A 57,671-nucleotide genomic window follows, 5' to 3' on the forward strand; every position below is an offset into this window, starting at 1 on the left:
AGGAATGACACCAAAGGGAGGCTTTTTCCCAGTAATAGCAGGTGTAGTAGTTTCAACAGTAGTCTCATTCTTAGTTGCATCTTTCTTCATAAAGAGGTCAAAGGATGATGAAGACTTAGATGAAGCAAAGGAAAGAGTAAAAGATTTAAAAAATAAAAAAGAAGATAAAAAAATAGATATAACAAAAGGAAACAATGTTAACAAGATAGTATTTGCATGTGATGCAGGTATGGGTTCAAGTGCAATGGGAGCATCAAGGTTGAGAAATAAAATAAAGAAAGCAGGCTTAGATATAGAGGTTATAAATACTGCAATAGATCAAATACCAAATGATGCAGATATAGTTATAAGTCATAAGAGTTTAACAGACAGAGCTAGATCAGTAGCTCCTAATGCAAAACATATTTCAATAGATGATTTCCTAAACAGTCCAGTGTATGAAGAGTTAATTGGTCAGTTAGTTCAAAGTTCGGGAAGCAAAGATAACGCTAATACTAATGCTGTAGAGAAGGTACAGGATGATGGCACAGTACTAAGCAAAGAGAATATTAAGTTAAATCTAAAAAGCGTAGATAAAGAAGAAGCAATTAAGATGGCAGGTAAGCTATTAGTGGATAATGGATATGTAGAATCAGATTATATAAGTGACATGATTGCTAGAGAGAAAAAGCTTACAACATATATCGGTAGAGGAATTGCAATTCCACATGGAGTCGAAGATTCTAAGAAAAGAGTTAAAGAATCAGGAATAGTAGTATTACAGTTTCCAGAAGGTGTTGACTTTGGAGATGATAACATCGCGTATCTAGTTATAGGTATAGCAGCTAAAGGTAAAGAACACTTAGAAATACTTTCTAATCTAGCAAGTATTTTAGATGATGATGAAGTAGTTGAAAAGCTTAGAAAGACTGATGACTTAAATGCAATCTATAAGGTATTCACTACAAATAACTAGAAACAAAGTTTGGAGGATAGAATATGATTATAACTGTTACGTTAAATCCAGCTATAGATAAAACCATAACAATAGATGACTTCCAAATTGGGGCTGTAAATAGAGTTAATTCCACTAGGATAGATGCAGCTGGTAAAGGAATAAATGTTTCTAAAGTGATTAAAGCTCTAAACGGAGAAAGTAAGGCAATAGGAATATTAGCTGGTTCTTCAGGTGAGTTTATAAAAAGTGAGTTAGATAAAATTAATATATCGAATGATTTCATAATGGTTGATGGAGAAACAAGAACAAATGTAAAAGTAGTAGATACGAAAAGTCAGATTACAACGGAAATAAATGAAAAAGGACCATATATTGAAGATGAATCCTTAGATGAAATTAAAAAGAGAATTATAGACACAATACCAGAAAATGCTGTAGTAGTATTTTCTGGCAGTGTCCCTAGAAATGTAGATGTATGTATATACGAGTACCTAGTTGAAAAATCAAAAGAAAAAGGTGCAAAGTGTATATTAGATACCTCTAAGAAGTTATTAAGTGAGAGTATAAAGGCTGGTCCGTTCTTAGTAAAGCCTAATATTCATGAGTTAGAAGAGCTTTTAGATAGAAAATTAGAAACTAATGAAGCGATAGCAAAGGCAGCAAAAGAATTTTTAAATTATGGAGTACAATATGTTGTTGTTTCTCTTGGTAAAGATGGCTCTTTATTCGTGACAGAGGATAAAGTCGCTTTAGTTAAGGGGAAACAAGTAGAGGTAAAGAGTACTGTAGGGGCTGGAGATGCCATGGTTGCAGCATTGGCCTTTGCAATAGAACAAAATTACTCCTTTGAAGATATTATTAAATTAGCTTCGGCTACTAGTACTACTGCTGTAATGACTGAAGGAACTCAGCCAGGAAGTATAGAGGAAATTGAGAGCTTGAAATCAGAAGTGAGTTTTGAATATTTAGATGTTGAATAAATATAGATGAAACTATAAAGGAGAGTGACAAGTATGAAAACTAAAGCAGTGAGATTATATGGTGTAAATGACTTAAGACTAGAAGAATTTGAATTACCAGAAATAAAAGAAGATGAAATATTAGCTAAGGTAGTATCAGATAGTATTTGTATGTCAACATATAAAGCAGTTATCCAAGGTGAGAAACATAAAAGAGTTCCAGAAGATATTGCTGAAAATCCAATCATTGTAGGCCATGAGCTTGCAGGAGAAATAGTAAAAGTAGGAGATAAGTGGAAAGATAAATTCGAAGCAGGAAGCAAATTCTCTCTACAACCAGCTTTAAACTATAAAGGAAGCCCATACTCTCCAGGTTATTCTTACAAATACTTTGGTGGGGATGCAACATATATGGTAATACCACACGAAGTAATGGAACTTGGTTGCCTATTAGAATATGAAGGAGATGCTTTCTTCCAAGCATCATTAGCAGAACCTATGTCATGCATAATAGGTGCATTCCATGCCAATTACCATACTAAGAATGGTGTTTATGAACACAGCATGGATATAAAAGAAGGTGGATATATGGCAATTCTTGGTGGTGTTGGTCCTATGGGATTAGGAGCTATAGATTATGCTATCCATCGTGATAGAAAGCCCAAAATGCTGGTAGTTACTGATATAAATGAGGATAGACTTAAAAGAGCAGAGTCTATTTTAAGTATTGAAGAAGCTAAAGCACATGGTGTTGAGCTTAAATATGTTAATACTAAAGATCTTGAAGATTCAAATGAATATTTACGTTCTCTTACTGATGGAAATGGCTTTGATGATGTATTTGTATACATTCCAGTTGCACCAGTAGTAGAAGAAGCAGATAAGATTTTAGCTAAGGATGGTTGTCTAAACTTCTTTGCAGGACCAACAGATAAAGAGTTCTCAGCTAAATTAAACTTTTATAATGTACACTATGCTTCAACACATATAGCAGGAACAAGTGGTGGGAATACAGATGACATGAAAGAATGTTTAGAGATGACAAGCAAAGGATTAATTAATCCTGCTGTAATGATTACTCATATTGGTGGAATAGACAGTGTTAAAGACACAACTCTAAACCTACCTAATATCCCAGGTGGTAAAAAGCTCGTGTATCCACATATTGATATGGAATTAACTGCAATAGATGATTTTGAAGAAAAAGGAAAAACTGATGAGTTCTTTGCAAAATTAGCAGAGATTACAAAGAGAAACAAAGGCTTATGGTCATTAGAAGCTGAACAATTCTTATTAAAGGAAAAAACTATAGACTAAGACATAAACTATTAAATAATCTAAAGAAGATAATAGTATATATTTTAAGGAGGATATTAAATGGAACAATTAGTTACAATTATAAATGAAAGTGGAATACATGCAAGACCAGCTAACTTATTTACTAAGATGGCTTCAAAATATGAGTGTGAAATAGAAATTGAAGTAGGAACTAAAAAAATAAATGGAAAATCAATAATGGCTATGATGGGATTAGGCCTTTCAAAGGGTACTGAGATTAAGCTTATAACAAATGGGTCAGATGAAAAAGAAGCTATGGAAAATTTAGTTGAATTAGTAAAAAGTGGATTTGATGAAGAATAAAGAAAATTGCCTTTGCATATGCAAAGGCAATTTACATATTTCGACAAAGATTTCAGAATAAAAGTTTACTCCATACAAAAACTATAACTATTATTATAAATAAATGAGGTAGAATATATGTTCTTTATATTTCGCTTTATAATTGTATGGACAATATGGTTTATATTTGCTGATAAAAAAAGATGGAGAGAGCTATTTACAATAGCATTTTTTGCTTCTGCAATAGGATCTACAACAGATCATTTAATGCATTATTTTAAGTTTTGGAGCTATAAAAATAGCTTGATTGATAAATTTATAATTAATGTAATAGATGATTGGGGAATATATATTGTAGCTACATATTTATTTATTCAATGGTATCCAGAGGCTAGAAAAATTCAATATAAGATTATGTATTGGATTTTATGGACTACTACTGCCATTACTATAGAAATAATACATATAATGGCAAATCAAATGGCTCATTATAATGGATGGACTTTATTTCACTCTTACATTGCTGATTGGATATTGTTTTGGGTGTTTTATAAAATTCATAAAGTTTTTAAATATGAGAGGTTATCTGAGTAAATTGTATCAAAAAATCATTTATGTATAATAAATAAAATATAGAGTTAAATTAGAATGAGTTATATAAACATCAATTTATTATGAATGTTTATATAACTCATTTTTATTTTATGATTTTATCAAAATGCGTTATCTAGCAAAATAATTACACCAACATAGTAAACTATAACAATAAATATAATACTAAATATAGAATGGAAAAGACTTTTTTTATCCTTGTGTTTAATAAACTGAACTATAGATACTATGAGAAAAAGTAAATTAATTACTCCTGCGAGGATTATTCCTATAAACCCAAAATCAGCATTACCATAGCCTATAGAAAATAAACTTATAGCTACAATAACTAAATTTATAATCCAAACTATACTTGAAAATGATAATTTTATCAAAATAACACTCCTTCTAAAAATATGCATACTTTCATATTTCATCAATTGAATGTTAACGTAAAGGATACTTTATGTCAAATTATCACCATAGTTTTTATTAATGAAATTAAAAGGCTGGAATGATAGCACCGTTATAATTTTCTTCAATGAAACCTTTTACTTCATCTGACTGCAAAGCTTCAATCAGTACTTTTATTGCTTCATCATTAGTATCCTCAGGACGTATAGCCACGATATTTGCATATGGAGAATCAGTACCTTCTATAAGTATAGAATCTTTTATCGGATTTAATTTGGCTTCTAGAGCATAGTTAGTATTTATGATTGCTGCATCAACATCTTCTAAGCTTCTAGGTAGTTGGGCTGCATCAATTGGTTTGAAAACTAGATTCTTAGGGTTAGAAATAATATCATTTTCTGTTGCTTCAAGACCTGCATCTGCTTTCAATTCAATAATTCCTTCACTATCAAGAAGAATAAGGGCTCTTCCTTCATTAGATGGGTCATTTGGTATAGTTATGATAGCTCCGTCCTTTAATTCATCTATGGAACTTATGCTCTTTGAATATAAACCTAAGGGTTCAATATGAACTTTACCAGCACTAACCATTTCTATATCTCTTTCTCTAGAAAAGGATTTCATATATTGAACGTGTTGAAAGAAATTGGCATCTATTTCTTTACTATCTAGGGCTACATTAGGGCTAACATAATCAGTGAATTCGACGATTTGAAGTTTTATTCCCTGTTCTTCTAAAGTAGGTTTAATAAATTCTAGTAACTCAGCATGGGGCAAAGGAGTTGCTCCAACTCTTAAAACTTTTAATTCATCATCACTAGAGGTGTTTATATCACCACATCCATTTAAGAATAAAGTGAAAACTAAGAGACTAACTAATAAAACAATTAAACTTTTTTTCATATGCAATACCTCCTATTTTTTATTGATAGCTTGAGCTATCTTATTTCCAGATGATTGAATCACCTGAACTAAAATCACTAAAATTAAAACAGTAATAAGCATTAAATTTGTTTGAAATCTATGATAGCCATATCGAACAGCTAAATCGCCTAAACCACCTCCTCCTACTACTCCAGCCATGGCCGAGTAACCAAGAATGTTGATAATAGTTATAGTTACACCTAATACTAGTGAAGACATTGCTTCAGGAATTAATGCCTTCAGAATAATCTGTAAGGGGCTAGCTCCCATAGCGATAGATGCCTCTATTACTCCCCAGTCAACTTCATTAATAGAACTCTCTACTATACGGGCAAAGAACGGGGTAGCTGCAAATACTAAAGGAACAATAGCAGCAGTGGTTCCAATGGTAGTTCCAACTAGAAATCTCGTAAATGGAATAATGAAAACCATAAGAATCACAAAGGGTAAAGATCGTGTAATATTGATGAAATAAGATAGAATAAAGTTAATAACTCTATTTGGAAGAATATGTCCTTTTTCTGTGACAACTAGAGTAATTCCAAGAGGTAAGCCTAAAAGTATTGTAAATGCTAAAGAAATAAAGACCATGTATAGAGTCTCTATGGCAGATGGAATAATAAGTGCAATGATATCATTCATAATTTAAAACCTCCATTTTTACGTTATTTTCTTTAAGAAAAGTCTGTATCAAGTGCAAAGTGGACATATCTGTCTTAATCTGTACGATTAATTTTCCAATAGGCTTATCTTGAATCCATTCAATTTTGCCAGATAGTATATTTATATCTACTTCAAACTCCCTTATTATTTTAGAAATCAATGGCTTGCCTGCACTGTTATGGGTGAAGGACAAACTAAATATTCTATCTTTATCTAAGGATGTAGGAAGAACTCTTAACTGATCAACAAAGTCTTGGGTAGCCTTTTGTCTTGGTGTAGAAAAAACATCTATTGTGTTACCAGCCTCTAAAATTTGACCATTTTCTAATATAGCTACATGTGTACATATCTCCTTGACTACATCCATTTCATGGGTTATTAATATGATAGTAATTCCAAAGGTCTTATTTATCCTTTTTAATAGGTCCAGTATTTGTTTAGTGGTCTTAGGGTCTAAAGCTGAGGTGGCTTCATCACATAGCAATACATTTGGATTAGAAACCAAGGCCCTAGCTATTCCCACTCTTTGTTTCTGTCCCCCACTTAATTGAGAAGGATAAGAGTTAGCTTTATCAGTAAGGTCTACCAGCTCTAATAGCTCGTTAACTCTTTTAGAAATTTCAGTTTTAGGAACTTTGGATAACTTCAATGGAAAAGCTATATTATCAAATACTGTCTTGCTACTAAGCAAATTAAAACCTTGAAAAATCATTCCGATATTTTTTCTAAGATTTCGTAATCTTTTGGTAGAAAGGTTTGAAACGTTGACATTACTAATCAAAATATTTCCTGTAGTAGGTTCTTCAATTCTATTAATACATCTGATTAATGAGGATTTACCTGCTCCACTTAGACCAATAATTCCAAAGATTGAACCTTGTTCAATGAATAAATTAATATTATCAAGGGCAACAACTTTATTATCTTCTTTAGAATAGACCTTAGAAAGATTTTCAATTTTTATCATATAAACACTCCTTATGCTATTAAATATTTTAGTACTATAATGTAGTTCTGCTATTAATTCTAAATACTCCAAGAAATTATAAAAATAGTTAAAGGGTAATAAAAAAACTCTTTCTATGAGAAAGAGCTTTTAAAATCAAGATCACTCTCTCATCTGTCAGTACAGTGTACTGCAGGAATTAGCACCGATACTTATTATAAGCCGGTTGCTGGGTTTCATTGGGCCAGACCCTCCACCTCTCTGGATAAGAAACTACTATGAAATTATTATTTTTTATAAAAACTATTAATATAAAATAAAAAACCTTCTTAGCTAATTGCTAAGAAGGTTTAATTTAATAATTAATTAAAATCGAGCCTCCTTATCGTCATTAGCAGAACCACCTTGCTTTTATAAAGTAGGTTGGTATAGGGTCTTTGAGCTAAATCTCTACCCTAACTCTAGATAAGAATAAATTTTCAATTTTATATATACTAACATATATTTTGAGACTTGTAAATAAAAAATCAAAAAAATTATTATTTCCTATAGTAAAATTAACTTATAAGGCAAGTTGTTTTCCAAGTCTAATTTTATAAAAATATAATTTTAGCTATTTGGTTAATATATTCATGGAGTTATTAACTTAGAACAAAAATGATATAAAAAATCAATTATTATTTTAGGAATAGTTATAGCATAAGAATTTTAGGGTATGCAGATAATAAATATTAGAGGAGGGATTTTATGTCATATAAAATTAGTGAAAAAGTTAAATGGGTAGGAAAGATTGATTGGGAATTGAGAAATTTCCATGGATATGAGTATTCAACACATAAGGGGACATCCTATAATTCTTATTTAATAAGAGATGAAAAGACAGTACTTATTGATACAGTGTGGAGACCATTTGCTGATGAATTTGTTGAAGAATTAAAGAAAGAGATAGATTTAGACGAAATAGATTACATAATAATGAATCATGGTGAGATTGACCATAGTGGTGCACTTCCTGAACTTATGAAGGAAATCCCTGGCACTCCTATATACTGTACTAGCAGTGGAGTTAAATCATTGAAAGGACATTATCATGAAGACTGGAATTTTAAAGAAGTAAAAACGGGTGACACTTTAGATATTGGAGAAAATACATTAACATTCGTTGAGGCGAAAATGCTTCATTGGCCTGACAGCATGTTTACCTATATGGCAGGTGAGAATATATTTTTCAGCAATGATGCCTTTGGGCAACACTATGCTTCTGAATTAATGTTTAATGATTTAGTAGATAAAGCAGAATTAGATCAACAATCTATCAAATATTATGCAAATATTTTAACGCCATTTAGTCCTTTAGTTAAGAGAAAAATCAATGAGATATTAAGTATGAACTTACCGATTAATATGATTTGCCCAAGCCATGGAATTATTTGGAGAGAGAATCTTACTCAAATAGTCGAAAGGTATCTTAAGTGGTCAGACAATTATCAGGAAGACCAAATAACAATAGTCTATGATAGTATGTGGCATGGAACTAAAAGAATGGCAGAAGCTATCACGGAAGGTATAAAGACTGTTAATAAGGAGCAAAATATCAAACTATATAATTCAGCTAAAACTGATAAAAACGATATTCTGACCGAGGTATTTAAATCTAAGCTAGTTTTGGTTGGATCTCCAACAATAAATAACGGGATTCTCTTTTCAATAGCTGGTATCCTTGAGATGTTGAAAGGATTGAAGTTCAAAAATAAAAAAGCTGCTGCCTTCGGAACATATGGATGGAGTGGAGAGTCGGTTAAAATAATTACAGATGAATTAAAAGAAGCAGGATTAGATGTAATTAATGAAGGCATTAAGCAATTATGGAATCCAGGTGAAGAGGAAATGAATGAGTGTAAAGAATTTGGTAAAGAAATCTTTCAGAAGTTATAAGTTTTATTCACTATTATAACACTATGGATAATTGGTAATCTTAATCAGTTATCTGTAGTTTTTTTATTAAATATAGGAAATACATATCAAAAATCCACGTAAAATTTATATGAAAATAAAATCCCATGATTTTTACAGATAATAATAGTCCAATTACAGTTAGCAAACTGATTTCTAAAAGTGTATTTGGGTATAAAAATAACAAGACAATAAAATTATAGTTAAAAATTAGAGGGGGAATCATAATGGATTATAGATTTATATTATCATTGATATTGGCAATTATTGTGGCTATATTTGCTATTCAAAATTCTAGTGCAGTGGATATAAATTTTCTGTTTGCTAATTTTAATATATCTCAAGCATTAGTTATATTGGTATCAGCATTATTAGGAGCAATTGTAGTTATGTTCTTAGGAATAGTCCAAAGAATGAAAGTAAATAAAAAATATAAAAATGTAGCTAAGATAGTTGAAAAACTAGAAGTAGAAAATAATAAGTTAATGGCTAAAAATCAAGAGCTTATTAGTAAATTAGAAGAAGGACATACTAGTGAAGCAAATAATAAAGAGGAAGAGACACCTGAGATACAGGGGTAAAATTCTTAAAAGAAAGTTTGATATGTTAAAGTTAAATAAGATAAGTTAACTTAAAATAGATAAGTTCATGGTAGTTAGATTTCTTTTAATTACATGAACTTATTTTATTTTTAATTTTTAATAAATTAAATTATTTTGACAAATAGTAGATTACTCATTAGATGGTTTTTAAAAAAAAGTTAAGGTATAAAGGGATATATAAATTTATTGATTAAAGAACAAATGTTTGCTATAGTTAAATATATATTTTATAATAGGGGGAGATTAAATGCTCAATATTGAAAAGCATGAGAAAATCATGGATATTGTAAAATCTGAATTATCTTGCTCTGCTCACAATATGGACCATGTTTTAAGAGTACATAGCTTATGCCTAGAAATAGGTAAACATGAGAAAAATGTTAATTTAAATGTTTTAATTCCAGCTGCTTTATTACATGATATTGCTAGAGTAATAGAAAGTAAAGATACAACTGGAAAAACTGACCATGCTATTTTAGGCAGTGAAATGGCAGAGAAAATATTAAAAGGGCTGGATTATAATGATAATGATATTGAAGAAATAAAACACTGTATAGTAGCCCATAGATTTAGAAGTGGAAATGAGCCAAGATCTATAGAAGCCAAGATTCTTTTTGATGCAGATAAGCTAGACGCTATAGGTGCTATTGGACTAGCTCGCTGTTTTATGCTATCAGGACAATTTGGACAAAGATTAGAGATTATAGATGACTTGGATCAATATATTAAAGAGAATACCACAGATAATGGAAGAATCAAAGATGTTTCTAAACATACACCATTTATTGAATATGAATTTAAGTTTAAAAAAATACCAAAAAGGCTTTTTACTAGTAGTGCGAAGGAAATAGGAAATGATAGGATAAAATATATGGGCAGATTTTTTAATAGATTAACAAAAGAAATAAAAGGAATCATGTAAACGAGAGGAGAATATTTAATGGGCAGTAAAATTAAGGATAATATAGCTAAGACATATAACTCGTGTGCTAATATAAGGGATAAAAATATCGCCCAAGATTGGAAAGTTCACATTAGAAAAGAGTTCTTGGAATATTTAAAGGAAGAAGACAAGAAAACTCTTCTAGATTTAGGAGCTGGGACAGGTATACATAGTGAATTTTTCAAGCAACAAGATATAGATGTTAAGGCTATTGATATATCAAGAGAAATGGTAAAGCTTTGTTTGGAGAAGGGTATAAAGTCCTTTGAACTTGATTTTTATAAGCTATATTTATTAAAGAGCAAATTCGATTCTGTATGGGCAATGAATTCATTATTGCATATAGAAAAGAGAAATATTTCAGATGTACTTAAGCAGATTGATAATATTTTAAATCCTTCTGGCTTATTTTATATGGGGGTTTATGGAGGAGAAGATTCAGAGGGAATATGGGAAGATGATATTTATCAGCCGCCAAGATTCTTTTCATTCTATAGTAGTGATAAATTAAAGAAAGTTTTATCCCAATATTTTGAATTAATCAGCTTTAAGGAAATAAAATTAGATGGGAAATTCGATTTTCAATCAATAATTATGAGGAAGAAATAAGATATGTAATTCTTAAAATTTTTATTGGCAAATCACCTCATATTTAGTTGCATCTATTATTTTAAAAAGATATTTTAGTAAATTATAGAGAAACCTATGATATGATAAAGATGCTATCAAAAAAGGCTTCTCTAGATATAAGATAAAGATACATATGATTTTATCTTTTGATAAGACTCCCACTTCTATAAGTGGGAGAGAAGACTTCTCTTCAGGTGGCGTAGAGTCTCCATCTGAAGCCCCGATGTTCTGCTTTAGCAGAACGAGTTCACTTAGTGGGAGATCCAGGAGGATTATAATCGGGTGGAATCTTCGCCCAGCCTCTTTTTCTCATTTTGGTCTTCAAAGTTGAACCAAAGGTTAAACTTTCAATCAAGAACTCTACCCAAATGGCCCCGATATCAGTTCTAACAGATTGAGATGCAGCTGTTGCTGCCTGAATCGACATAGATATTATTTTTAAAGCTAGACCATTACTAATCTCTGTATTACTTAATTTTACTCCAGGTGGAATATCAATTGAATTACTCTTAGGCTTATCTTCTGTAATTGGAGGGATGGACACTCCTTCTTTTATCATAAATTCTTTGAGCTTTTTACTTTGATTTTTACACAATTTCATTCCATCTTCTAAAATTCCTAATAACTCATCATCGGTTGTGGTGTTTTTACTCAATTGTTCAAAGGACAAGGCTTCAGTGACTAAAGAAAAATAAGTCCAGCAGAATGAAGCCTCAATAATATTTAATGGTGGCTTTGCTTCATCATCAATGACAGTATTAAACATACCTTTTATAGCTTCCATAATATTTGGCATTTTATCACCTCTTTTAAATATTTTTCGTCATTAAATATTAATTTATTCCCATATTTATAATCTCAAGAATTTGGATGATTAATTTATTTATAAAACATGTTGTATTATTATTCAAATAGGGTAAAAATTTACCAAACAATTGGAAGGCTAATCAAAGGGGGGTTACTATGAATAAGAGTAATGAAAAAAACTTTAATATTTCATACCAAGATGTGTTTTATAATTCAAATTTGATTATGCTCTTAATTGATACTAAAAATGGAGATATAATTGATGCAAATCCATCGGCACTTAATTTTTATGGATATAGCAAAGATGAGATGTATGGCTTAAAGATATTTGATATCAATAATTCGAATGATGAAGAAATATGGAATAAGATGAATTTAGTAATTAAGCATAAAGAAAATAAGTTTTATTTCAAGCATAAATTATCTAATGGGGAATTAAGGGATGTTGAAGTGAACTGGGGAGTAACTTCCTGGAATAACAAAAATGTTTTGCATACTGTAGTCAATGATATAACTGAGAGTGTTAAATCCATTGGGAATTTAGAAGAGAGTAAGATAAAATATGAAGTACTATTTAATAGCTCTAAAGATTATGTTTATCTTCATTTAATTGATGATAATGGATTTCCTGGAAGATTTATTGAAGTAAATGATATAGCTAAAAGAAATATAGGATATACAAGAGAAGAGTTTTTGGATATGACTCCTATGGATATATTTGACTCTAAAGGCATAATGAAAAACTATTCTGCAATAATGGAAACATTATTGGAAGGAAAAACTGTTACTTTTGAATCTATTCTTATTACGAAGTCTGGTTCTAGGATTCCAGTTGAAATAAACTCTAAGGTTTTCCAATTGATTAATCAACCTATAGTTTTAACTGCTGCAAGGGATATAACTAGACGTAAGATAATGGAAAAGGATAGAGAAAAGCTAATAGAAGAAAAAGAGTATAATAAATTAAGAAGTGAATTTTTTGCTAATATATCCCATGAATTAAAGACTCCATTAAATATGATCTTTTCTACAATTCAATTTATTAAAGTATATTTAGAGTCAGGGAAAGGTATCATAAGACTCAGGGAAGGAATAAAATATTTAGATAAAATGCTACTGAATTCCTATAGATTATTAAGAATTGTTAATAATATAATTGATATAACAAAGATAGATGGAGATTTTTATACATTAGATTTAGTTGATCATAATATTATATGTTTAATAAATAATATTGTTGAAGAAGTATCTCAATCTAAACAAATTAAAGGTCGTACTCTGGAAATGCAATGTGAAACCAAAGATATCAGTATAGCTGTTGATAGCTACAGTTTTGAGAGGATTATTCTTAATCTTATATCTAATTCAATAAAATTTACTGACAAAGATGGTAAAATCATTATAAAAGTTTATGAAGAGAATGATTATATTTGTATTTCAGTTATGGATGATGGCATTGGCATTGATAAAGACAAGCTTAGCTGTATATTTGATCCATTTAGACAAGTGGATAGAAGTTTAAATAGGGCTAATGAAGGAAGTGGAATGGGACTATCAATATCAAGAGCTTTAGTAGAGCTACATGGAGGAGAGATAAAAGTAGAAAGTATGATTAATAAGGGGAGTACTTTTACAGTAAAATTTCCTGATAGGAAAAACTCATTAGAAGATAACTCAATAATAGAGGAAGGTAATAATCGTATAAATAGGGGGAATCAAGTAAAAATTGAGTTATCAGATATTTATTATTAGATAGTTTTTTGAATAAAAAGACTTTCTACTTAGTAAAATAATGGTACAGAAAAATGTTAATTAAATAAAATTTAATATTAGGAGTGATAGGATGAAGAAAAAAATTGGATTATTACCTAAGCTAATAATAGGTATAATTGCTGGTATAATAATAGGTTTGATTTCTAAATCAATAGAGATGTATGTAATTGTAAGACTGCTTAGCACCTTTAGTGGGATATTTGGAAATTTCTTAAAATTCATTATACCTTTTGTTATAATCGGATTTGTGGCGCCAGGTATTGCCGATTTAGGAAGGGGCGCAGGAAAATTATTGGGAATTACAGCAGCCATTGCCTACATATCAGCAGTAGTTGCAGGAATAACAGCTTACTTTATTGGGTCAGCTATATTACCAGGGTTAATTAAAGGTGGAGAACTAGTATCAGAAGCAGGAATAGATGTAAGCCCATACTTTACTATTGAGATTGAACCAATGATGGGTGTAATGACAGCTCTTGTAACAGCCTTTTTACTAGGGTTAGGAATGTCAAGTATAAAGGGAAAAAGTCTATTTGAAGCATTAAGAGACTTTCAAAAGATAATAGAATTGGTAATTAGATATATTCTAATACCATTTATACCTCTTCACATAGCAGGAATTTTTGCTAAACTAACAACAACAGGTGAAATATTTAATACCATAAAGACATTCTCATCTGTCTTTGTTATGATAATTATACTTCAATTATCGTATATTATAGTTCAATATATTATAGCTTTTATATATACTGGAAAGAATCCAGTGAGATGTATAACTAATATGTTGCCAGCATATTTTACGGCTTTAGGTACTCAGTCCTCGGCAGCTACTATACCTGTAACTATTCAAAGTGCGAGGAAGAATGAAGTCTCAGAAGATATTATTGACTTTGTTATACCATTAGGAGCTACCATCCATTTAGCAGGGGATACAATTACACTGGTACTAGCATCTATGGGGGTAATGTTAATGTCAGGGACAACACCAACTTTTGCTACTATGCTTCCCTTTATATTAATGCTTGGAGTAACAATGGTTGCAGCACCTGGAATTCCTGGTGGTGGAGTAATGGCAGCACTAGGTTTATTAGAAAGTATGCTTATGTTTGGATCAGGACAACAGGCTCTAATGATAGCATTACATTTTGCTCAAGATAGTTTTGGAACAGCAACAAATGTAACTGGAGATGGAGCTATAGCTATAATTGTAGATAAGATTGCAGGTAATAATAAGAGTAAATAGGAAAATGGTATCATATAACAAATATAAAATATCTAGTATAATATTTATATAGAAGCTGACATAGTCTTGTCAGCTTCTATCATAAGGACAAGCATAAAGATGAATTTAGATTTATCATATTAGAATTATATTCTGAATAGATATAAAAGCAGTATTATAAATTACTTTAAAAAAATTGTTCTAAAATACAATGATTGACATTTTACGACAAAGGAATTGTATATAATAGATATTGAATGTATTGATTATAAGTTAGAATTGATAAAATATATTTTAAATATAATAAAAATCAAGAATAATTGGAACAATTTAGAGAAAATATAAGTCTAATAAGTTATATGGAGAGTAACTATTATTCTGCTAACATAATATACTTTTGAACATATGGGGTTGATAAATATGGTTTATAAACTATTTACGTCACTTAATATTACAGATTGTGAAAAAAAGCTCAGAGATACAATAAAAGAGAATATGTTGCCCTCAAGTGCTGATAGAATAAAATGCTTTGGTAAGCTAGATATTAAAAAAAGAAATTTTTGGATAATGAATAAATTTAGAAAAAATAATTGTGATAAGAGAAAGTATAATTTACCATCACTAGGGAAATTTGTTGGGGAGTTACATCCTAGTGAAGATGGAACTAAGATTGTAGGTCAATTTGAATCGTTTAGAATTTCAAAGGTATTTTTAGGCATTTGGTATATGGCTATTATATTTTCTTTAACTCTATGTATATATAGAGGGGTACTAGATTTTGTAGTAAATGATAATATTAATACATCTTTAATTAAAATTTGTTTAGCTATTATTACCCTTTGTATAATAGGTTGGATCGTATTTAAATTAAGTATAAGTAGAAGAAAAAAGGTTGAAGAGCATACTATGGAATTTTTAATAAATCTATTACAAGTTGATGAAATAGAAACAGAATTGGAAGAGAATATTGTTGCTTTTTCAAGTCTCAATGAAGGATTAGAATAAAGAGAGTTAGAGCTAATGTATGAATTAAAATTTAATAACCTTATTTCACTTATAATTTATGGCCGAGAATACCTAGATTTTTTTTAAAAAAGAAAAGGGACAATCGGCTTTTAATTTTTTTTAAAATACTTTATACTTTTTAATAAAAAATCAATAAATTTATGTGAAAGTAGAAGGATATTTAATAAAAAAAGTAGAATCAAGTATATAATAGATAATAGAAGTTATATAATATAACGTACTTCCATAAGGTAGGCAAGAAATGCCAGCATATACCAGTATCTTATTTTTTTGTTTAAGATTAACAAAAAAGTTGAAATTTTCAGATAACAAGAGTATAATGTATGCAAGTTTATAATTATATAGATATTTATAGAATTATGTATTGTAAAACAGTTTACATGCCTATAGGTATATGATATAATTAAATTAATTAAAAGAAGGTGGTTAAATGAAAGAAAGAACAAATATGACCCTGGGAGAAAACCTTAAAAGTATAAGGAAAGAATTAGGGTTACGACAACATGAGATTGTAGGAGATGAAATAACAAGAAATCTTATTAGTATGATAGAAAATAATAAAACACCTCTTTACTATAGAACTGCTAAGCTAATAGCAGATAATATTAATAGGATTTCAAAAGAGAGGAATCTAGATATACATATCGACCCTGAAGATATTATGGATCCTCGAAGAATTGAAGCTAAGAAACAAGCCGATAGATATATTGAAAAACTTCAGAGTTATATAAGAAATAATCACTATGAAGTTGAAGAATATTATATTAGAGAAATTGAGGCTTTCTTAAAAAAGTGGAATATTTCTGATAAGAAGGTTGTTATTTATGAGCTTTTAGGTAAGATAAGCTATCATTATAATGATTTACAAAGACAGTATAACTATCTTACAAGAGGATTAGAAAATTATTTTGTTAATCCAATAAAAAAAGATATACATAAACTTGTAATGAGTTTAATTGGCAACTGTATTTTTACTGGTAGATATAGAGAAGCAATAAATCTAAGTAATTTAGATTGTATGAGCGCTGATAGACTATCTGATGAACTTAAGGTAAAGTTAAACTTTAATGTTGCTTTGGCATATAAGAATCTTGAGAGATATGATAAGGCATTATATTATCTACAAGAATTAAAGAAATATATTGGAAGTAATAATTCAGAAGGACTTAGGAAATCACTAATTTTAGAAGGAATTTGCTATAATGAAAAAGGACAAGAAGATAAAGCTATTGAAATATATTTAAAGGCCATTCAAATATTAGATGATGAAGACAAAGAAAAAGCAGTTGTATATGCTAATATTTTAGATATATATGTTTCTCAGAAGGATAAAGAAAGGGCTGAAGAATATAGGAATAAATTAGTAAGTCTATTGCCTATATTTGAATCTGCTAATGAGTATATATCAAATATATATTATAATTTAGCTGAAGCCAGTGAATTATTGGGGCAAAATGATTTAGCAGAGGAGTATTATAAAAAGTCGATAATAAAAGCAGTGGAATTTAATAAAATTGATTATGCTATTAAAGGACAACTTACACTACTAGATTTATATTCAAGAACTAATTCAGAAGATAAAATAGTTTCAAATAAAGAGATTTTCACCAAGGTTTTTGAACATATGAATGTTTCTGGAAGTTTGGAATTAATTCTTAGGCTTACTCTTGCTTGTATTGAAAGGGGAGACAAGGATGAGGCTAAGAACTTAATAAACCAAATATTAAAGGGGGGGCATGAGAATGAAAATTAAAAGACTAATTTTATCTCTATTATTAATTGCATCTTTAACATTAAGCACTATGAGTTTTGTAGCGGCAGAGCAAATTGACCCAACACCAATGACGTGTGAAAGTATTAAGATACCACTAGAGATTAAATAGGTTACATAAGGAAAAGAATGAACGCAAGATATAAACGGAAAAAATTGTTAAGCATATAAGGTGTAGTATACTACACCTTATATGCTTTTTTGTGTTATAATAGATGGGTCAGCATCATAATTTCATCACAATTTATTGCTAAAATAATATAGGTTAGAGTTTCACCTTTATATGATACTAAATGAAGGGAGAGGACGAATGAAGAAAAAGAACTATTTGAATTTCAGTAAAAAGAAAATGCTAGCAGGGACTTTGTCCATAATTATGATTATAACTATTCTTGGAGCTTTATACATAAATGCGCAAGCATATGAAGTTAAGGTTAATAATAAAGTGATTGGATTGACAAAGGATAAAGATAGCATAGACCAGGTTATGAGCTCTATGAAAGCATCATATAAGGAGCAATATAATAAGGAAGTTGAGTTCTCACAAGATGTCTCTTTTAATAAGGTTATGGCATTTGGAGAAAAAACTGAATCTTCCACAGAAATTATGAGTGAGATTGAAAAAAATATAGATGTTGAAGTGGAAGCTTATGCAATAACTGTAAATGATGAGGATTTAGCCATTGTATCCGATGAAAAGATAGCCGAGAAAATATTGGATGAACATAAGCAAACATATGTAGAACAACTTCAAGATGAAAGTGATATAGATATAAAAGAAATTGGTTTTGTAGAGAATGTTGAAATACAAAAAAAATATGTTGATCCTGATTCGATAATAGATGAAGAAGAAACCTATAATTTAATAACTACAGGAACAAAAGAAATAAAAAAGTATAAAGTTCAAAAGGGTGAAACGGCAACTCATGTGGCAGTTAAGTATCATATTTACTTAGATGATTTAAGAAAGGCTAATCCAGGTGTTAATTTAGAATTGCTTCAAATTGGACAGACTCTCAATGTTTCTGTGCCAAAGCCACTAATTAGCGTGAAAATTGTAGAAGGATTAGAATATGAAGAAGCTATACCTTTTGAAGTGGAATATGAGGATGAAGATAACTTATATATAGGAGATAGGAAAACTAAGGTTCAAGGTGTAAATGGAGAAAAAGAGGTTAAAGCAGAAGCTATTATGATTAATGGAATAGAAGAAGAAAGAAAGATTGTTGATGAAAAGGTTGTTAAAGAACCAAAAACAAGCGTTGTTTTAGTAGGGACAACTCCAAGACCAAAGACTTTAGCCTATGGTGAATTTAGGGATCCTACCAGAGGTTTAGGTAGAATTTCTTCACCATTTGGAAGTAGGTGGGGAAGTACTCATACAGGTGTAGACATTGCAAATCCCATAGGTACTACTATTACTGCTGCAGATGGCGGAAAAGTAGTATTTGCAGGTGTTATGGGGACATATGGAAAACTTGTTATTATAGATCACGAAAATGGATATCAAACATACTATGCCCATTGTAGTGCATTTCTAGTTAAGAAGGGCGAGAGAGTATATCGAGGTGAAGCAATAGCAAGAGTAGGGAATACTGGAAGATCCACAGGACCTCATGTGCATTTTGAAGTGAGGAAAAATGGAACTCCCGTCAATCCTTTAAGCTATATAAATAGATAAAATCAAAAAGTGATCGTGCTTTTAAATACCATTTAAGGGAATTTATTTCCCTTAGGAAAAGCTTGATCACTTTTTTTATGTCTATTCATGGCAAACATGTTCGAGGCCTCTGGCCAATATATCATATATATGATCATCGTCTAAAGAATAAAAAACAGATTTACCTTCCTTTCTATACTTTACAATTCGTGCACCTCTTAAAACCCTTAGCTGATGTGATATGGCAGATTGAGTCATATCGAGTAATTCAGCAATATCACAGACACACATTTCTGAATTAAAAAGTGCAAAAATAATTCTTACTCTAGTATTATCACCTAAAACTTTGAATAGGTTAGTTAAACTATGGACACACTCTTCTCTCGGATAATCGGATTTAACCTTATCTACTATTTCTTTATGAACTACTTTACAATTACATACTAAATTTTCATCACTCATTGATAAACCTCCTAAATTTATCACTTAAATCATATGAATATTTATTCATATATATACCACGATTATATAAAGATTATGCACTAAAGTCAAACTAAATAATAAAAAGATGGAAAATATTATAATAATAATATATAATAGAGACTAAGTAGTCGGTTTTATTCCAAAGGAGTGGTTACTTGCCTAGAATAAGTGAAGAGAAAAAAAGACAAAGAAAAGAACATATTCTAAATCATGCTTTAAAGGTATTTGTAGAAAAAGGCTATGAGGGTTCTAGTATGGATGATATAGTTAAGTCTTCTGGAGTTAGTAAAGGGGGAATATATAATTACTACAATAGTAAAGACGATATATTTCTTAGTATATCCCAAAGATCTGCCGAATATAGAAGGAAGTATTTAAAAGAACTATCAACAGATATAACATATAATGAAAGACTTAGGGAATACTTGAGGCTAGTTTTAAACAAGATGGATGATAAGGATAAAAGAGGGCAAGGAAAATTCATCTTTGAATCTTGGATTGTGATGAGTAGAAAAAAAGATCTTAAGAAAATTGCAAAAGAAAGATATTTAGACTTTGAGCGAGACCTAATTAATCTTATAAATGAAGGTATTAGGAAAGGAGAATTTAAAAGAGATTTAGATGTTAAATCTATGGTTTATATAATAATCTCTACCTTAGATGGGATTGCTTTTTTTAGATGTGTTTTAGGAGTAGAACCATCTGAAGATATTAAAAGCACCTATATTGAAATGATTTTAAATAAAATAAGCTTGGGGGAATAAATATGATAAATTTTAAGAGATGTACTGAAGTTAGTGATAGCAAAATATACGAAGCATTTAATAAAGGCTATGCCGACTATATTATTAAAATACGGCTTACTGAAGAACAATTTATAAAGAGGTTTTTAGGTATTGAATGTGAAAGGAAGAACTCTTTTGTTGCATTAGATGATGAGAAACCTATAGGTTTGATTTTAGGGGATATTCAAAATTATAATAATTTAAAAACAATGAGATGCTGCGGATTAGCAGTTATACCAGAATATAGAGGGACAGAAGTAGCCCATAAGCTGTTTGACTTACATAAATCCGAGGCTGAAATTAGTAATTGTGATCAGTTATTCCTTGAAGTTATAGATAAAAATATTAGGGCCATTAAATTTTATGAAAAAAAGGGGTATAAAAAAGTTTATGATTTAAATTATTATATTTCATCTGATTTGAATAGCTGGAAGAAAAATAGTTCACAGTTTGAAATCAAGGAAATAGAATTTGATATATTAAAAGAGAAGCGAGAAGAACTATCAGACCTACATATAAATTGGCAAAATGAATTCTTTATTATTGAAAAGCTAGATAATATAAAAAGCTACGGTGTCTATGATAATAATGAGTTGATAGCAGCATTGAATATTCAAGGGAATGGCTTTATCAATTTTATATGGGTGAATAAAAGATATAGAAATAGGGGTATAGCTACATCTCTCTTACAAAAGGCAGTGAAAGAAATGAATCTAAAAAATATACTAACTTGGTCAACCAATAACATGATGTACCAAGGGTTCTTGGAAAAAAGAGATTTTAATATTAAAATAAGTCAATATGAAATGACTAGAGTGCTTTGATAAAGGCATTTTAGATATGAAGAATAGGTATTGCTGTACAGCAATACCTATTCTTTATTTATATCTTTGAGAAATGATCATGGCATAAAGAAAAATAGGAATCTCTTTTTAAAATATAAACATTATATACAAAATTAGCACACAAATTAAAACAAAATTTATGTCAAAAATGTTATAATACAAAGATGCGCAAATATTAATCAGGAGGGAGTTATTGATATGAAGAAACTTAACAGACTAGTAATTTTAGCAATGTTACTAATTTTAGTTATTACAGGATGTAAAGGATTAAGTACAGAAAAGGATACCTTAAGCTCTAGGGAAATAGTTATAAGTGAAATCGCTTGGATGGGAACAACAAAAGATTATAATGATGAGTGGATTGAGCTATATAACACTTCCAATAATGATATAAATTTATCAGGGTGGACACTAAAGTCAAAAGATGGAACACCAACAATAGAATTAAAAGGCATTATTCCAGCAAAAGGATATTTTTTATTAGAGAGATCTAAGGATGATTGTATACCAGATTTGAAAGCTGATTTGATTTATTCAGGTGCTCTTAGTAATTCTGGAGAATCACTTTATCTTAAAGATCGTAAAGGAAAAACTATAGATACTATTAATAGTTGGATAGCAGGTAATAATGAAAGTAAGGCTACCATGGACCTTAGAAATCACAATAGTAGTGATTCGGTAGCTAATGATTGGGGAACGTCTACTGAAAAGTATAGTTTAGGATATGGTACACCAAGAAATTCAAGATATATTATTTCAAATGACGGATTAAATGAAGACAAAGATATAGAAGATAATAAAGGTCTTGGTAATTCTAAAAATGGTGAATTAGGTTGGGCATCCAATAGTACCGAAGCCATAAATGTATACTTTAATAAATCCGCCTTAACTGAATATGCTATTTCAGGAAATGAGGCCAATTATAATGTTAATTTGGAAGAAAGATTAATACATAGAATTAGTGAAGCAAAAGTTTCTATTGACATGGCAACTTATGAAATAAATCTACCTAGAGTAGTAGATGCATTAATTAATAAAGCATCAGAAGGGGTAAAAATAAGGATTATTGCAGATGCCAAGGAAATAGATGAATCAAACTTTGATGAGAGATATGCACTTATGAGAATATATTTGGAAAAAATGTTAAGAGGTAAAGATGGAAGAGTTGGGACTACTGATGATATAGCCATTTTTAGTGACTCTCCAATTTTTGCAGTCAAAGAATCTAATTTAAGAGATCAATATAATCTTCCCTTAAGCTTTAATGATGTTAAAAATGTAAAATTGATGATAAATGATGATGTTGTATCAGGTAATTTGTTATCCTATGGTGAACAAAAGAAAAATAATAGCTTTTATGCTCCAAATGACCAAATGCATAATAAGTTTGTAGTTGTTGACGATACATGGGTTTGGACAGGAAGCTGGAATTTTACTATCACAGGACTTTATGGTTCAGAAGAAAATATGAAAAATGGAATTTTGGGCGGCAACCAACAACATTCAGTTGAAATAAAATCCCATGAACTTGCTACAATTTATGAGACAGAATTTAATGAGATGTGGGGTAGTAATGATTTGATACCTAATGCAGAGATTGCCAATTTACATTCTAGGAAAAGTGATAATACAGTACATAAACTATCTATCGGAGAATCGAAAGTAGAGGTGTATTTTTCACCTGGTGATAACGCTCTAGGTAGAATGGCAGAAATTATAAAAAATGAAGCTGACCATAGTGTATATTTTGAAATCTTTTCTTGGTCAGATCAAAGATTATTGGATGAAGTTAAATATAAATGGGAACAGTCTTATGAAGATTCTAAAGGCATACTTACTGGATTTGATGTAAAGGGATTGTTTGATGGAAGTTATTGGGACCAGTGGTGGTCAGCATCTGTTGATATGACTGGTAGAAAAGGATCTATGGATAGTAAAGGAAATAAAAATAACAGATGGGCAAATCCAGCTCCAGTATTTCCAGCTAACGAAGAAAGGAAACTCCATGCTAAAACTATGATAATAGATGCTGATACGGATAGTAATCCTACAGTAATTGTGGGGTCAACGAACTGGAGCAATAACGGTAACTATGTAAATGATGAAAATATGCTTATAATATATGATAGAAAAATAGTCAATCAATTCTTACAGGAATTCTATGCTAGATATAAGAAGGCAGCTGGATGGATTTCACAGTAAAAAAATAAGGAAATGGTAACAGAATTTAATAAAAGGCATATTATAATAATAGCTAAAGGCAAAGTAACTTGTTGAAGGGAGGATTCTTAATGGCTGACGGTAAAGGATTATTAGCTGGATTATTCGATGGAGGTAGCGAATTATTATTTTTCTTCTTGTTACTAGTTATACTATTCATGCCTTACGGATATAAGTAATAAATTCCACTCTTACATTGAAACGAAGCTATAGTAGTATAGCTTCGTTTCGCTTTGCAATAAAAAAAATATAAGCTTCTAAATTATTGCTTCTTCACCAGTTTTGATGCAACAAAAAGTACTATCATTACTAAAATATATATAAGGTATAGACCTTTAGCACCTATTATAGGAATATTAATGAATCCTTCTGGATGATTTAATGCATACACAAAAAAAAGAACTGCAAAGATGAACATGGAAACACTAATTGTAAACAATACTTTTGATAAATTCATATCTCTCCCTCTCACTTTATACATTAATAGACAAAAAGTAATGTGAATTAGGTATTGTATATATAATATATACAATACCTAATTCATTTATATTACAGAATCACTACAAATAAATTGTCTATCTATTGCTCACTAAAATCAATTTCAGATACTTCCGAGCTGTTCATAATATCATGAGGTGTTATGCCTGGCTCTGAAAATCCTGATTTTTCGATATCAATATCTTGATTTTTGTAAGATGCCCATACTAGCTCTGAACAATACCAGTCTGTTTCACTTGAGCTAGTGTCTTTTGCAAAATCTAGACTGTAAGATGAGCCAACTTCTCCAGAGCAAAAGGATATAGCATCTGTTATATTTGTTGATGTAGCATCATCTACACGAAGAATTGTAACATCTTTATCATCAACCCTTGTATCATCTAAAAGACTTCTTACAACCCCATCACTGATAGCTTCTATTAATCTAATATATGTTACATCTTGCTCTGAATTATAATGAAAGCCCTCAACAATTGCAATATGTCCAGTTATACCGAATCCACCATTATCTTCATAAATGACATCACCTTTTTTTATTACATCTTTAAGATTATATTTACTATAATCTGGGTGTACATCAGATGGTAATGATGTACCAATATTATAATAATATGAAGATCCTCCTCCACTACTAGAGGAACTACTTTCTATTTCTGATTGAGGTTGAAGTAAAGAATAAAAAACATCTAAATATTCTTGTGCATTTGAATAGTCTTGCTCTTTATAGTCTTTGATAAAATCTTCAAAAGTCATGTTAAGGGGTATATCATTGGTATCGGCATAGTATGTGATTTCTTTATATGCAGCTTTAAGATTGATATCAGGAGATTCAGCAAATCCCATGGAATTAACGCTTAAAAGCATAATTAAAATAATTGTTATAGACAAAAATTTGCTATAAAATTTTTTCATAAGATAGCTCCTTTCATAATTCTCTTTATTAATATTTTTTGTGATAAATCTATCACCTATATAACAAGCTTGTATATTAATATAATCGTATCATTTCGAATATTGTATTGTCAATAATTAACAGTAAATATTTTTCCTAATATTATAACTGGAAATTGTTTAATTAAGAGTTTTATATTTTTTGATTTTATTTGACCGGAGTCAAAGTTTTAGTATCAATTTAATCCTATAATATAAGTAACAAAGAAAATAACATATACAAAATTAAAATGTTACGTATTGTAAATAAATGTATAAGAAATGTTTTATAATTGAGATTTTGAAATCATTAAAAAATTAGGGAGGAATTAAGTATGAAAAAAGAAATGTTAGTGGCAGAAAATACTTATTGGGTAGGTTATGTTGATGATAGAAAGGTACCCTTCCACAGATTAATTTTAGAAAAAGGAACAACATATAATAGTTATCTATTGAAAACTGAAAAGCCAACAGTAATAGATACAGTAGATATTAGCTTTGGAAGAGACTTTGTTGAAACAGTTAAGAACCATATTGATCCAGAAGACATAAAGTATATTGTTATAAATCATGTTGAACCTGATCACTCAGGCGGTCTTCCAGCTTTGGCAAGCAAGGCTAAGGATGCTATTATAGTTACAACTGAATTAGGAGCTGAAGAATTAAAGGAAATGTATAAGCTTCATGATAGAGAATTTTTAATTATAAAGGATGGAGATAGATTAGATATAGGTGGAAAAACCCTTAGATTCTTTGAAACTCCATATCTTCACACCGAGGAGACTATGATAACCTATTGTGAAGAAGATAAAGTTTTATATCCATGCGACATATTTAGTAGTCATGTGGCAACAAAAGAGTTGTTTAATGATTTAGCGGCAGAAGATATTAAGGAAGATTTTGATGTATACTATAAGCTCATCATGCATCCCCATAGACCCTATGTTCAAGATATGATTACTAGGATTAGAAAATTGGATATTGAAATGATTGCACCTTCACATGGATATATTTTAAGAGAAAATGTAGACAAATTCATTGATACCTATGACGAAATGAGTAAACCTTCTAAAGAGGATAAAGAGGCATTGATTGTATATTCAACTATGACTAATAATACGAAAAAGATTGCTAATTATATTCTTGAAGGACTTGAGGATAAGGGAATACCTGCAAAAGTAATTAAAGCAGATAAAAATACAAATATTGATGAAATTAAAGAAGCCATATTAAAGGCAGATGCAATATTCTTTGGTAGTTCAACTAGATATGCTGATATGGTTGGAAGCATTGAAGATGTGTTAAAAGAGCTAAAGAATATGGATTTAAGCTCTAAGTTAGGTGTAGCCTTTGGATCATATGGTTGGAGTGGAGAAGCAGTAGAAGTAATAAATGACTATCTAAATGAGAGTAATATAAATGTTGTAGACAGATCACTTATTATTAAATCAACTGGAATGGATGACGTTCAATTCCCTATAAGAATAAAGTTTAATCCAGATGAGCAAGGAAAAGAAATGCTATATAAATCAGTTCATACAGTAGGAGATCTACTAGTAGGATAATTATATTGGATAGTTGAGATAATAGAAAAGCATTTAAAGGAGGTTTCTTGACCTCCTTTAAATGCTTTTTCTCAAATTTATGCAGTTACTAGCAGCCTCCGAAATATGGATAGCAGAAAAGTATTACTAGTAACAAGAAGAAGAATAATAATTCACTTCCACTTTCACCAAAACCTCCGTATCCGTAACCCATACCTTCACCCCATTTCATAGGATACTAGGATATAATTTATCCTATTGTAATATATGTGATTGAGATTTAAAGTGTGAATAAGGACATGTTTTAACGGGAATAAGAACAAAATAATTAAGGAAAATGAAGTTTAATTTTAAGAAATATACACATAATTTATGATTATTCATATAATGAAGTAACCAAGATATCAATAGCTTTAAGCAAAGGGGGTTCATCTAATGGCAGATGGAAAAGGTGGAATCTTAGGTTGCTATGGTGGAGATAGTAGTTTACTATTTTTCTTCCTATTACTAGTTATTTTATTCTGCTATCCATACTATGGCGGATGCTAATAATTAATTAAGTTATAAGCAACGAATAAAAAATGGATAATTGAATAAATGTTTTATAGCGATAAAAGAGAAAAAAGTCTGGATTCATATATGAATTCAGACTTTTATTCGTTATTGTATAACTCTTATGGCCCCTTTAAATCTTCTCTTCCAATGTCTTTCTAATTTACTAATTAGAAATCCACTTTTAGGAGACATGTGAACAAATCTATCTTGGCTTATCATTATACCTGTATGAGTGATGATATTGCGACTAATGGCAAAATAAGCTAAATCTAGAGGTTGTAGTTCATTTATTGAAACCTGTTTATTACTAAATTGTTTTATGGCACTGATATATCTTTCTGGATCAGTTTTATACCAATCTTCTGGAATAAATTCTCCATCATCATTGGGGATTTCAATACCAAATTCTCTGTAGAAAAGAATCACAAAGCCTAAGCAATCTATTCCTTCCTCAAAAGAACGACCATTATGAACGAACTTTACTTTTTCAAACTTTGGAATTAAGCTTTTGATTTTTCTTTCAATATCATTCTGATTGATAGTAACACCTCCACTTATAACTGGTCATATAACTCTTAATATATAGTTATGCTTTAGAAAAAAAAAGGATACTTATTTATAAAGCTCTCAAGTTTATAAACTTGAGAGCTTTATAGGGTTAGCTTAAGAGTAACGAATATTTGGAAGGCAAAGAATAATTTACAGTTTAGGTTGATTCTGGAGTTCTTCTTTTGGTAGTACAAGATATGAAGAAATTGAAATTGTGTTACTAAAAGAAGGAAATAAATTAATAAAGTGTATAAATATATTTTAGAGGGACTATATAATATGAAAAAAACATAAAAAAATGTATATTCTTGGAGTAATTTGAAAAAATATGTTGACATTTACCTCCTTTGATTGTTTAAATCAAATTAAGAAGTAAGGAGTGGTTGATTGGTGAAAAAGATAAGAGTTCTTTTGTTAAAAAAGCATGATGAGAATGAAGAATTTGTAAAATCTCTTCAAGTCTTTTTTAGCAAAAGGAATATAGAATTAAACATAGTAGAAAGATTTGATAAATATGGTACTATAAATACTTTGAAGCAAGATAAAGCTTTTACTGCAGTTATTATACAGGAACATTTAAATGACTCATCACCCATTGACTTAAGATTTATTAAAGAGATAAAACAAGAGATTTCCAATGTAAGGTTGATATTTATTATTTCTGACCATCATAAAGATAATATCAAATATTTACAAAAACTATATGATAGCAAGATATATAACACTGTATTTCAGCAAGATATAAGTGGTGAAATGATTGGCAAATTAATTCTTAATTATACTAAACCAGAGGTTAGTAAATCATATCTAGGCTTAGATGAAAAGAAATTACATAATACATCGGAACATGAGTCTATGGAATCAGTTGACTATAAAGATATGAGTTCTATCATTGAATATCTTTATTCATCCAAAGACTATAAAGATTTATCTAGTAGATATAATTTGATATCTAAAAATTATGATGAATCGAAAAATATTAATATAATAGCTAGACTTCCTAAAGAATTAAAAAACAAACTTCATGGGAATAAAAGATATGAAATATTTAGAAATAAGCTAGAAAAAGCTGAAGAAAATCATATAGATATAAAATCAGATAAATTAGAGGAAAATAAAACTAGAATTATTACGAAACAAAGGATTATAAAAAAAGAGGTAATAAAGCATGTTTATAATTTGCCTAAGGATTATAAAAAAGTAATTTCTGTATTCGGGTTTGAGAGTGTAGGAAAAACTACTATAGCTTCTAATTTAGCATACTTACTAAGTGAGAATAAAGTTAGGACAACATTAATTGATACAGATACTGAAAAAAAAGATGTATACTATCATTTTGATAAGGAGTACGTGGATTGTTTAAGTAAATTAAATACAAGTAAAGAGTGTATGGATCTTGGACAAGTATTAAATGAATATTTGACAGTCTTTTCAGAGCATAAGGATAGAAATGTAGAATTGTCTCAGGAAAAGCTTATGAACCTAATTAACAGTTCCAAAAAAAGTTCTGACATAGTTATTATAGATTTATCCGATAAACTAAAGCAAGAAACCATATCTACATTATTAAATTTCTCCGACAATATACTTTTTATATCTTCTCAAAATATGAACTCTTTATATAGAACTCTTGATTATATATCTAACTATAAGGACGAATTAGATTCTATTGAATTAGTCATTAATAGATTTGTTCAAGGGGTTAAGTATTTAGATAGTAAGAGTATAAGAAAGCATTTCTTTAATAGTTTTAAAGAGAATCCACAGCAGATAAATGTTAATAATGTATTTCAAATAGCCGATGATAGAAAATCCATTATTAATGGATTAGCTTTAAGAAAACCTGCCATTTCAATATCTAATAATAATATAAGGGAAGATATAAAACAGATTGCAGAGTATTATTATAAAAGAACAGATAATCAAAAAGGATTTTTCAAAAAATTAATTAAGTTTGTAAAATGAAATTAAAGTGAGGGATAGCCATTGACAAGTATTAAAGATAAAAAAATATATTTTGTAATTATACTTTTCTTAATGATTTTATCAGCCACAATTTACTTTTATGAAAATATTAGAATTCCTAATTCGACAACTCAGACAATGTTGGAAGTAAAGAAAGAAGTTGATATTAATTCAATGCCTAAAACTTCAGTGGCAATGATGATAGGCAATAAAGACATAGACAAGTATACAGAGATTTCTAAAGAAATAATTGACACTCAAATGAAACTAGTAGAAGTACCTAATGATTTTGTACCTAAAGGTGCTGTCACTGACCTAAATATGATATTAGGGAAGATTTGTAAAGAGCCACTAAGAGCAGGTGAACAACTTGTGTTAGAAAGCTTCTCAGAAGATGAGAAATGGTTTGGTGAATTTCAGAGACTTAAAGAGTTTACAATTAGGTCAACTGTTGCAGATACTTTGGAAAGCGGAAACATAATAGATGTATTAGTCATTTATGGAAATGGGGATTATGATGTTGTATTTCCAAAGGTTAAGATAAAAAAGCTTTCAGAAAAGAAAGCTGATATTGAGACTCAAGAAGATGATAAGGTGCAGATAGTTATACCTGTAGATGAAATAGGAATAAGAGATTTAGTAGCAGCCGAAAAGCTAGGAGAACTAGATGTGAGAATATATCTAGATGAAAGTCAGTCAACATCTGTGAAAACATTTGACTTTGAAAAAGCTAAGGAACAGTTAAAATTAACAGATAATAGTGATAAATCAAATATTATAAATAGATACTCAAAAGAAGCTAATAAATTTAAGATATCAAATTAATACTGAGGTGTTGATATGATAATAAGCATTGCTTCACCTAAGAAGGGATTAGGACAAACTGTTACAGCGATTAATATTACTGCTATGATAGTTAGGTTAATTGAGGAACCTTCTTTAATTATTGATACAAATAAATATTGTAAGGGAATCTCATATTATCTATCCGATAGTCAAGTCACTAAAGGATTAGACGAATTTAAATGCTTGCTAGATTTAAATATGTTAAACAGTAAAATTAAGTTTGATTCTTGTACGAAGCATGTTAGTGAAAATATAGATATTATGGATTCAAATGAGAGTCAGGGACTATGCAAAAACGATATTAGTTTGTTGGCAGGGCTTGTACGCAAATACTATCCTACTACAATTATTGATACAGCTTATGATAGTGATACAATGAATGATTATCTTTTTTCTGAAAGCGATATTATAGTAATCATACTAAATCAAGATCGAAGCTTATTGCAAGAAATTATAAATAATAAAGCCTATAGAAAATATAAAGACAAAGTAATCTTCGTCGTAAATAAATATATGGATAGTTATAGGAATCAAAATATAAAGTTTACTAGGAAACTAATAAATAATCATTTGAAAAAGAATGGGTTTAAGGATAATAAAATATTTAAGTTGGATTTCGATGCAGAGATTATAAATGAATGTAATAATAATAGCATTCTTAATTATGTGTTAAACAAGTCAACCATTAATGGTGGGTATTTACTACAATTAAGAAGATTAGTTGAATATATTATGACGAACTGTACTAAACATGATACTTTTGAAATTCCAATAGAATCTGACAATAAAAGAAAAGCTTTTTTTAGCATGTTTAACATTACAAAGGGCAGGGGGATTTTAAATGAATAACCTAAGTAATTTATTGCATGAGGACCTGTATGACTTTTTAGAACACACATACAAAGAAAAAATTGATGATTTATTTAAAGATATAGATACTTATCAAAGCTTATTCGGAATTAAAGAGAGAGAATTGGCAAAAAAAGATGTGAAAATGCTACAGGACTTAAAGAAATTGGCAATCGGTAATAATATGGCAAGGAAATATGTTATCAACCAATATCTAAATGCGATGTTAAAGGTTTTGAAAGTTGAAGAAGAAGAGTTAGATACAATTATCAACTTTAAAGAGATATCCAATAACGATTCTAGGATATTACTGGAAATACTTCTGGATATGTATGATATGTCAGAAATAATAAATAAATACAATATTAAGACTAGATTTACTGAAGAAGAATTAAGAGAAATTATATTATGTGAGGAAAACAAGATTAAGGAGAGTTATGCTGATTTTAAGGATAGATTAAAGATCTTAGCAATTATACTGTATACAATAAATGATGGTAAAAACCTAATAGACACTTTAACTTATCATTCTATTAATGAAGTTGGGATTAGAGATAAGGACTATATATACATAATTTATAAGGGAGAAAAAATCTATATTGATTTTTTGAAATTCAATAAGACCAGCATTTTAAGAAATATTCAATATAAAACTACAAGGAATGCCAGTAGTAAGTATGATGAGAGCAACCCAACTGTTACTACTACTTTACAAAATTCAAATCGTATTACTGTAGCAGGGTATTCAGCAGTACCTTCTAGTAAATATTGGTATTACAATGAAAGGATATTTAATTTAGGAGCAATAACCCTTGAAGAGTTAAGGGATGAATATAAAACTATAGATCAGAAAATATATGATTTATTATTAATACATACTCGAGGGCGAGGTTCCCATTTAGTTTCAGGTAGTGATATGGGTGTAGGTAAAACCACTTTTTTAACTGCAATGATTGAAAAAATTCCTAATGAGTGGGGCATAGGGATTTTAGATGCCCAAGATGAGATACAGGCCCAAGAAAAATTTTCCCATAAAAATATAAAGCCTTTGATAGAGAATCCTTATAGAACTGTAGATCAATTATTTCAACAAATGCTAAAAATGTCTAGAGATATTGCAATAGTAGGAGAAATAGTGAAATCTGAGCATATGGCAGAGATGATGAATGCGGCACTTAGGCTTAATGCAGGAGTAGGTGGAACAATGCATTTATATTCTCCCTTTGAAGCAGTTGCTAACTGTGTGAATTTGCTTATGAGAACCAAAATGTATGATGAGAGCAAAACAGCTGAAAGTGATGTGTCGAGGGCTCTAGATTTGATTATACATTTATCTAAATTAAAGAATGGAAGAATTGTTGTTGAAAGCATTATAGAAATAGAACATATAGAAGATTCATATTATTTAGAACCAGTATTGAAAGGAAAACGGAGTACAAGAATAGGAAATTTAATAAATATGGCTCAATTATCTTTGAAAAAATATTTATATCCCCATAGCTTTAAATACAAAGAAATAATTAGATATAACATGGAAAAGGATATATGGGAAATTAGAGAGTTACCTTCCGAGAAGTATTTTAATAAGCTAATAAGACATCAGCATATAACGCTAGAAGAAATTGATGATTTTAGGGAATCTTTCATGAGAGTAAAAGATTAAATGGGAGAAAAAGGTGAGTAAAATGAATGTACTGGAAAGGATATATTTTGGATGGTGTAATATTTTTCATAAAAGTATAAGATACTTAAAGTTTTTAATTGATGATATATATTGGGTTCTACCTCTCGTAATAGCCTTAGCTTTACTAATAATCTTATTAAGAAATCTAATCAGTGATAAGATGCGAAGAAGACGATATTTGATAAATAAAAATCGCATAAGATGGGCAAAGAAAATAACTGAGAAGATGTCAAAATATAGTTTCTTGAAAATATTAATAGATAAAATAGCCCTAAAGATTTGCGTATTTAATGATAGGTCATTTGAAACTAATAGAGAATATAGCTCTATTACATTAATTTTAGTAATAGTGTTTATAGCCGTTAATGTAGGATGGCTACTTCCAACAGTTAATATACTTTGGTATCAGGCATTATTCTTTTTAATTTTTATAATAATTTTTTTAAGCTTGGTATTTTATATTGTAAATACAATAATTAGATTTAATTTTACTAAGCAACTGCCAAGGACCTTTAAATTACTCAATAGTAGATTTGGGAGAAAAGGAGATATCTTGGAAGCTATTAATATATCGTTAGAGGATTTAGATAAAGCAATTGCTAGGGAATTAACTCGTATATTAGATGTGCTTGTAAAGAATGATGACGATATAATTAATCAAGAATTTGAAATGATAGATAAAATCTATGAAAATGAATATTTTACAATCTTACTTAATCTTATAAAGCATGCATACTATAAACCTGGTAATAAAGCTCTTCAAAAAATATTTTCCAATACAACATCAAACATTCTTTTTGAGCTCCAAGTTCAGAAGAAATTATCTATGGCTAATATATGGTATATATTAATGGCTTTCTTAATTCCCTATGGAATTACTAAAGTAGAAGCATTCAATATACAAACATTAGGGCCTCAGTCTATGGAATTCTATAACGACCCATTGGGAATAGCAATAAAGATAGCAGTTTATATATCAATGTTTATATATATATTATGTTTATTGCTTCTTAAAAGAACAGCATAATGAATAATAATAAAGGAGCTATTTATTATGACTTTTCAAATTAGTGAGTATTTGTTTATATTGCCACTGTTTTTAGTTGTTGTTTTTATAATACAATATTTTACATCTGTTAAGAGTATGTACAGAGTAAAAACGGTAGAAGAAATTAGAGAAGTTAATAAAAAAAATGGGATGATAGGCAAAGTAAAGACAAAAATTCGAAAAACAATGGACTTTATTGGAAAATATACTACGCCTCCCCAAAGCTGGAAAGTATACAAGCTTTATAAGAAGCTTTTGGGATTTACGAAATTCAAGATAGAAGATTATTTTGCCATAAAGACTATTACAATTATTTTCTGTATATTTCTTATATTTTTAATTAGATATACTAATATATCAATATACACAAGGGAAATTATAAAAAGCTATGATTACAAAGTAGACGTAATATATGAGCAAGATGATAGAGGTGTTGATAAGGATAAGGCATTAGAAGAAGAAATATATTTAATGGATAAGGTAGCAAATATGTTCACTTATGAGGAATTAATGAACGAAGATAAGGTGGAGGAATCATTGGAAAGGATTAGAGACTTTATTATAAGTACAAATTTAGATTTAGAGTTACCAAGCTATACAGTAGCCAACAAAATATATTATAGGTTACAAGATTACTATAGTATTAGAAAACCAAGGTACAAGCTATATTTTCTAGCAGCAGTAATCATATTTTTTCTATATGATATTTCAATGGTTATATACAATATATTTGCTAAAGCTAGTGCAAAAACAGAGCTAAGGTTTCTAAGAAAATTAATTATACTAAATGGGAATTTCAATAATGTTAAATTCAATGAATTATTATCTTTGCTAATTGATAAATCCAAATACTATAAAAGATTACTTCAAGAAATAGAAGAAGCAAATAACAAGAATACAGTTGAAAATGAAGTTGCATATAGAAAAGTTTTGTCAGCACTTAAAGATGATAATGCTAGATTATTTTTTGAAAAATTAGAACAAGCCAATAATAGTAATTTTGAGTATGCTATAAAGAATATCGAAGAAGAGGAAGAATTAGAAAAGGAAGAGAGGAATATTAAAATTGACACAAGGGTAGAGGCGATTCACTCATTTGGAGTATCAGGAGCGTTCATCATTATTTATTTACTTGTAAACTATTTATTACTTCCATGGTTACAGTCATACGATATCACATCCTTTTATTAGAAGGGAGTGTATGGAAGGTTTTGAAATTAATAGTAACTATTATAGGTGAAGAAGGGATATCATGAAGGAAGTAGTTTTTCTAATAATAATTTCGATTATAATTCTTGGGTTTCTGTCTAGTGATATAATTCCACTCTTTAGAAGCTCTATGGATGTTATAGGCACAGTTGCAGAAAAGGAGTATGAGGGACAGAAGATAAAATCCAATGTCCTATTGCCACTTGAAAAAGATAGTGTTGTCGGGAGTGATGTTATAGGAGTAATTAGGTATTTTAGTGATGATGATACAGTTACAGTTAAAATAATCATGGGAGAAGAAACTGAGATATACACAAACAATAGTTATAATGCAACAGATTTTACTATACCCTATGACATGATTTTCAATTCAAGTTATGAATATGATGAACAAAAACTTTTAAAAGCTATTTATACAAAAAATTAAAAATTTAATACTATTTAAGGAGGAAGCAATATGAAAACAGTTTTAGCGGTATTGATTTTATTAGTTATTACTTTAGGACTTATTGCTGGTCCAATAAATGAGCAGACTGCAGGAATTAGAGATGCAGGAGATCAAGGAAAAATAGAAATGAATAAAGTAAATCTAATAGCTAAAAACTCTAGCTATGTCACAGGTAATATTGTTATGAGTGATTATAATCATTATGGCTCATCAAGAATTACTATATATGATACTGATGGAGATGAAATGTCTAGCAGTGATGTACTAGAGAGAGCTGTTTTTGATAAAAGTATACATTATGATGAAAATGGAGAAGTACAGTTCATAATTTTTCACCAAGTTGATTTAAGTACAGAATAATTAATATTAGTTAAATAGAAATATGAGTCCTCTTGTACAGGTGCAAGGGGTTTCATTTTATTAATGAACAATTTAGCAAATATAGGGGATGACGTTATGCCAGGTAAAATGATTTTTACTATTATAGGACTGCTGATTGCTACTATTATTTTACTCCATGTATATAGCTTTTTTATACATATAAGTATAAAGAATGATATAAATCAAATAAATTTCTATACCATTTACGATATATCAGATAGTGGAATTTTTAAATCTAGTACATATGATGGGTTAAAGGAAAAGATTAATAAGCACGGTGACTACAAGATAGCTTTAAGATTAGATAAGCAAGTAAAACCTGGAATTTATGATACTTATTTTAATAAGGCAGAGATATTGGATAAATATCTAAGAAAAGGTGATAAAATAACTATTTATCTAGAGGATAAGAAATTAACATGGTTTGGGAGACTCGTAAATCTTTCATTTTTAAGCAAGAGTCCTAAAAACGCCATAGATAACAGAATTAGATCAGTCAAAAGTGCTGTAATAACTAAAAATGCAAAGGATATTGTTAAGGGATATGATGTTATAGCAGATATATCGAACAAAAGATCTAATAGTAGTATTGCAATCTTAGTATCTACTAAGATGAACTCTAACGGAAAATACTATGGTGATAGCTCTCATAAAGAAATCATAACAACTAATTTAAAATATGGAGATAGTTTAGACGAAGAATATCCAGGAATTAATTATATTTTTGATAACGGGGATTTTATGAGAAAAATAGAGTATGATTCAAATGGGCTCATAGAGTTAGTCAAGTATATTCAACAATAGAGGTGGATTGAGATGGGAAAACTGGTTGCATATATAATTGTAATTTCATTTATTGTGGTTACTTTTCTCGCTGCTTATAACCTATATCAAAATAATTATGCAGTCCAAGATATTAATTATGCCTTGAGCTTATCAGCTAAAGCATTAGCTAATAACGTAAATAATACTAGAAGTAACTTTAACAATACATCTAAAGGATATAAGAAGAATATGTATGAAGAATCTATAGAAGTTGATAAGGAAAGATTACTGCAAGAGTTCTATGAGACTTTGTACACTAATTACTATAATGAGGATCTTTATAGGCAAATAAAGAAAAATATATTAATTAAAATGATTGTATATAGTGATAAATGTTATGTAGCTAAGAAAAACGATAAATGGAGCCCACCATATTTTTTTACTAAAGAATCTGGGGGGAAGCTAATATATTTTAATTCCAATAATGATTTAGCATATTACTATAATTCTAGTAATAATAGAATATACACTAATATATCAAACTTAGGAATCACAGAGAAAGAAAAGCAGCAAATTGTTATTGATAAAATTAATAGTATTGTTGCTCAGAATACATATGGTGATAATAGAGAAATGGGATTGAAAATTGGAATGTACAATCCTTTTAATATTGATGGAAAGTATATGGAATCATATTCTAGATTTAACGTCTTAGATGGTCTGACATTTTTTATTGTCCATGCTTCAGATAGAAATATTTTTTTAGACAATAAAGAATTTAGATATAATAACTATACTGTTATTGGTTACACCATGATCCACGAATAACAAGACCGGTCAAAGATAGATTAAGAAAATTATTAGGGAGTACCCAATCCAAGTTCGTTCAACAAATTAGTAATTAATGGCGATACTACTGTTCATTAATGGTGAAAAAACGACAAAATATGCGTTAATTTCATAGAATCTTATAAAAAAATTTACTTATTTCTGTAAAACTATTGAACTCCACGACATTATTTGATAAAATTTGAATATATTACCAAGGCGTAACATTTCAAATTTGGTTAGGGGGTTAAAAAAGTGAAAGGAAAATTTAAGTACACTATTAGAGGGTATTCGTCAAAGAGCCATAAGAAAAAAAGAGAAAAAGTAAAGGAATTACCAAAGTTAAATAAATTAGTAGAAGTGTATCCCAAATACCTAAAAGGAAATGAAAATCTTGAAATAAGAAGAGGAATATTCATCTTGGAGACTAAGCATCTCTTGTTTCTGGAGACAGAAGATAAGTCAAATAAGTTAGAAGCTTTTAGTAAGTCTGATTTAAAAAATCAAATATACATTTATGAATATCTATAATTTAAATAAATGAAGAATTTTATACTTAAGATAGACTTTCTATAATTGAATTAATTACCATAGAGGTGTTTAAATGAATATAATAGTAATGTTAACTCTAATGATAGCACTAATTTTAGGATATTTTAACAAGCATATATACATATTGATAATACCAATTATGAACTTTATTTGGCTAAAGAATCCCATCTATAAAAAGATTTTATATATAATGATTATTATGTTCGCAATGATAGTAAGTAATTACATAATGTCTAGTAGTAAAAACAATTATTATATTTTATTTTTTACCATATCTCTACTGCTGACTATAATTATAAGTCACTTTATTTTTAGAAATAAGAACAAAGAAATAAATGTATTACAGAATAAATTATTAGAATCAGAAGGAAATATTATTTTAAGAGATATTTTGAGATTAGCAATTAAGGATGAAGAAATGACCTTATTAGAGTCAACGAAAAAGATATGTAATGTTATAAGAAACCACTATGAAGTTAAGTATTGCACAATATTTCTTAATACTCCTAGAGGATTAAGTATAGCTGCAACAAATATAGAAGATAAATATCGTAGTCATATGGAGAAGTACGCTAATAATAAGCTAAAAGAGATATTCTATCAGACTAATCAAGGTGCCGATGCAAGTATAATTTGTGGAGATGAGATATTAGATTATCCCACAGCTATATATAGAGGAATATGTTATTTTTATTTCATTCCTTTAAATCTGGGGGACAAGATGTTAGGCGCTCTAATGATAGAAGATATTAGCAGATATAGAATGGAATCATTGGAAAATAATTTTTTTGAAATTGTGATAGAAAATATTACAATAGTGTTGCAAAACTTTATATATAAAGCTAAATTAGTTTCCGTAGCTATGGTAGATGGTTTAACTCAAGTGTGGAATAGAACTTATCTAGATAAATATCTTAATAATGAAATAAATGGACATGATATCTCTGATGAACCTATTGCAATTGCTGTGATGGATGTAGATTATTTTAAAAAGTTTAATGATACTTATGGTCATCTTCATGGGGACAAAGTATTACGCAGGATAAGTAAGTTTATAAAAGAAAATATTAGAGAAGGAAAAGATATTGTAGCAAGATATGGTGGAGAAGAATTTGTTATCGTATTCACTGAGACTAGTACTCTAGATATTTATGAAAAGGTAGATTGGATTAGAGAGAAATTATCTCAATTAATTATAACTAATGACAAAAATGAAAATACACCAGTAACAGTTAGTTTTGGAATTGCAGAATATCCTAATGATGCTGATAACGTAACTAGTTTAATTAAAAGGGCTGATGAAGCTTTGTATTTCTCGAAGGAAAATGGAAGGAACAAAGTAACTCAATATAGTGGTATTGCATAAATATTTAGAAAATTTTTAAAAACTTTTGTTGACATAGATACTTTTATGTGTTAAATTATTAAACAATACTAATAAACGAATAACAATGTGGTGTAGAGGCCGCGATAGGTTAAGAGTACTATATTAAAATATATAGGAAAGGAACTGTCGCCGAAGCGTATAGCTTAGAAACTATATGCTGGGGCTATGTTGAATAAACATAGCACTGTCGTTGGAAGATTGCCCAATTTTCTGATGGAGCACTTATCACGTTGGGGCAGAAGGCGATTGTATATAACAGTCATGAGTTTCCTTTTGCTCATGGCTGTTTTTTGTTACCATTATGAATCTTTCAAACTTTATATAACAAACAGTGTGGTGTAGAGGCCGCGATAAGTCAAGAGTACCATAGTATATATATGAAACGTGGGAAAGGGACTATCGCCGAAGCATATAGTTTAAGTTATATGCTGGGGCTATGTTGAATAAACATAGCACTGTCGTCGGAAGATTGCCCAATTTTCTGATGGAGCACTTATCACATTGGGGCAGGAGGCGACTTTTTAACAGTCATGAGCCCTTTTGCTCATGACTGTTAATTTTTTGAATAAATAATTTAAATAAAACTATAATTAAGATAAATTCATATAAAATAGAAAATGAAAGGAGAATTATCAAATGAAGCTTTTTGGAACGATGAATATTAATAATAAAGGTCATTTAGAAATAGGTGGATGTGACTCAATGGATTTAATAAGTGAATATGGAACACCACTTTATATAGTGGATGAGGCTTTAGTAAGGGAAAGATGTCAATCATTTAGATTAAACTTTTCACACAAGGATATTGATGCTGAAGTTATATATGCATCAAAAGCTTTTCTTAGTATAGCTATGTGTCAGTTAATAGAGGAAGAAGGATTATCTCTAGATGTGGTATCGGGAGGCGAACTATATACTGCGATTAAAGCAGGTTTTCCCCTAGAGAAGATATATATGCATGGCAATAATAAGACTAGAGATGAGTTGACAATGGCTATAGAAGCCGGTGTAGGTAGAATCATTGTTGATAATAGGAATGAAATAGAATTAATTGAAAAGTTGTGTAAATCTTTAGATAAGGATATAGCTATTTTACTGAGAGTTAATCCTGGGATTGAGGCCCATACTCATGAATATATAAAAACTACTAAAAATGACTCTAAGTTTGGAGAAAGTATTTTCACTGAAGATATTTATGAAATTATTAATAAAATTAATTCTAGTAGATATATAGAATTTAAAGGATTACACAGTCACATAGGTTCACAAATATTTCAAGAAAAATCATTCTATGAGCAAAGCAATGTAATGCTAGAACTAATAAAAAGGATTAAAGAAAAAAGTAATGTTGACGTTAAAGAATTAAATCTAGGTGGTGGATTTGGAATTTACTACTCCCAAGGAGATTCACCTATAGATTTGAATCAATTTCTACAAAATATGATTGTGAACATAAAGGAGAAAGCTAGAGAATTAGGAGTGATTACTCCTAAGATTATGATAGAACCTGGTAGAACTATAATTGCAAATGCGGGTACTACACTATATAGAGTAGGAAGTACAAAGAATACCTATGGGGGAAAACATTATGTATTTGTAGATGGAGGAATGAATGATAATCCGAGAACTGCTTTATATGGGGCACAGTACGAAGCTGCAATAGCTAATAGAATGGTAGATCCTAATGAAGATACTTACACTATTACGGGTAAATGCTGCGAATCAGGTGACATCATTGTAAAAAATATATCTCTTCCTCATCCAAATATTGATGATGTGATAGCAGTATCTAGCACGGGAGCATATAACTATAGTATGGCCAGTAATTATAATAGATTGCCTAGGCCTCCAGTAGTATTTGTAAAGAACAAAGAAAGCAAATGTGTGGTTAGAAGAGAAACCTATGAAGATATTATAAGAAATGATTTGGTCATCTGATAGAGAGGGGGATTCTATTGAATATCATAGTACAAAAATATGGTGGTACATCAGTTGAGTCAATAGAAAAAATGCAGAATATTACAAATAAAATAATTAATAAAATTAATCAAGGTCATAATGTGGTTGTCGTTGCTTCAGCAATGGGAAAAACGACGAATCAGCTTTTAAAAATGGCTGAATCAATTTCTGTCAATCCATGTAAAAGAGAACTAGATATGCTTATGTCTACTGGAGAGCAGGTTTCGATATCTCTTTTATCAATGATTTTGAAAGAAAAAGGATATGATTCTATATCACTAACAGGATTTCAAGCAGGTATTAGAACCGAAGGAGTGCATACAAAAAATAAGATAGCACGAGTAAATATTGATAATATTAAAAAACATGTACAACAGGGAAAAATTGTTGTTGTAGCAGGGTTCCAAGGTATTAATGAAATAGGAGATATAACAACACTAGGTCGAGGTGGCTCAGATACTACAGCAGTTGCCTTGGCTGCGAAGTTGGAATGTGCTTGTGAGATATATACAGATGTTGAAGGTATATATAGTATAGATCCAAGAGTATATGCTGATGCTAAGAAACTTGAATATATAAGCTATGAAGAAATGATGGAAATGTCTAGCTTAGGAGCTAAGGTCATGGAACCGAGATCAGTTGAATTAGGAAAGAAGTATAATGTACCAATATATGTGGCATCAAGCCATAAGGATATAAAAGGAACTTATATAAAGGAGTTTGATCAAACTATGGAACAGAAAAGTATAACTGGCTTAAGTGTTAGTGATAATGTATTGATGATAACAGTTAATCATGTGCCGTATTCCCCAGTGAATATATCCGATGTATTTGGAAGATTAGCAGGTCAAGATGTGAATATAGATATGATAAGCCAAACATCTCCAAATCAAGGTCATGTAAACATATCATTTACCACATCTAAAGAGGATGAATCAACTATAGATGATATAATGAGAAGTTTAAAAGGAAAATACGGCGGTATAGAATTACAAAAAGATGCTGATATTACGAAAATATCCGTTATTGGTACTGGAATGAGGAATGAATCAGGCGTGGCATCTAAAGTATTTAAACTGTTCGCAGACCATAGTATTGAGTTTAAACAGGTTACCACTTCTGAGATAAGTATTTCATATACTATTAAATCTAAGGATAAGCTGAGAGCTGTAAATATGCTTGCCAAGACTTTTAACCTTTAAATAAGATAAGTAGCATTATTTATAAAGAATAAATAATTTTTTGGGCAATGCTTAGTACTTAAATTTATGAAAAATGTACTGGATTGAACTATTTTTTAGTATAAATAAAGGGGAGATATCTTTGATATATTTTGAGAAACTTCAAGGAGCAGGTAATGACTTCATTATATTTAATGGTAATAAGGAAGAACTACCATCCTTATCAAAACTAGCTAAGGAAGTATGTGATAGACATTTTGGGATAGGAGCAGACGGTATGATAGTTGTAGCACAGTCTAAAATAGCAGATGTGAAAATGATATTTTACAATGCCGATGGATCAATAGCTCCGATGTGTGGAAATGGAATAAGATGCTTTGGAAAGTATGTTTATGATAAAGGAATTGTTGATAAAGAAAACTTTGATGTTGAAACCTTAGCAGGGATTATTAAAATAGATATTCTAAAGGGAAATAAAGAAGACAGTATAGATAGAATTAAAGTTAATATGGGCAAAGCTTCCTTTGATACTAGCAAATTTCCTATAAAAACAGATAAAGAACAGTTTATAGAAGAAGATATTAATATTAATAATAAAATGTTTAAAATTACTGCTTTACTTATGGGAACCATTCATACAGTAGTATTTGTAGATGATCTTGAAGAAATAGATATTAGTGAATTGGGATTCTATATAGAGAATCTGCCTATATTTCCAGAGAAAACTAATGTAAACTTTTGCGAAATTATTGATGATCATAATTTAAAGGTAATTACTTGGGAAAGAGGGGTTGGTCAGACATTAGCCTGTGGCACAGGTTCAACTGCAGTAGCAATTACAAGTCAAAAGATTAATAGAACAAGTGACCGAGTTAATATACATGTCCTTGGGGGCAGTCTAGAAATAGAAAACACAAATGATGGAGTGTATATGACTGGGCCTGCTGAGCTTATATGTACAGGCTATTATAATGAATCTATAGAGGAGTGATAAAAATGAAGAGAATTAATTTAGCTATAGTAGGAGCAACAGGAATGGTTGGTAGGACATTTATACAAGTTTTAGAGGAAAGGGACTTCCCTGTTAATGAAATATACTTTTTTGCTTCAGCTAAATCAAAGGGACAAGTATTATCTTTTAGAGGGAAAGAGTTTGTTGTGGAAGAGTTAAGTGAAGAGTCATTTGATAGAGAAATAGATATAGCTTTATTTTCTGCAGGTGGTGAGGTTAGTAAGAGGTTTGCACCAATAGCAAGGGACAAAGGGATTATAGTTATAGATAATAGTAGCGCATGGAGAATGGAAAAAGATGTGCCTTTGATTGTACCAGAAGCAAATCCAGAGGATATTAAATGGCATAATGGAATAATAGCGAATCCAAATTGTAGTACAATACAGGCAATATTGCCCCTTAAAGTATTAGACAATGCTTTTAAAATAAAGAGGGTAGTCTATTCTACTTATCAAGCAGTGTCTGGATCTGGAGTAGGAGGAATAAAAGACTTAAAAAATGGAGTTAATGGTATTGAAAACTCTAAATATCCTCATCCAATAGCATTCAATTGTCTGCCTCATATAGATATATTTATGGATAATGGATATACAAAGGAGGAAATAAAGATGATTGAAGAAACAAAGAAAATACTTGGCAATGATGAACTAAGGATAACTGCTACAACAGTTAGGGTTCCTGTAAAGTATGGACACAGTATTTCAGTGAATGTTGAGTTTGAAAATAACTTTGAAATTAGAGATGTATATAGTGTCTTAGAAAAAGCTCAAGGAATAATTATAAAGGATAATCCAAAAGAAAACATATATCCTATGCCTTTATATGCTGAAGGAACGGATGACGTTTACGTAGGTAGGATAAGAAGGGATTTTAGCTTGGAAAATGGACTTAATATATGGGTTGTGGCAGACAATATTCGTAAAGGTGCAGCTACAAACACAGTTCAAATAGCAGAACTGTTATTGGAGGATGATGAAAATGACATTATTTAAGGGTTCAGGTGTGGCGCTTGTAACACCATTTAAAAGTAATAAGGTTAATTATCAAAAGCTTGAAGAATTAATTGAATGGCATATTGAAAATAGTACTGATGCAATTATAATCTGTGGAACAACAGGGGAAGCTTCTACTATGACAAGGGAAGAAAAAAAGAAAGTTATAAGATTTACGGTTGAACAGGTTAATAATCGTATACCTGTGATTGCGGGAACAGGTAGTAATAATACAATTGAAGCAATAGAATTAAGTAAATATTCACAAGAAGTGGGTGCAAATGGCCTTTTGATAGTAACACCCTATTATAATAAAACTACTCAGAAAGGGTTAATAAAGCACTATACCACTATTGCAGATAGCATAAATATACCTATTATACTATATAATGTTCCGGGAAGAACTGGATTAAATATGACGCCTAAAACAGTATTCCAGTTGGCTAGTCATCCTAATATACAAGGTGTAAAAGAAGCTAGTGGTAATATTAGTCAAGTAGCAGAGATAGCTAGAATATGCCCTGATGATTTCTATATTTATTCAGGAAATGATGATCAAATAGTGCCACTCTTATCACTGGGAGGTCAAGGGGTAATATCAGTTGTAGCTAATATTTTACCTAAGGAAACTCATGATATAGTTTCAAGTTATTTAAGTGGAAAAATTGACCATGCAAGAGAACTACAATTACATCTTAATGGATTAATAAACTCACTATTTATTGAGACAAATCCAATGCCTATAAAGACAGCAATGAACATATTAGGTATGGATGCAGGGGAAGTGAGACTACCATTAACTAAGATGGAGCCACAAAATATAGAAATACTTTTAAATAATTTAGAAGAAATAGGTTTAATTAGTAGGAGGTAATTCAATGATAAAAGTTATACTTTATGGATGCAATGGCAAAATGGGTCAGGTAATGAGTAATCAGTTAATGATGGAGAATGACTTCGAAATTGTTGCTGGAATTGATAGAGATACAGTCAAGCATGAAAATAATTATCCAGTTTATAATAGTCCATATGACTATAAAGAAGAAGTAGATATTATCATAGATTTTTCTCATACATCCTATTTAGAAGAGATGTTAGAGTTTGCTGTAAATAAACGTATTCCATTGGTGATAGCAACTACAGGGCTTACCAAAGAACATATGGAGGGAATACAGGAAGCATCTAAGAATATCCCGATTCTTTATTCGTCAAATATGTCCTTAGGCGTCAATGTATTAAGAAAGGTTTTGAGACAGATAAGTCCAGTTATAGATGAAAGCTTTGATATAGAGATTATTGAAAAACATCATAATAAAAAATTAGATGCTCCTAGTGGTACGGCTTATTTATTAGCTAATACTATTAATGAATCTTTAAGTAATAAGAAAGAATATGTTTATGGTAGAGAAGGGAAAGATGCCAGGAGAAAGAATAATGAGATTGGCATCCATGCAATTCGTGGTGGGACTATAGCTGGAGAGCATTCTGTTATTTTCGCAGGTCTTGATGAAGTAATAGAAATAAAGCATACTGCTCTATCTAAAAATATCTTTGCCATGGGAGCTATAAGGAGTGCTAAATTTATCATAGAGAGCCAGCCGGGATTTTACACTATAGATGACATTTTTTGAGATAAGATAATAAACAAATTTAAGAAAGGATGAAATGCAAATGACTATTGAAGGTAGAATGTTAAACACTGAAAAGCAGTTAAATAATGCCTATGAAATTGCAAGGTTTATCAAGGAAGCAAAAAAATCTACACCGATAAAGCTGTATATCAAGGGAAATCTTGATGAAATGGACTTTACAGGCTTAAAAGTTTTTGGGGAAGGAAACTCAAAGATAGTGTTTGGAGAATATGACGATATATTAAATATTCTTAGAAAATATAAAGAAAAAATTGAAGACTTCCATATTGAAAATGATAGGAGAAACTCGGCGATTCCACTTTTGGATATAAAGGATATTAAAGCTCGTATTGAGCCCGGTGCCATTATTAGAGATATGGTAGAAATCGGTGAGAATGCAGTTATAATGATGGGAGCTGTTATAAATATAGGGGCTGAAATCGGTGAAAATACAATGATTGATATGAATGCAGTGGTTGGGGCACGAGGAACTATTGGTAACAATGTCCATGTAGGAGCAGGAGCAGTAATAGCAGGAGTATTAGAGCCACCTAGCAAAACACCTGTAATAATTGAAGATGATGTACTTATTGGAGCGAACGCAGTTGTTTTAGAGGGAGTAAGAGTAGGTAAAGGAGCAGTGGTAGCTGCAGGATCTATGGTTACTAGAGATGTACCTGCCAATAGCGTCGTAGCTGGTACACCAGCAAGGGTGATTAAAGAAAAGGATGCAAAGACAGCGGATAAAGTAAAGATATTAGATGATTTAAGAAAATAATATTATTGAGGAAATTGTGTATTAAAATTTTGTGATTCAATGTATTAGTTTCAAAATACACAAATTTCTCACTTATATACCAATGTAATAGGGGGTGTTAAGTATGAGTAATATTTTTGAGGAAGATAAAAAATACGTTTTAAATGTATATAGAAGAGACAAATTAAAAATCACAGAAGGTAGAGGGTCTTACCTTTATGATGAAGATGGAAATAAATATCTAGATATGTATAGTGGTATTGCAGTAAATAATTTAGGGTTAAGTAATCCTGAAGTTCTATCTAGAATTGCTAGTCAAGCCTCTAAATTTATTCATCTGTCTAATTACTTCGTATCTGAGCCTACAGTAAAGCTTGCGAAACTATTAGTAGAATCTAGCTTTGCATCTAAAGTGTTTTTTACTAACTCAGGTGCTGAGGCAAATGAAGCGGCAATTAAACTGGCAAGAAAATTTGGTAAAGAATTAAATAGAAATAAGATTGAAATACTTACAGCCTACAATTCTTTTCATGGTAGAACTTGTGGTAGTTTAACATTAACTGGACAAAAGAAATATCAAAACGATTTTCAACCTTTGTTATCAGGAGTGGGTCACTTTATTTTTAATGATATAATCTCACTTAGAGAAAAAGTTAATGAAAATACTTGTGCAGTTTTCTTAGAGATGATTCAAGGAGAGGGTGGCATTAAAGAGGCTACTCAAGAATTTATTGATACTTTGGTTGAACTTGCAAATAAATATAATTTCTTAATTATAGTTGATGAGATTCAAACAGGACTAGGTAGAGTAGGAGACTTATTTGCTTATGAGAAATATGAATTTACGCCCCATATAGTTACCTTAGCTAAATCATTAGGTGGAGGAATCCCTCTAGGGGCTATGCTTGTAAACGAACAAATTTCAGAAGTTCTTCAACATGGAGATCATGGAAGTACCTTTGGAGGAAATTCTCTAGCTTGTGCAGCAGGTGAATATATTTTGGCAACTGTTAATAAGAATGGTTTTAAAAAAGAAGTTAAAAATAAGAGTCGTTATATTTTTAATAAAGTATATGAGCTTAGGGGTAAATTTCCCAAGATTATTAAAGAGGTTAGAGGACGGGGATTGATGATTGGTATAGATGTTGGTGATTATGCAAAAGAAATTAAGACTAAAGGCATAGAGAGGAAATTGTTGTTGAATATAACTAATAAAACAGTTGTTAGATTGTTGCCTGCGTTAACCATTTCATTTGGTGAGATAGATGAGTTTTTATCAAAGTTTAAGCTAATATTACAGGATATAAATGAATGAACTCGTTCGGATAAATAGGTTTAAAATCCCATTTAAGGGTATAAAATTCATAAAATTATAATAAGGGGAAAATATTATGGCTAATTGTGAAAGATGTACACATAATCTATGTGCAAAAAAAGTACCTATATTTTCAAATTTGTCCCGAGATGAATTGATTGAAATAATAAAGATGACAGGACATAGGGAATATAAAAAAGGAGAAACTATTTTTTTAGAGGGTACAGACGCAAATACTTTATATATAATTAATGAAGGTAGAATAAAGCTATTTAAGTATACTAAGGATGGAAAGGAGCAAATACTTCATATCCTATCCAATGGAGATTTCTTTGGTGAGTTAAATCTTTTTAAAGACGGCGAGTATAATTTTAATGCAAAAGCAATTATGGAAACTAAGATTTGCACATTAACAAAAGATAAAATGAAGGCAATTATTTTAGATAAGCCTGAGATTGGATTAAAGATACTTGAGGTTATAGGTGACAGGCTATCAAATGTAGAAACATTAGCTCAGAGTTTAGCAACAAATGATGTTGAAGCTAGAATAGCTAAGTTACTTTTAGATTTAAAAGAAGAATATGGGAAAGAGGTACTTAAAGGTACTTCTTTGAAATTACCTATTACTAAAGGTGATATGTCAAATTATACAGGAGTTGCTAGGGAGACAATTAGTAGAAAACTCAAGAAATTTGAAGAAGAAGGAATAATAGAGTTAGTTGGAACGAAAAAAATAGTAATAATTGATGAAGAAAAATTAGAAGATTATTTATTTTAATTTGTTTGACTGAGGTCAAAGATATTTAAACAAATTCCTCCTATAATTAAAGTAACAACAAGATATTAAGTTTAGTGAAATTTTGATAGCAAGATTTTGTAAAAAGAGCTTGAGATATTAAATTATAGAATTTAGAGGAGGAATTTATTATGACAAAGGTATTTAATAAAAAACAAAAAATAGGTGAGATTGCAACTATATTCCCTAAAGCTACAGATGTATTTATGAAGTATAATATTGATTTTTGTTGTGGAGGAGACAGACCATTATCAGAAGCTATTGATGAGCAAAATATAAACGAAGAAAATCTTATTTCTGAACTTAATGAAAAATATGAAATATTTAGAAATGAAGTAAGTCAGGAAAAGGATTGGACTCAAGAGTCATATACAGATTTAATTGATTATATAGTTAATAAGCACCATTCCTATATGAAAGAGGTTCTTCCGATAACTACTGACCTAGTAAGCAAAATATTACAAGTGCATTATGAAGAATCCGGAGATGTTCTTTCTAAGGTTCATAGTCTATTTAATAGTTTGCGTACAGAAATAGAAGCTCACTTAATAAAAGAAGAGGAAATTTTATTTCCAAGAATTAAGGAATACGAAAAAGCTCCTTCTAAATCGTTGTTAGATGAAGCTATAAAAGTAATGGAAGAGACTGAAAACGAGCATGATAATGCAGGAGACATATTAAAGGAGATTAGAAAAATTACTAACGATTATGAAGTTCCTTCAACAGGATGTTTTACATTTGAAAAAACTTATGAAAAACTTCAAAACATTGAATCAGATTTATTTCAGCACATACATTTAGAAAATAACATCTTATTTGAAAGATTAAAAAGAAACTAAGATATATTGAGAAATAAAGTAATAAGAACTGGTTACTAATAAAAATTAGTAACCAGTTCTTATTAAATGAGGAAATTTTATATTAAGATTTTATTCAAATATAAACTGGAAACAAGAATATTATTTTGGATTAATAATTGTCTTATAAAAAATCTATACTCATAAGTACATGTAATTTTGGGGCTTTAAGAATTAAGCTCTTAGATTTAGTAAATATAAATCTAATACCTGAAATCAATATATGATTTTTGTCACATTGATAAATGATACTAATCACATTATTCCTTGGCAGAAAATAGTATTATATAACTAAATAAAGGAAGTAATACTAAATAATAAAAGTATATTAGAATATAATTACTAATTAATGGAGGGATATTATGGATAAGGACAAAATGCGAGAGGATTTTAAGAAAGAGATAGGATTTGTTCCTCCAGGAGTCATGGTTTCTGAAGCTTTCGGTGAAAATTTTCAAAAAATAATTTCAGAGTATCATCATGAAATCTGGGAAGGTGGAGTTATTCCACTAAAATATAGATATCTTATAGCTCTAGCAACTGCCATATTTGACAATAATGAAACTAGAGCTAAGCTTGAAATGAATAAAGCTATAAAATATGGGGCAAATAAAGAAGAGATTATTGAAGTTTTAAAGCAACAGGTTTGGATGAAGGGTGCACCAACTTTAGTTCAAATTGCACCGTTAATTAAGTATATGGAAAGTAAGTTTAATAAATAAAAAAATATATGAGGTGATAAAATGAATGCTATAAAATTAATGATGGAAGAACATAAGTATATTAAGAGAATGCTAGAGGTCGTAAGAAAACTAAGTATTAAAGTACTTAATGGAGAAGATGTAGATTATAATATTTTTTATAAAGTAATAGACTTTGTAAGAAATTATGCTGATAAGCATCATCATAATAAAGAAGAAGAAATATTATTTAAGAAAATGTCTGAGGAGCTTGGTGAAGCTATTGCAAATGGACCTATATTTGGTATGCTTGCAGAACATGATTTAGGAAGACTTTATATGAAGAATCTTGAAGAAGCAGTGCAGAGAGTGCAAGATGGGGATATGGATTCTCGTGTAGATGTTATTGCAAATGCTATATCATATACTGATCTGCTTCATAGACATATTGATAAAGAGGATAATGCCATTTATAAATTTGGAGAGAATAAACTAAAGAAAGAAACTTTACAAGAAGTAGAAGAAATGTGTGAAGAAGTGGAAAAAGAAGCTGAAAAGGAAAGTATACAACAAAGGTATATTGATTTAGTTGATGAACTAGAAAAAATGATGGAGTAACTCCCCAAAACACAAGGGCGCTAATTTAGTGTCCTTGTATTTTTTTATTTTTGTATAAAATTACAATGATTGTTTTTTGATAACAAAGTAAATAAATTTGGTGAAAACGATATACAAATGTAAGAAAAACTACTAAATGGGAAAGATAAAGAATAGATTAATTTGTTAGGGAGGGTAATAATGAATTTTGGACTAAATATAGAGACTTTTATTACTATCTTTTCAATAGTACTTTCGACAATAGGAATTGTATACATTCTCAGATTCAATTGGAAGCAATATGGTGCCCTCTTTTTGTTCAGTGCTATTACAGGGGAGCTAATTTGTATATTTTTTATCAAAGTTGGATTTTATTCATATCCATATAGGTTATTTCCATCCATATCTTCAATGCCATTTGTAATAATACTAACTATGTTTCCCCTTTATGTTTTAATAGGAGTAAGATATAGTCCAAAATCTTGGTATCATAAGGTACCCTTTTATTTGATTATTGTACATATAGGAGTGCTATTAGAATTATTATTTGAAAACACTACAGAATTAATTAAATATGATAGATTTTGGGATGGATGGGATTCCTATACCTGGTGGTGGGTATTCTTACTAACTTTTGAGTTTATAGGAGGAACAATTGTGTCAGAAAAATTCAGAAAACCATTAAACATTGAGACGCTACGATTTGGTAGGATTGGATGGATTATACAACATCTAATTTTTATAGCTACTATATTTTTATTTGGATTCTACGTGGGAAGAGCCACTTTATGATATACTAGCTTTAATATAGAAAATTAGTATTATATATATTGAAATATGTGTGAAAGAATCTCAAAGAAGGGGGAAGTGAATTATGAGTCAACATATGTTTAATTTTAGTTTCGGATTAGGCTGGCTATGGATGATAATAGGATCTTTACTGAAAGTAGCTATAGTTGTAGCAATTGTTGTAATTATAGTTAAAGTGCTTCAAAATAATAAAAGAAATGATAATTCAAGCTATAAACCGATGGGGAATACACATTCTAATAGGGCTATTGAAATTCTTAAAGAAAGATATGCAAGAGGAGAAATTGACGAAGAGGAATATAAAAGCAAGTTGAATCAACTAAAGGAATAAACACATATAATTTAGATAAGTGACTTCTGAAGTAAAATATTAAAGTTAATTTTAATAAGAACTACTATTAAAATCGCTCTTTTCAAAAAAGGAGCGATTTTTAATTTTAAATGAGGAAATTGCATAAAATTTTAATATGTAACTTCCTCAAATAATTGAGTAACAATAATTATTTATTTGGTAGCTTCTCTAAAGCTTTTTTAACTATATTTCCACAATTTCTTGATGATACTCCACCCCAGCCGTCTCTTTGAACTGTATCATATACACCTAGTTCTTTAGCTATTTCTACTTTCATTTCTTCCAAAGCTTGTCGTGCATGGGGAGAAGGGGAATTTAGTTTACTCATATTATACCTCCTAATTAATAATAATTTGATAAATGGTAAAAATATATACAGATTTGTATTATAGTTTTATTTTGTGTAAAAAAAAGATTCATAATCCATAATCTTTTTAACATTCAAACCAAAAATTGCTTAGTTAAATGAAAAGTTAATTGTATTAAATATTACTATTTAGCAAAAATTAATTTTAGTTGGGTTATTTAAGGAGGATTCCTAATGACAATACATTCTCAAGTTACACAAACATTAGCTAATTTAAAAGGTATTAAGGCTACATTGTCTACATATCAAGTGCAAGAAAAAAATGAAGATACAAAAAATATTATTAAAGAGTCAGTTAAAGAAACAAATGAAATAATAAAAGATTTAGAAAATAGAATTAAAACATTAGAGCTAGAAGAGCCTCAATATAAGGGATATTAGGAGGAGCTATAATGAAAGAATGGGTAGAAATATTATTAAGAACTATAATACTGTTTTTTGTAACATTAGGATTGGTAAAGATAAGGGGAAAAAAACATCCTACTAAAATGACAGCCTTTGATTACATTTCTTATGGTGTAATTATTATACTAGTTACCTTAACATCAGTAAAAATTATTGAAAATTGGGTTTTTGGAGTTATAGCATTAATGGTGTGGAGTCTATTTCCAGTTGGCCTTGATTACCTGTCAATGAAAAGTAAAATGCTATATGAATTTATTCATGGAAAAGAAACTGTTTTGATTAAGAATGGAAAGATATTAGAAGAAAATATTAGTAAGTTAAAAATGACAGGAGAAGATCTATTAAGAGAATTGAGAACAAAAAATGTTTTTTCGTTGGCAGATGTTGAATTTGCGATGCTAGAGACTACAGGAGATGTGAATGTATTATTAAAGTCAGATAAAAAGCCAATTACAGCAAAAGATTTAGGTGAAAAAGTATCAATGAGTAAGGAATCACAAACAATAATTTTAGATGGGAATATTATTGATGAGGCTTTGTTTAACGCAGGTTTAAATAGAGATTGGGTTGGAACGCAGCTAAATGGAATGGGGATATCTATAGACAATGTTTTCATAGGTCAAGTTGATTCTTCAGGAGATTTGTTTGTAGATCTTTTTGATGATTCTATTCAACATCCACAGCCTAAAGTAAAGGATCTTCTTTATGCCAATTTACAAAAGGTTCATGCAGACCTTATTACCTATTCTTTGGAAACTGAAAATTCCACTGCAAAAGAAATGTATTTAAAGAATATTAAAAAGATAGATAAGATGATAAAAAAGCTTAAACCATATTTAATCAATTAGAAGGTGATAAAGTGTCAAATAAAAAGAAGAAAAAACTAACAAAGATTCAACAAGATTATCAAGATTTTGCAAATCAAAGAGAACCCAAACGACCTGTAGTAAAAAACTGTTTGAAGGCTTTTTTAGTAGGTGGAACCATATGTACTATTGGACAGGGTTTACAATGGTTTTTCATAAAGTATTTTGATTTTACTGAAACTACAGCTGGCAATCCAACGGTAGCGGTATTGATAATAACCTCAGTATTATTAACTGGTTTAGGAGTGTATGATCATATGGGCCAATGGGCAGGGGCAGGCACTGCTATTCCCGTAACAGGATTCGCCAATACAGTTGCTTCTGCTGCTATCGAACATAAGAGTGAAGGATATGTTTTAGGTGTAGGAGGAAATATGTTTAAGCTGTCTGGCTCAGTAATTGCTTATGGAGTATTTTCAGCCTTTATTGTTAGTATAATTAAAATCATAATTCAATGGTTAGGTGGGATGTAAATGCTAGCAGGACATCAAACATGGCAATTTGAATCGAAACCAGTTATATTATCATCAGCTGCAGTTGGGGGTCCTTTTGAAGCAAACGGGAAACTAGCTAATGATTTTGATATTCTTCACGAAGATATTTGGCTTGGACAGGATAGTTTTGAGAAAGCCGAAAAGAAATTATTAGAACAAGCTTGTGAAATGGCTATTCAAAAAGCAGGAATGAAGAAAGAAGATATTGGATTTTTAATCAGTGGAGATCTGATGAACCAAATTATTTCTAGTAGCTTTGCTGCGAGAACTTTAGGAGTACCATTTCTAGGAATTTTTGGAGCATGTTCTAGTTCAATGGAAGGATTAGCATTAGCAGGGCAATTAGTCGACAGTAGTGCAGCAAACTATGTAATTGCAGCAGCATCAAGTCATAATGCTGCTGTAGAAAAGCAATTTAGATATCCAACAGAGTATGGTGGACAGAAGCCACCTACTGCTCAATGGACAGTCACTGGTGCAGGTGCAGCATTGGTAGGTAAGAAGGGAGAGGGACCAAAACTTACTTCTGCCACAATTGGTAAAATAGTGGATATGGGACTTTCAGATCCTTTTAATATGGGAGGAGCCATGGCCCCTGCTGCAGTTGATACTATAGAAGCTCATTTTAGAGATTTGAATATTGATCCTTCATATTACGATGTTATAGCGACTGGAGATTTAGGTTCGGTAGGACATAGAATAGCTGGAGACTTATTGGATAAACATGGACTTAAAGTACCAAAAGATATTTTAACTGACTGTGGACTTTTAATATATAGTGATAGTCAGCCAGTTTTTGCAGGAGCAAGTGGATGCGCTTGTTCTGCCACAGTTACATATGGTCATTTTTTAAAGGAAATGAAAAAGGGAAATCTAAAGAAAATTTTGGTTGTAGCAACAGGAGCATTATTATCTCCTTTATCTTATCAACAGAAAGAAAGTATACCTTGCATTGCTCATGCTGTGTCGATAGAAATGGAATAGAAAAGAGGTGCTATATAGTGGAAAAATTTATTTGGGCTTTTATAATAGGTGGAGGTATATGCGTAATAGGGCAAATAATGATGGATGTTTTTAGACTAACACCTGCTCACACTACCAGTACTCTGGTTGTTGTTGGGGCAATATTAGGAGGTCTAGGTTGGTATGAACCATTAATTAAATTTGCTGGTGCTGGTGCATCAGTTCCAATTAGCAGCTTTGGCAATTCACTAGTAAAAGGTGCATTAGCTGAGGCAAATCGAGATGGGATAATAGGAGTCATAACAGGAATTTTTGAAGTGACTAGTGCAGGAATATCTTGTGCTATAATTTTTGGTTTTTTGGGAGCATTAATTTTCAAGCCAAAGGGATAAATTTTATAATTCTAAATATAGATTACTAATATTTAGTGCCGAAATTGTATGAGAATATAATTCTCATTGACTATGAAAAGGAGGTGATTAGCTTGACAGTAGGAACTCAAATGCAACAGGCTATAGCTGGCGTACAAAGTGCATCTGCTACTATGAAAACTTTTGCTTTAGAAACACAAGATCAACAAGCCAAGAAAGAGTATCAACAGTTAGCCCAAAGTTTAGACAGTGCTCTTCAGACATTAAAGAAAAGACAACAATTTATTGAGCAGCAAGAGCCTCAATATAAACAGTAATAAAAAAGATGTAAAATCAAGTCAAAAGCTAAGCTTTTGACTTGATTTTACAAGGTGCTGTAATGGGTTAAAACATGTTTAAAGTTTATATATATTAACATTTCCTGAAGATGTTTTTATGTTTATAGTGCTATTAGAACTGTCACCAACAAAGCCATTTAGATGATTTTGTTTAATAGTTCCTTTAACTGTAACAGGAAATTCAATATCAATATTACCTGATGATGCCTTAGCATGGATTTTGAAGCAAGATTCAGGTGGTAATCCTAATGAAACCTTTCCAGAAGATGTTTTAATATCACTGGTGCATTCATTAAAGTCATTATATTTAGCATTTAATTTTCCAGAACTTGTGGAAGCATTTAAATCTCCATTTAAATCTTCAATATCTATGCTCCCTGAGCTAGTGGAAATATCTAATGGTCCTTTGTGTGATTTAACTTTTGCCTTACCTGAACTAGTTGAGATGCTTAATTTACCCTCATAGTTTTCAAATAAAGCATCACCTGAAGAAGTCCTGAAATTTGAAATACTTGCTTTTATATAGTTAGCGACAATATTTCCAGAGGAAGAATTGCATTCTAAATTATATATGCTTATATTTGATATATAAGTATCCCCTGAGGAAGCTTTAGTAATTAAATCTTCTTTATAAGTATTTGGTAGATATACATCTAACACTAAGGAACCTCTCCAGCTGTTAAAACCAATTAAATTGAAATTTGATGTCTTTTCTATTTTTACTTCTATATTAATCTTACCTTCTTCTACTTCACAAAAAAGTTGTGGGATATTATTTTCATTATTAGTAGAAACTTCGCCGTGAAAATGAACCTTTAATTTGTCCTCATTAGTTTCAATTAAGTTTATATTTGGACTTGATACTTTAATATAAATCCTATTAATATCTTTAATACTAAAACTTTTTCTTACATCAACGCTCTTTTTCATGAAATCCCTCCAAGTAACTACTATATACTAATTGACAAATATTAAATTAATTAAATTAATTAATAGTATTGAAATGATTTAATGTTTCATTATGTATATGAATTTAATTTAATTATACTTGCAATAAGTTAAAAAGTCAAGAAGGGTTTTTAATAATATTAAATATTATATTTATATATTTAATAT

General features: G+C 30.0%; 62 protein-coding genes and 4 riboswitches. Of the genes, 51 read left to right on the top strand and 11 right to left on the bottom strand.

The window, feature by feature from the left end; translation table 11 throughout:
- From JMO20_RS09060 to JMO20_RS09080, 5 genes are all read left to right on the top strand, one after another.
- Nucleotides 1-955 (top strand): PTS sugar transporter subunit IIA (locus JMO20_RS09060; RefSeq protein ID WP_202709265.1); only part of this gene is annotated, 955 nt, incomplete at its 5' end.
- A 23-nt stretch (nt 956-978) separates the two neighbouring features.
- Nucleotides 979-1,917: a 1-phosphofructokinase gene (gene pfkB / locus JMO20_RS09065; RefSeq protein WP_202709266.1), complete on the top strand. Its 939-nt coding sequence runs from the start codon at nt 979-981 to the stop codon at nt 1,915-1,917.
- Between the two features lie 33 nt (nt 1,918-1,950).
- Nucleotides 1,951-3,213, top strand: a complete 1,263-nt coding sequence (locus JMO20_RS09070) for a zinc-binding dehydrogenase (protein ID WP_202709267.1) — start codon at nt 1,951-1,953, stop codon at nt 3,211-3,213.
- A gap of 60 nt (nt 3,214-3,273) precedes the next feature.
- Nucleotides 3,274-3,537 (top strand): HPr family phosphocarrier protein, encoded by a 264-nt coding sequence (locus JMO20_RS09075; RefSeq protein WP_202709268.1) that lies wholly within the window; start codon nt 3,274-3,276, stop codon nt 3,535-3,537.
- A gap of 117 nt (nt 3,538-3,654) precedes the next feature.
- On the top strand, nt 3,655-4,110 hold the full coding sequence (locus JMO20_RS09080) for a CBO0543 family protein (RefSeq protein ID WP_202709269.1): 456 nt from the start codon (nt 3,655-3,657) through the stop codon (nt 4,108-4,110).
- A gap of 119 nt (nt 4,111-4,229) precedes the next feature.
- On the opposite strand, the gene JMO20_RS09085 is transcribed toward JMO20_RS09080, so the two are convergent.
- The 4 genes from JMO20_RS09085 to JMO20_RS09100 form a co-directional block, all read right to left on the bottom strand.
- Complete coding sequence (locus tag JMO20_RS09085; protein WP_202709270.1) at nt 4,230-4,502, bottom strand: hypothetical protein; 273 nt, start codon at nt 4,500-4,502, stop codon at nt 4,230-4,232.
- A 106-nt stretch (nt 4,503-4,608) separates the two neighbouring features.
- Nucleotides 4,609-5,424 carry a MetQ/NlpA family ABC transporter substrate-binding protein gene (locus tag JMO20_RS09090; RefSeq protein WP_202709271.1) on the bottom strand — a complete coding sequence of 272 codons (816 nt, stop codon included), beginning with the start codon at nt 5,422-5,424 and terminating at the stop codon, nt 4,609-4,611.
- Nucleotides 5,425-5,436: 12 nt separating this feature from the next.
- Nucleotides 5,437-6,087, bottom strand: coding sequence for a methionine ABC transporter permease (locus JMO20_RS09095; protein WP_202709272.1), 651 nt, complete (start codon nt 6,085-6,087; stop codon nt 5,437-5,439).
- Complete coding sequence (locus tag JMO20_RS09100) at nt 6,080-7,075, bottom strand: methionine ABC transporter ATP-binding protein (RefSeq protein ID WP_202709273.1); 996 nt, start codon at nt 7,073-7,075, stop codon at nt 6,080-6,082. The genes JMO20_RS09095 and JMO20_RS09100 overlap by 8 nt, the downstream gene beginning before the upstream one ends.
- Before the next feature lie 146 nt (nt 7,076-7,221).
- Nucleotides 7,222-7,326, bottom strand: a riboswitch (SAM riboswitch).
- Nucleotides 7,327-7,433: 107 nt separating this feature from the next.
- Nucleotides 7,434-7,526, bottom strand: a riboswitch (SAM riboswitch).
- Nucleotides 7,527-7,801: 275 nt separating this feature from the next.
- On the opposite strand from JMO20_RS09100, the gene JMO20_RS09105 reads away from it, so the two are divergent.
- From JMO20_RS09105 to JMO20_RS09120, 4 genes are all read left to right on the top strand, one after another.
- Nucleotides 7,802-8,989 (top strand): anaerobic nitric oxide reductase flavorubredoxin, encoded by a 1,188-nt coding sequence (locus tag JMO20_RS09105; RefSeq protein ID WP_202709274.1) that lies wholly within the window; start codon nt 7,802-7,804, stop codon nt 8,987-8,989.
- A 245-nt stretch (nt 8,990-9,234) separates the two neighbouring features.
- On the top strand, nt 9,235-9,588 hold the full coding sequence (locus tag JMO20_RS09110; RefSeq protein WP_202709275.1) for a LapA family protein: 354 nt from the start codon (nt 9,235-9,237) through the stop codon (nt 9,586-9,588).
- Nucleotides 9,589-9,856: 268 nt separating this feature from the next.
- Nucleotides 9,857-10,531 (top strand): HD domain-containing protein, encoded by a 675-nt coding sequence (locus JMO20_RS09115; protein WP_202709276.1) that lies wholly within the window; start codon nt 9,857-9,859, stop codon nt 10,529-10,531.
- Nucleotides 10,532-10,549: 18 nt separating this feature from the next.
- Nucleotides 10,550-11,161 (top strand): class I SAM-dependent methyltransferase, encoded by a 612-nt coding sequence (locus JMO20_RS09120; protein ID WP_202709277.1) that lies wholly within the window; start codon nt 10,550-10,552, stop codon nt 11,159-11,161.
- Between the two features lie 268 nt (nt 11,162-11,429).
- On the opposite strand, the gene JMO20_RS09125 is transcribed toward JMO20_RS09120, so the two are convergent.
- Nucleotides 11,430-11,978, bottom strand: coding sequence for a DUF3231 family protein (locus tag JMO20_RS09125; RefSeq protein WP_202709278.1), 549 nt, complete (start codon nt 11,976-11,978; stop codon nt 11,430-11,432).
- Between the two features lie 167 nt (nt 11,979-12,145).
- Between JMO20_RS09125 and JMO20_RS09130 the strand changes: the two genes are divergently transcribed.
- The 6 genes from JMO20_RS09130 to JMO20_RS09155 all read left to right on the top strand — a co-directional run bounded on the left by JMO20_RS09130 (nt 12,146) and on the right by JMO20_RS09155 (nt 19,462).
- Complete coding sequence (locus JMO20_RS09130) at nt 12,146-13,741, top strand: sensor histidine kinase (protein ID WP_202709279.1); 1,596 nt, start codon at nt 12,146-12,148, stop codon at nt 13,739-13,741.
- Between the two features lie 91 nt (nt 13,742-13,832).
- Nucleotides 13,833-15,005 carry a dicarboxylate/amino acid:cation symporter gene (locus JMO20_RS09135; RefSeq protein ID WP_202709280.1) on the top strand — a complete coding sequence of 391 codons (1,173 nt, stop codon included), beginning with the start codon at nt 13,833-13,835 and terminating at the stop codon, nt 15,003-15,005.
- Between the two features lie 399 nt (nt 15,006-15,404).
- A complete protein-coding gene (locus JMO20_RS09140) occupies nt 15,405-15,989 on the top strand; it encodes a hypothetical protein (RefSeq protein ID WP_202709281.1) in 585 nt (194 codons plus the stop codon).
- A gap of 451 nt (nt 15,990-16,440) precedes the next feature.
- Nucleotides 16,441-17,763 (top strand): helix-turn-helix domain-containing protein, encoded by a 1,323-nt coding sequence (locus JMO20_RS09145; protein ID WP_202709282.1) that lies wholly within the window; start codon nt 16,441-16,443, stop codon nt 17,761-17,763.
- Nucleotides 17,753-17,893, top strand: a complete 141-nt coding sequence (locus JMO20_RS09150) for a hypothetical protein (RefSeq protein ID WP_202709283.1) — start codon at nt 17,753-17,755, stop codon at nt 17,891-17,893. Before JMO20_RS09145 ends, JMO20_RS09150 begins: the two co-directional genes overlap by 11 nt.
- Before the next feature lie 198 nt (nt 17,894-18,091).
- Nucleotides 18,092-19,462, top strand: a complete 1,371-nt coding sequence (locus JMO20_RS09155; protein ID WP_202709284.1) for a peptidoglycan DD-metalloendopeptidase family protein — start codon at nt 18,092-18,094, stop codon at nt 19,460-19,462.
- A gap of 81 nt (nt 19,463-19,543) precedes the next feature.
- On the opposite strand, the gene JMO20_RS09160 is transcribed toward JMO20_RS09155, so the two are convergent.
- Nucleotides 19,544-19,903 (bottom strand): ArsR/SmtB family transcription factor, encoded by a 360-nt coding sequence (locus JMO20_RS09160; protein ID WP_202709285.1) that lies wholly within the window; start codon nt 19,901-19,903, stop codon nt 19,544-19,546.
- A 176-nt stretch (nt 19,904-20,079) separates the two neighbouring features.
- On the opposite strand from JMO20_RS09160, the gene JMO20_RS09165 reads away from it, so the two are divergent.
- The 3 genes from JMO20_RS09165 (at nt 20,080) to JMO20_RS09175 (ending at nt 23,756) form a co-directional block, all read left to right on the top strand.
- Nucleotides 20,080-20,688, top strand: coding sequence for a TetR/AcrR family transcriptional regulator (locus JMO20_RS09165; protein WP_202709286.1), 609 nt, complete (start codon nt 20,080-20,082; stop codon nt 20,686-20,688).
- Between the two features lie 2 nt (nt 20,689-20,690).
- Entirely contained in the window at nt 20,691-21,533 is an 843-nt protein-coding gene (locus tag JMO20_RS09170) for a GNAT family N-acetyltransferase (protein ID WP_202709287.1), read from the top strand.
- Between the two features lie 219 nt (nt 21,534-21,752).
- The gene (locus JMO20_RS09175; protein WP_202709288.1) at nt 21,753-23,756 is read left to right on the top strand and encodes a phospholipase D-like domain-containing protein; all 2,004 of its coding nucleotides are present in this window, start codon (nt 21,753-21,755) and stop codon (nt 23,754-23,756) included.
- Nucleotides 23,757-24,036: 280 nt separating this feature from the next.
- Here JMO20_RS09175 and JMO20_RS09180 read toward each other — a convergent pair whose 3' ends face one another.
- Nucleotides 24,037-24,231 (bottom strand): hypothetical protein, encoded by a 195-nt coding sequence (locus tag JMO20_RS09180; RefSeq protein WP_202709289.1) that lies wholly within the window; start codon nt 24,229-24,231, stop codon nt 24,037-24,039.
- Between the two features lie 122 nt (nt 24,232-24,353).
- The gene (locus tag JMO20_RS09185) at nt 24,354-25,184 is read right to left on the bottom strand and encodes a YiiX/YebB-like N1pC/P60 family cysteine hydrolase (protein ID WP_202709290.1); all 831 of its coding nucleotides are present in this window, start codon (nt 25,182-25,184) and stop codon (nt 24,354-24,356) included.
- A 353-nt stretch (nt 25,185-25,537) separates the two neighbouring features.
- Between JMO20_RS09185 and JMO20_RS09190 the strand changes: the two genes are divergently transcribed.
- A complete protein-coding gene (locus tag JMO20_RS09190) occupies nt 25,538-26,767 on the top strand; it encodes an FprA family A-type flavoprotein (protein WP_202709291.1) in 1,230 nt (409 codons plus the stop codon).
- 639 nt (nt 26,768-27,406) lie between these two features.
- Here the strand turns inward: JMO20_RS09190 and JMO20_RS09195 are convergent.
- Entirely contained in the window at nt 27,407-27,859 is a 453-nt protein-coding gene (locus tag JMO20_RS09195; protein ID WP_341534016.1) for a C40 family peptidase, read from the bottom strand.
- A 381-nt stretch (nt 27,860-28,240) separates the two neighbouring features.
- Here JMO20_RS09195 and JMO20_RS09200 point away from each other — a divergent pair, with 381 nt between their 5' ends.
- The 26 genes from JMO20_RS09200 (at nt 28,241) to JMO20_RS09325 (ending at nt 52,730) form a co-directional block, all read left to right on the top strand.
- On the top strand, nt 28,241-29,815 hold the full coding sequence (locus tag JMO20_RS09200; protein ID WP_202709292.1) for a nucleotide-binding protein: 1,575 nt from the start codon (nt 28,241-28,243) through the stop codon (nt 29,813-29,815).
- A 21-nt stretch (nt 29,816-29,836) separates the two neighbouring features.
- The gene (locus JMO20_RS09205) at nt 29,837-30,640 is read left to right on the top strand and encodes a CpaB family protein (RefSeq protein ID WP_202709293.1); all 804 of its coding nucleotides are present in this window, start codon (nt 29,837-29,839) and stop codon (nt 30,638-30,640) included.
- Nucleotides 30,641-30,655: 15 nt separating this feature from the next.
- Nucleotides 30,656-31,510 carry a CpaE/TadZ family protein gene (locus tag JMO20_RS09210; RefSeq protein WP_202709294.1) on the top strand — a complete coding sequence of 285 codons (855 nt, stop codon included), beginning with the start codon at nt 30,656-30,658 and terminating at the stop codon, nt 31,508-31,510.
- Nucleotides 31,503-33,173, top strand: coding sequence for an ATPase, T2SS/T4P/T4SS family (locus JMO20_RS09215; protein WP_202709295.1), 1,671 nt, complete (start codon nt 31,503-31,505; stop codon nt 33,171-33,173). The genes JMO20_RS09210 and JMO20_RS09215 overlap by 8 nt, the downstream gene beginning before the upstream one ends.
- Before the next feature lie 13 nt (nt 33,174-33,186).
- Entirely contained in the window at nt 33,187-34,221 is a 1,035-nt protein-coding gene (locus JMO20_RS09220; protein ID WP_202709296.1) for a hypothetical protein, read from the top strand.
- Nucleotides 34,222-34,248: 27 nt separating this feature from the next.
- Entirely contained in the window at nt 34,249-35,433 is a 1,185-nt protein-coding gene (locus JMO20_RS09225) for a hypothetical protein (protein ID WP_202709297.1), read from the top strand.
- Nucleotides 35,434-35,494: 61 nt separating this feature from the next.
- On the top strand, nt 35,495-35,878 hold the full coding sequence (locus JMO20_RS09230) for a hypothetical protein (protein ID WP_202709298.1): 384 nt from the start codon (nt 35,495-35,497) through the stop codon (nt 35,876-35,878).
- A gap of 30 nt (nt 35,879-35,908) precedes the next feature.
- Nucleotides 35,909-36,259: a hypothetical protein gene (locus JMO20_RS09235; RefSeq protein ID WP_202709299.1), complete on the top strand. Its 351-nt coding sequence runs from the start codon at nt 35,909-35,911 to the stop codon at nt 36,257-36,259.
- 63 nt (nt 36,260-36,322) lie between these two features.
- The gene (locus tag JMO20_RS09240) at nt 36,323-37,084 is read left to right on the top strand and encodes a hypothetical protein (RefSeq protein WP_202709300.1); all 762 of its coding nucleotides are present in this window, start codon (nt 36,323-36,325) and stop codon (nt 37,082-37,084) included.
- Nucleotides 37,085-37,096: 12 nt separating this feature from the next.
- Entirely contained in the window at nt 37,097-37,873 is a 777-nt protein-coding gene (locus tag JMO20_RS09245; protein WP_202709301.1) for a hypothetical protein, read from the top strand.
- Between the two features lie 255 nt (nt 37,874-38,128).
- Nucleotides 38,129-38,404: a hypothetical protein gene (locus tag JMO20_RS09250; RefSeq protein ID WP_202709302.1), complete on the top strand. Its 276-nt coding sequence runs from the start codon at nt 38,129-38,131 to the stop codon at nt 38,402-38,404.
- A 73-nt stretch (nt 38,405-38,477) separates the two neighbouring features.
- Nucleotides 38,478-39,791, top strand: a complete 1,314-nt coding sequence (locus JMO20_RS09255; protein ID WP_202709303.1) for a GGDEF domain-containing protein — start codon at nt 38,478-38,480, stop codon at nt 39,789-39,791.
- 85 nt (nt 39,792-39,876) lie between these two features.
- A riboswitch (Lysine riboswitch) is annotated at nt 39,877-40,044 on the top strand.
- A 97-nt stretch (nt 40,045-40,141) separates the two neighbouring features.
- Nucleotides 40,142-40,316: riboswitch (Lysine riboswitch) on the top strand.
- A 132-nt stretch (nt 40,317-40,448) separates the two neighbouring features.
- The gene (gene lysA, locus JMO20_RS09260; protein WP_202709304.1) at nt 40,449-41,750 is read left to right on the top strand and encodes a diaminopimelate decarboxylase; all 1,302 of its coding nucleotides are present in this window, start codon (nt 40,449-40,451) and stop codon (nt 41,748-41,750) included.
- A 17-nt stretch (nt 41,751-41,767) separates the two neighbouring features.
- Nucleotides 41,768-42,973, top strand: a complete 1,206-nt coding sequence (locus tag JMO20_RS09265; protein WP_202709305.1) for an aspartate kinase — start codon at nt 41,768-41,770, stop codon at nt 42,971-42,973.
- A 121-nt stretch (nt 42,974-43,094) separates the two neighbouring features.
- A complete protein-coding gene (gene dapF / locus JMO20_RS09270) occupies nt 43,095-43,943 on the top strand; it encodes a diaminopimelate epimerase (protein ID WP_243414697.1) in 849 nt (282 codons plus the stop codon).
- A gap of 5 nt (nt 43,944-43,948) precedes the next feature.
- Nucleotides 43,949-44,956, top strand: a complete 1,008-nt coding sequence (locus JMO20_RS09275; RefSeq protein WP_202709306.1) for an aspartate-semialdehyde dehydrogenase — start codon at nt 43,949-43,951, stop codon at nt 44,954-44,956.
- Complete coding sequence (gene dapA / locus JMO20_RS09280) at nt 44,943-45,830, top strand: 4-hydroxy-tetrahydrodipicolinate synthase (RefSeq protein WP_202709307.1); 888 nt, start codon at nt 44,943-44,945, stop codon at nt 45,828-45,830. Before JMO20_RS09275 ends, dapA begins: the two co-directional genes overlap by 14 nt.
- 4 nt (nt 45,831-45,834) lie before the next feature.
- A complete protein-coding gene (gene dapB, locus JMO20_RS09285) occupies nt 45,835-46,587 on the top strand; it encodes a 4-hydroxy-tetrahydrodipicolinate reductase (RefSeq protein WP_202709308.1) in 753 nt (250 codons plus the stop codon).
- A gap of 40 nt (nt 46,588-46,627) precedes the next feature.
- The gene (dapD, locus tag JMO20_RS09290; RefSeq protein ID WP_279380090.1) at nt 46,628-47,365 is read left to right on the top strand and encodes a 2,3,4,5-tetrahydropyridine-2,6-dicarboxylate N-acetyltransferase; all 738 of its coding nucleotides are present in this window, start codon (nt 46,628-46,630) and stop codon (nt 47,363-47,365) included.
- 103 nt (nt 47,366-47,468) lie between these two features.
- Nucleotides 47,469-48,659 carry an aspartate aminotransferase family protein gene (locus tag JMO20_RS09295; protein WP_202709309.1) on the top strand — a complete coding sequence of 397 codons (1,191 nt, stop codon included), beginning with the start codon at nt 47,469-47,471 and terminating at the stop codon, nt 48,657-48,659.
- A 76-nt stretch (nt 48,660-48,735) separates the two neighbouring features.
- A complete protein-coding gene (locus tag JMO20_RS09300; protein ID WP_202709310.1) occupies nt 48,736-49,437 on the top strand; it encodes a Crp/Fnr family transcriptional regulator in 702 nt (233 codons plus the stop codon).
- A 149-nt stretch (nt 49,438-49,586) separates the two neighbouring features.
- Nucleotides 49,587-50,294 carry an iron-sulfur cluster repair di-iron protein gene (gene ric, locus JMO20_RS09305; RefSeq protein WP_202709311.1) on the top strand — a complete coding sequence of 236 codons (708 nt, stop codon included), beginning with the start codon at nt 49,587-49,589 and terminating at the stop codon, nt 50,292-50,294.
- Nucleotides 50,295-50,674: 380 nt separating this feature from the next.
- Complete coding sequence (locus tag JMO20_RS09310; protein WP_202709312.1) at nt 50,675-51,034, top strand: carboxymuconolactone decarboxylase family protein; 360 nt, start codon at nt 50,675-50,677, stop codon at nt 51,032-51,034.
- Between the two features lie 21 nt (nt 51,035-51,055).
- Nucleotides 51,056-51,610, top strand: coding sequence for a hemerythrin domain-containing protein (locus JMO20_RS09315; RefSeq protein ID WP_202709313.1), 555 nt, complete (start codon nt 51,056-51,058; stop codon nt 51,608-51,610).
- Between the two features lie 180 nt (nt 51,611-51,790).
- Nucleotides 51,791-52,381, top strand: a complete 591-nt coding sequence (locus JMO20_RS09320; RefSeq protein ID WP_202709314.1) for a CBO0543 family protein — start codon at nt 51,791-51,793, stop codon at nt 52,379-52,381.
- Between the two features lie 82 nt (nt 52,382-52,463).
- Nucleotides 52,464-52,730 carry an SHOCT domain-containing protein gene (locus JMO20_RS09325; protein WP_243414698.1) on the top strand — a complete coding sequence of 89 codons (267 nt, stop codon included), beginning with the start codon at nt 52,464-52,466 and terminating at the stop codon, nt 52,728-52,730.
- Between the two features lie 169 nt (nt 52,731-52,899).
- Here the strand turns inward: JMO20_RS09325 and JMO20_RS09330 are convergent, their stop codons facing one another.
- Nucleotides 52,900-53,079 carry a small, acid-soluble spore protein, alpha/beta type gene (locus tag JMO20_RS09330; protein WP_202709315.1) on the bottom strand — a complete coding sequence of 60 codons (180 nt, stop codon included), beginning with the start codon at nt 53,077-53,079 and terminating at the stop codon, nt 52,900-52,902.
- Between the two features lie 213 nt (nt 53,080-53,292).
- On the opposite strand from JMO20_RS09330, the gene JMO20_RS09335 reads away from it, so the two are divergent.
- From JMO20_RS09335 to JMO20_RS09360, 6 genes are all read left to right on the top strand, one after another.
- Complete coding sequence (locus JMO20_RS09335; RefSeq protein ID WP_202709316.1) at nt 53,293-53,499, top strand: DUF1657 domain-containing protein; 207 nt, start codon at nt 53,293-53,295, stop codon at nt 53,497-53,499.
- An 11-nt stretch (nt 53,500-53,510) separates the two neighbouring features.
- Nucleotides 53,511-54,371: a DUF421 domain-containing protein gene (locus JMO20_RS09340; RefSeq protein WP_202709317.1), complete on the top strand. Its 861-nt coding sequence runs from the start codon at nt 53,511-53,513 to the stop codon at nt 54,369-54,371.
- Nucleotides 54,372-54,382: 11 nt separating this feature from the next.
- On the top strand, nt 54,383-54,862 hold the full coding sequence (gene spoVAC, locus JMO20_RS09345; RefSeq protein WP_202709318.1) for a stage V sporulation protein AC: 480 nt from the start codon (nt 54,383-54,385) through the stop codon (nt 54,860-54,862).
- A complete protein-coding gene (spoVAD, locus tag JMO20_RS09350) occupies nt 54,863-55,867 on the top strand; it encodes a stage V sporulation protein AD (protein WP_202709319.1) in 1,005 nt (334 codons plus the stop codon).
- 17 nt (nt 55,868-55,884) lie between these two features.
- Nucleotides 55,885-56,238, top strand: a complete 354-nt coding sequence (gene spoVAE, locus JMO20_RS09355; RefSeq protein ID WP_202709320.1) for a stage V sporulation protein AE — start codon at nt 55,885-55,887, stop codon at nt 56,236-56,238.
- Between the two features lie 83 nt (nt 56,239-56,321).
- Nucleotides 56,322-56,534, top strand: a complete 213-nt coding sequence (locus JMO20_RS09360) for a DUF1657 domain-containing protein (RefSeq protein WP_341534015.1) — start codon at nt 56,322-56,324, stop codon at nt 56,532-56,534.
- A gap of 78 nt (nt 56,535-56,612) precedes the next feature.
- On the opposite strand, the gene JMO20_RS09365 is transcribed toward JMO20_RS09360, so the two are convergent.
- A complete protein-coding gene (locus JMO20_RS09365; protein WP_202709321.1) occupies nt 56,613-57,485 on the bottom strand; it encodes a DUF4097 family beta strand repeat-containing protein in 873 nt (290 codons plus the stop codon).
- Between the last annotated feature and the right edge of the window lie 186 nt (nt 57,486-57,671).

The sequence above is a fragment of the Sporosalibacterium faouarense genome, assembly GCF_016765695.1.
Taxonomy (GTDB): Bacteria; Bacillota; Clostridia; order Tissierellales; family VENL01; genus Sporosalibacterium; species Sporosalibacterium faouarense.

What these genes read in the sequence shown, in the direction of transcription:
- JMO20_RS09120 (WP_202709277.1), top strand. Translation starts at nt 10,550, where the DNA reads ATGGGCAGTAAAATTAAGGATAATATAGCTAAGACATATAACTCGTGT.
- ric (WP_202709311.1), top strand. Translation starts at nt 49,587, where the DNA reads ATGACAAAGGTATTTAATAAAAAACAAAAAATAGGTGAGATTGCAACT.
- JMO20_RS09315 (WP_202709313.1), top strand. Translation starts at nt 51,056, where the DNA reads ATGAATGCTATAAAATTAATGATGGAAGAACATAAGTATATTAAGAGA.
- JMO20_RS09125 (WP_202709278.1), bottom strand. Translation starts at nt 11,978, where the DNA reads ATGCCAAATATTATGGAAGCTATAAAAGGTATGTTTAATACTGTCATT.
- JMO20_RS09135 (WP_202709280.1), top strand. Translation starts at nt 13,833, where the DNA reads ATGAAGAAAAAAATTGGATTATTACCTAAGCTAATAATAGGTATAATT.
- JMO20_RS09140 (WP_202709281.1), top strand. Translation starts at nt 15,405, where the DNA reads ATGGTTTATAAACTATTTACGTCACTTAATATTACAGATTGTGAAAAA.
- JMO20_RS09275 (WP_202709306.1), top strand. Translation starts at nt 43,949, where the DNA reads ATGAAGAGAATTAATTTAGCTATAGTAGGAGCAACAGGAATGGTTGGT.
- dapD (WP_279380090.1), top strand. Translation starts at nt 46,628, where the DNA reads ATGACTATTGAAGGTAGAATGTTAAACACTGAAAAGCAGTTAAATAAT.
- JMO20_RS09325 (WP_243414698.1), top strand. Translation starts at nt 52,464, where the DNA reads ATGAGTCAACATATGTTTAATTTTAGTTTCGGATTAGGCTGGCTATGG.
- JMO20_RS09080 (WP_202709269.1), top strand. Translation starts at nt 3,655, where the DNA reads ATGTTCTTTATATTTCGCTTTATAATTGTATGGACAATATGGTTTATA.
- JMO20_RS09095 (WP_202709272.1), bottom strand. Translation starts at nt 6,087, where the DNA reads ATGAATGATATCATTGCACTTATTATTCCATCTGCCATAGAGACTCTA.
- JMO20_RS09245 (WP_202709301.1), top strand. Translation starts at nt 37,097, where the DNA reads ATGGGAAAACTGGTTGCATATATAATTGTAATTTCATTTATTGTGGTT.
- JMO20_RS09145 (WP_202709282.1), top strand. Translation starts at nt 16,441, where the DNA reads ATGAAAGAAAGAACAAATATGACCCTGGGAGAAAACCTTAAAAGTATA.
- JMO20_RS09330 (WP_202709315.1), bottom strand. Translation starts at nt 53,079, where the DNA reads ATGAGTAAACTAAATTCCCCTTCTCCCCATGCACGACAAGCTTTGGAA.
- JMO20_RS09075 (WP_202709268.1), top strand. Translation starts at nt 3,274, where the DNA reads ATGGAACAATTAGTTACAATTATAAATGAAAGTGGAATACATGCAAGA.
- JMO20_RS09210 (WP_202709294.1), top strand. Translation starts at nt 30,656, where the DNA reads ATGATAATAAGCATTGCTTCACCTAAGAAGGGATTAGGACAAACTGTT.
- dapB (WP_202709308.1), top strand. Translation starts at nt 45,835, where the DNA reads ATGATAAAAGTTATACTTTATGGATGCAATGGCAAAATGGGTCAGGTA.
- JMO20_RS09150 (WP_202709283.1), top strand. Translation starts at nt 17,753, where the DNA reads ATGAAAATTAAAAGACTAATTTTATCTCTATTATTAATTGCATCTTTA.
- lysA (WP_202709304.1), top strand. Translation starts at nt 40,449, where the DNA reads ATGAAGCTTTTTGGAACGATGAATATTAATAATAAAGGTCATTTAGAA.
- JMO20_RS09160 (WP_202709285.1), bottom strand. Translation starts at nt 19,903, where the DNA reads ATGAGTGATGAAAATTTAGTATGTAATTGTAAAGTAGTTCATAAAGAA.
- JMO20_RS09225 (WP_202709297.1), top strand. Translation starts at nt 34,249, where the DNA reads ATGACTTTTCAAATTAGTGAGTATTTGTTTATATTGCCACTGTTTTTA.
- JMO20_RS09100 (WP_202709273.1), bottom strand. Translation starts at nt 7,075, where the DNA reads ATGATAAAAATTGAAAATCTTTCTAAGGTCTATTCTAAAGAAGATAAT.
- JMO20_RS09175 (WP_202709288.1), top strand. Translation starts at nt 21,753, where the DNA reads ATGAAGAAACTTAACAGACTAGTAATTTTAGCAATGTTACTAATTTTA.
- JMO20_RS09155 (WP_202709284.1), top strand. Translation starts at nt 18,092, where the DNA reads ATGAAGAAAAAGAACTATTTGAATTTCAGTAAAAAGAAAATGCTAGCA.
- pfkB (WP_202709266.1), top strand. Translation starts at nt 979, where the DNA reads ATGATTATAACTGTTACGTTAAATCCAGCTATAGATAAAACCATAACA.
- JMO20_RS09235 (WP_202709299.1), top strand. Translation starts at nt 35,909, where the DNA reads ATGAAAACAGTTTTAGCGGTATTGATTTTATTAGTTATTACTTTAGGA.
- JMO20_RS09295 (WP_202709309.1), top strand. Translation starts at nt 47,469, where the DNA reads ATGAGTAATATTTTTGAGGAAGATAAAAAATACGTTTTAAATGTATAT.
- JMO20_RS09230 (WP_202709298.1), top strand. Translation starts at nt 35,495, where the DNA reads ATGAAGGAAGTAGTTTTTCTAATAATAATTTCGATTATAATTCTTGGG.
- JMO20_RS09190 (WP_202709291.1), top strand. Translation starts at nt 25,538, where the DNA reads ATGAAAAAAGAAATGTTAGTGGCAGAAAATACTTATTGGGTAGGTTAT.
- JMO20_RS09310 (WP_202709312.1), top strand. Translation starts at nt 50,675, where the DNA reads ATGGATAAGGACAAAATGCGAGAGGATTTTAAGAAAGAGATAGGATTT.
- JMO20_RS09340 (WP_202709317.1), top strand. Translation starts at nt 53,511, where the DNA reads ATGAAAGAATGGGTAGAAATATTATTAAGAACTATAATACTGTTTTTT.
- JMO20_RS09110 (WP_202709275.1), top strand. Translation starts at nt 9,235, where the DNA reads ATGGATTATAGATTTATATTATCATTGATATTGGCAATTATTGTGGCT.
- JMO20_RS09255 (WP_202709303.1), top strand. Translation starts at nt 38,478, where the DNA reads ATGAATATAATAGTAATGTTAACTCTAATGATAGCACTAATTTTAGGA.
- JMO20_RS09335 (WP_202709316.1), top strand. Translation starts at nt 53,293, where the DNA reads ATGACAATACATTCTCAAGTTACACAAACATTAGCTAATTTAAAAGGT.
- JMO20_RS09130 (WP_202709279.1), top strand. Translation starts at nt 12,146, where the DNA reads ATGAATAAGAGTAATGAAAAAAACTTTAATATTTCATACCAAGATGTG.
- JMO20_RS09180 (WP_202709289.1), bottom strand. Translation starts at nt 24,231, where the DNA reads ATGAATTTATCAAAAGTATTGTTTACAATTAGTGTTTCCATGTTCATC.
- JMO20_RS09115 (WP_202709276.1), top strand. Translation starts at nt 9,857, where the DNA reads ATGCTCAATATTGAAAAGCATGAGAAAATCATGGATATTGTAAAATCT.
- JMO20_RS09320 (WP_202709314.1), top strand. Translation starts at nt 51,791, where the DNA reads ATGAATTTTGGACTAAATATAGAGACTTTTATTACTATCTTTTCAATA.
- JMO20_RS09215 (WP_202709295.1), top strand. Translation starts at nt 31,503, where the DNA reads ATGAATAACCTAAGTAATTTATTGCATGAGGACCTGTATGACTTTTTA.
- JMO20_RS09185 (WP_202709290.1), bottom strand. Translation starts at nt 25,184, where the DNA reads ATGAAAAAATTTTATAGCAAATTTTTGTCTATAACAATTATTTTAATT.
- JMO20_RS09365 (WP_202709321.1), bottom strand. Translation starts at nt 57,485, where the DNA reads ATGAAAAAGAGCGTTGATGTAAGAAAAAGTTTTAGTATTAAAGATATT.
- JMO20_RS09240 (WP_202709300.1), top strand. Translation starts at nt 36,323, where the DNA reads ATGAACAATTTAGCAAATATAGGGGATGACGTTATGCCAGGTAAAATG.
- JMO20_RS09070 (WP_202709267.1), top strand. Translation starts at nt 1,951, where the DNA reads ATGAAAACTAAAGCAGTGAGATTATATGGTGTAAATGACTTAAGACTA.
- JMO20_RS09170 (WP_202709287.1), top strand. Translation starts at nt 20,691, where the DNA reads ATGATAAATTTTAAGAGATGTACTGAAGTTAGTGATAGCAAAATATAC.
- spoVAD (WP_202709319.1), top strand. Translation starts at nt 54,863, where the DNA reads ATGCTAGCAGGACATCAAACATGGCAATTTGAATCGAAACCAGTTATA.
- JMO20_RS09105 (WP_202709274.1), top strand. Translation starts at nt 7,802, where the DNA reads ATGTCATATAAAATTAGTGAAAAAGTTAAATGGGTAGGAAAGATTGAT.
- dapA (WP_202709307.1), top strand. Translation starts at nt 44,943, where the DNA reads ATGACATTATTTAAGGGTTCAGGTGTGGCGCTTGTAACACCATTTAAA.
- JMO20_RS09300 (WP_202709310.1), top strand. Translation starts at nt 48,736, where the DNA reads ATGGCTAATTGTGAAAGATGTACACATAATCTATGTGCAAAAAAAGTA.
- JMO20_RS09090 (WP_202709271.1), bottom strand. Translation starts at nt 5,424, where the DNA reads ATGAAAAAAAGTTTAATTGTTTTATTAGTTAGTCTCTTAGTTTTCACT.